Source organism: Holzapfeliella floricola DSM 23037 = JCM 16512 (genome assembly GCF_001436605.1).
Classification (GTDB): domain Bacteria; phylum Bacillota; class Bacilli; order Lactobacillales; family Lactobacillaceae; genus Holzapfeliella; species Holzapfeliella floricola.
This window is the reverse complement of record NZ_AYZL01000018.1, coordinates 1-41,240: the sequence shown is the minus strand read 5'-3', so window position 1 is coordinate 41,240 and position 41,240 is coordinate 1. Positions and strand designations below refer to the sequence as shown.

Here is a 41,240-nt window from a genome sequence, read left to right as displayed (position 1 = left end):
GTATTATCGGCATTGGCTTGACTTACCGCCGTATTTCCTTGATCTTCTGTACTTGACGCTTGGTTTGCAATTGCAGCTTGTGATGTTGCAGTTTGTTGATCAATTTGAGCGGCTTGGTTTGCTTTTGTAGCATCGCTTGCGGCTTGTGAAGCGACTGCTGCGGCACTTGCTGCTGTACTTGCTGCGGCACTGGCTGCTGCTGTTTGATCTGCTACACTTTGAGCAGCGCTTTTAGCCTCTTGCACATACTCTGTAGCTTGTGTTTCATTACCTGCCTTAGCTGCCGATACTGCATTTTCGTTTGCTGTACTTGCTAATGATGCTTCACTTGCGGCTTTACTTGCTGCTACACTCGCATCATTTGTTGCTGATGCTGCTGTTGAATTAGCGCTTGATGCTTTTTGTACATCTTGTGCGGCTGTACTTGAAGCTTGATTTGCATCTGCTGCTGCACTCGATGCGGCACTTGCGGCACTTGCGATTACTTGATCATTTGGATACTTAGTACTCAAGCTACTTGCTGTACTTTGCGCATTATTAGCGGTTGTTGCTGCTTGGCCTGCACTTGTTGCTGCATTTGTTGCTGTTTGATTGCTATCTTTTGCTTGGCTAGCACTATTTGTTGCATCTTTTGCATAACTTTGAGCTTTTGTATTATTATCATTAGCGTTTTCATAACCTGATGATCGTTCCTCAAAGTAAGCACTACCACCTATGTCAAATGCTTTTTTATAACTATCACTACCATAGCCATAAACTAAGGATTTCGTAGAGTCTCCTTTGCTATCATAACCATCTTTCGCGCCATCATATCCAGTTTTGTAATCACTATTAGGGGTGTTATACCTAGAATCAGTACTTGGATCATATGCTGGCTTATCATCTTTATGATTTAAAAAAGCAGCGACTCCATCATCATAAGAACTTGTAGCTCTTTTAGCAATTACGTCATTGATTTTATCCTGACTCAAATCAATCTGGTTTAAATGGTTACTTATAACATAGTGTCCCTGAACTTGATAATTATTAATTTGGGTAAGATCAAATTCTTTAGGTAAACTAATTTGATATTGAATAGTACCATCCGTTTGACTATTATTCTTAAGAGCTACTGTATATACATTTGGTTTATTGGCAGAATCGACATCCTTACTATCTTCAGTATTAGGATATGTATTGCCAGGTAATGGATTCCCATTTTTATCTAACATTCGAAGGTAAATAGAATTTTGAGAATTGTTAAAATTAGGTGATGAATTAATAGTCTGTAAGTTACCTGTTAGAACATAATTTCCATTACTATCCAATTTAACATCATTACTATTAGGTACAAAACCAAAATCTGGTATAGCTCTCAACTCTAAACGTTTAGTTTTAGAGTCGTCTGCAGCTAAGGAATAGTTAAATACGTTTGAATCGTATCCATTCATACCATTACCTGTGACAGTACCACCTCCCATAGGGATGTTTAAATCATAGTAAGGTAAATATTTATCACTATGGTTAACACTAACATTTTTAGCAATCATGGTACCAGATCCGAACAACGCACTACCCGATCCTGTATTTTGTCCTAAATCAAAATTAATACCTGAAGTACCAGGATTTGAAACATTAAATGCATTACCGTTAACCAAGTGCATATTACCGCTACCATCAGCAATAGAAATATTCATATTCCCATTTGTGATATTTACAGCAGAACCCGCATAAAGTAACAAATTACTGCTGTCTCCTAAGTTCTTACCCGTAATATCAAAGGTACCATTAACATTCACAGTACCACCATTAAGATAAACACCACCGGATGTCATATTAGTTGGCATTTTCCCATCGTAATCTACAGAGATTGTACCTCCTTGATCAATATTCAAAGTCCCACCAGTCATATAAATGGCATTGGCAGTCCTATCCGTATATCCATGTTGAGCCATATAATCGTTTTTTTGAAGTGTAATATTCACACTAGCGTTTTTTCTAACATAAACATTATTTGTACCATGTAAGTACATACCTTGAGCAACTCCGCCAGATGGAGCATTCCCAGCCCCATAAGATCCGTCACCCTTCGGCTTTAAATCAACTATAGCACCTTCATCAACGATAATATCCCCTGATCCAGAGGCTTCAATCACTGTACCATTGTAAGAGCTACCGGTATAATGACTTCCTTTAGTGAACAAAACTGAAGAAACTTCCATGTTTTGTTCTTCACTACCACCATTTATATCTCCACCTAATATAGGGCCACCTTCTGATGCGACAAAGTCCGGCACATATCTGGTAGCACCAGTTGTGGCTTCTGGGGGTAAATCAATCCCTATTTGGGTAGGATTATAATTCTGTCCACCATTTACCGTAACATTGTTTTTTATTGTAACATTGGCCCCTGTCGCATTCACTAACTGTGGACCAGTGTATGTAATATTATCGTAGGATATATTACCACCAGACTCTTTTTTCATAGGTCCATAATAATCTCCACCATACATCGTAATATTTTTAATGTTAATGTCACCTGGAATAGAACGATTAGAGAAAACGTAAGAAGCATAGTCTACTGTATGATCCAATCCATCATAAGTAACAGGTGTGTCTGTGGTATAGTAAACAATTCTTTCAGCTGCATTTGAATAAAGCTTGGACTGTGCATTAGTTGCGTTTCCATATACTGAAGTGGCAACACCATTACCATCATAACCTGTGGCTCCATTAACTCCTTGAGTATCCCACATACTAATATTGTTTAGTATTTTAACTCCTGTTAGTCCTGAATTATTATCAAGGTAACTTTGATATAGTTGAAAAGATGTTGATACTAGCTTTGTTTTGTTAGTGTCATAGTAAGATTTACCTTGACTATATGCATTACTATATAAAACATCTGTTAGCGTATTAGAATTAGGGTTTAAGCTATTCCAACCTTTTACATTTATGCTTGGATTAGGAGAAGTATAGTTGGTTCCATCACTATATCCTTGATAGGCTGACTTGTAACCAGCAATATAGTCAGCACTTTTACCTTGACTATTTTTTATCATCTGATTTTCTTTTAATGCTTGGATATCCGCAAGACCATCATTGTATCCCTTAACTCTTGGATTAGCTTGATAACCAACATCATATCCTTTTAGATAAGAGGAATCTGTACTATTTTTTGTGGTTGTAGTTGCAGTCATACCATCTTGATACCCATTAAACACTTGATTATAGCTATTAATATAATCTGCAGCATAGGTGCTATCAGGTTGTTGACTAGCTAGCTTACTTGTAGTTGCACCCAAATTAATATCTGATAAAGCATCCGCAGTCCCTTCATCAGATGTTTGTTTTTGAGAAGCATTGCTGTCATTAGTTTGCTCAACTGCACTTGCTTTATTAACGTTATCTCTTGAAGAGTCAACTTGGGGACTTGTCGTGTTAGTGTTTTGTGAAACTGGTTGTGTATTCGTGGTGCCAGTTCCCGACACTTTTGTCTGAGGCAAAGTGACTGCAGTACTGGTGTTTTGAGTATCTGCAAAAACAGTGTGCATCCCGACACCGCCTAAATTGGCTGAACCACCTAGCAACGCCAAAGTAGTTAAGGATACAACCACCCATTGTTTCTTGTGTTTTCTCATCACTTTCTTTTCGTTTGTCTTTTGATATTGTTTTTTGTTATACATGAAAACGTCTCCTTGTGATTTGTTACCTACTAAAAATATAATTATTGAGGCGATTATATTCCCGCTCATTTAATAAGTAAACTATTTACCCTTGAAATCACACACTACGCAATTTATCTTCAAAAATCACTTTTAACCTGTAAAAGGCAGATTTATGACTTCCTCTTTCTTTTAATTACCTGTAAAATAAATAGTGCTATTGACCTTTTACAAATTCAAAACAGGAAAGGAATTATTAATGAAGACGAATCATTTATCTTTGAAAAATACAATATATATTGGACTATTACTCTTTGGTGTTTTCTTTGGTGCGGGAAATGTTATTTTTCCTATCTCACTTGGTCAACAATCTGGGAATCTACTTCCCTTATCTACTGCTGGTTTTTTAGTTACTTCAGTTGGATTTTCTTTACTGGGTGTTTTAAGTGTTAATTTTATTAAGGAAAACAGTGTTTTTGAAATTGCAAATAAAGTTAGTAAACCTTATGCTTATGTTTTTACAATTCTTATTTTCTTGATTTTAGGCCCACTGTTTATTACGCCTAGACTAGCCACTACTTCATTTGATGTTGGGATTCAACCTTTAATTAGTGCTGGTTCCGAAAAATGGGTTTTGGCTATTTTTTCTATTCTATTTTTCACATTAACTTTTGTGTTAACTTTAAAACCTGCAAAATTAATGACTTATGTTGGTAAATACCTAACACCCTTGTTCTTAATTCTAATGGGAATTTTAATTTTATTTGCTTTTATGAATCCAATGGGAGACCTCAATCATACAGCACAGCCTGCTTATCAAAGCCATACTTTCTTCACTGGTTTCTTGCAAGGTTATAATACTATGGATGCTTTAGGTGCTCAGTTGATGGCTTTCATTGTGATCGATGCTATCAAAGAATTAGGTATAACTGATTCAAAACAAATCGCCAAAGAGCTGACGAAATCCAGTGTGATTTTTATTATTTTGATGAGTGTTATCTATATCCTGCTGGCTTTAATGGGCGGTTTAAGTTTGGGCCAACTAGCACCAGCTTCAAATGGTGGCATTGCCTTAGCACAAATTGCCACTCACTATTTCGGTAAGCTTGGGAATGTCTTACTAGCTGCTATTATTATCGTTGCTTGTTTAAAAACAGCGATTGGATTAATTACTGCTTTTGGAGAAACAATGAACAACTTATTTCCTAAAGTTTCTTATCGTACATTTGTCATCATCGCCTGCATTGCTCCAGCACTATTTGCAAATATTGGATTAACAAATATTATTTCTTATTCTGTTCCTGTTTTAATGTTTATGTTTCCATTGGCTCTCGTCTTAATCATTGTTGCTTTATTAACGCCGTTAGTTGGTGATCATAATATCTTATACCAAACAACAACTTTATTTGTTTTGATTCCCGCAATTATGGATGGACTCAACAACCTACCACAGTTTTTGGCAAATGAGACAATAACAAGAATCATTGAATCCTATCATGCACTCATTCCTTTTAGTTCAATTGGACTGGGGTGGGTAATACCTGCTGTTGTTGGTTACATTATTGGGATGATTTTACTTAAATTAAACCCAACAAAAAAAAGCAAAGCTTAATGCTTTGCTTTTTTATTTAGTATTTATCAAATATGATAAAATGAGTTAAACGATTATCAGAAATGAGGTCTGATTATGGATCAACTATTGAAAGAAATCGGTGACTTTTTTAACCAAAATCCAAAAGGCTTTTTTGCATTTGTGGTTTTTATCTTCGGTATTATTTTATTTGGATTTGGTAAAAAAGCGCCTATTTTACGCTTGTTGTTAGGCGATAAAAGTGTCTTCTTCCAACTTTTTTGGGGAGCTATCATATCCCTAATTGGAATTGCCCTAGTCTATTTATTTAGATAAGAAAAGAGGTTTAAACTTGTTTATTTTTTGCATATTTTTAATCGATTTAATCATTATGACATCATTTTTATACAGCTACAAACAAAATAAAAGTCGACTACGAAATGGTTTGCTACTTAACTTAGCTATTTTAACAACGGGAATACTATTTGGTTCCATTGTTTTAACAATCAACTATCAGCCTTTGACTATAACAAGCTTCATAATAGCTGGATTATTAATGGTTGTTGTTATTTTCTTTTCAATATTTTATGGTGTCTTCTTAATCTGGAACGGTATTATCGTTTGGCAAAAAGAATCTCATTCACTAGCTAACACATTGACACTTATTTTAGGAATAATGAGTATCCTTTATCCATTTGTTTTTGGATTGATACATTGGTTATTACCTGAAAAAATATTCATCTTTTTTGACAATATACTAAGTATTATTTTAGGTTACATTATCCTTTGTTTGTTTAGCTTTTTAAGCTCACTATTACTCTTCTACTTTTACAGGCCAAAAAAAGACAAAGACTTTATTATTGTTTTAGGTTCTGGCTTAATTAATGGCAATCAAGTTCCACCTTTACTCGCTTCAAGAATTAATCGTGGTATTTGGTTTTATCAAAAACAAATTAAAAAAGGAAAAACAGCACCCTATATTGTTTGTACAGGTGGACAAGGATCTGACGAAAGCATATCAGAAGGTGAAGCCATGCGTCACTATGCTATTACACACGGTGTTGATGCTAAACATGTTATTGCTGAAACTAAGGCCAAAAATACAATTGAAAACATGACCTTTTCAAAAAAAATCGTAGATCAATTAGGACTAGATGTTCACAATGGCATCTTTGTCACGAGCTATTATCATCTTTATCGTGGTGCACAATATGCACGAGATGCTGGAATGGCCATTAACGGTCTTGGTGCTAAAACCAAATTTTTCTTTGTTCCAAATGCGATTATCAGAGAGTACATTGCCGTCTTGCTCGCACACCGAAATTTTCATGCCATAATCGTAACAGGATTAGTATTATTTGCAATTATTAAGTCACTGTCTCAAATACTATAATAAAAAAAGCTCTGAGAAGAAATACTCAGAGCTTTTTTATTATTAATCTTTTTTACCGCGGAATTCATCCACTTTTTTGCCAGCTTCGTTTAAACCGTCGCTCACTTTCTTGTGAACATCATCAGTTGCTTTTTTAGCTTTATCAACAGCGTCACTGTTTTTTACTGAATCAATGCCCTTTGATACTTTGTCTTTCATTTCGTCAAAATTAAATGCCATAATGTATTCCTCCTCATTAATTTAATTCTATTATAGCGCTAGAATACAAATTTGTTAACTAATTTATACTAAAATTTCTAAAATAATTGACTGTTTATATTAAAATGATATGATAAAAATAATAAAAACATATTAAAAGGAGATCCGCTATGCCATCACTGATTAATCGCTTAAACAAAAATTTATCTGTTTTAAAACCCAATTCAATCCTGGAATTCAACGCCGAAATTTCACAAATTGACGATATTGTTCACCTTACAATTGGTGAGCCTGATTTCAATACACCCAATCACGTTAAACAAGCCGCTATCAGAAGTATTGAAAATAATGAAAGCCACTATACTAATCCTCGTGGTACGATTGAACTTCGAACAGCCGCAAGTCAATTTTTAAAAGCTAAGTATGGCTTAAACTACAATCCAGAAGATCAATTAATTATTACAGCCGGTGTAACTGAAGCCATTTATGCAACATTATCTACTATTTTGAATCCAGGTGATAAAATTATCTTACCCACACCTATCTTCCCTCTATACATCCCTATTATGGAATTTTTAGGTGCTTCACCAATCTATATTGATACTTCAAAAACAGATTTCAAATTATCAAAAGAAAAATTGAAAGAAGCACTTGATGAAAATGGCGAATCAGTTAAAGCAGTTGTCTTAAACTTTCCAAACAATCCAACTGGTGTGACTTATACTCAAACAGAACTAGAAGATTTAGCAACGGTTATTTCTAAAAATGATATTTTTTGCATTAGTGACGAGATTTATAGCGAACTCTCTTATCAACATGATCACGTTTCAATGGGGACTATTTTACCTGAACAAACACTTGTGTTTAATGGCGTATCAAAATCACATGCAATGACTGGATGGCGTATTGGTGTGATTGGCGGACCTGCAACTATTATTAATGAAGTTAATAAAGTCCATCAATTCTTAATCACATCGGCTACAACCAACGCTCAAGCAGCTGCAACTGAAGCATTCAAGAATGGGCTTGAAGATGGCCCTCAGATGCGAGAAGCGTATGCAAAACGTGTCGCTATTTTAGAAGAGGGACTTGGTCAACTAGGGTTTGATTATGTTAAACCAGACGGTGCTTTTTACTTATTTGCTAAAATTCCTGAACAATTTACGCAAGACAGTTTTGAATTTTGCCGTCAACTCGCTCATGGGGCAAAAGTTGCTGTCATTCCAGGTTCTTGTTTTGGTCCAGGTGGTGAAGGCTATGTTCGTATTAGCTTTGCTGCTAGTGAGGAAAATATCAAAACTGCATTAAACCGTATTAAATCATTTTTAAACTAGGTAAAATAAAAACGATGCCTTACCCAACTATTTCACCCCAGAAAAGGAGCTTTATTTTGAATAAAAACTGGCTTGAAACACTTAAAAAAATCACAATGGATACCTTAAATGGTGTCTCTATCGGTGTTATCGTTGCTTTGGTTCCAGGTGCTTTACTTAATAATATTATGAAAACTTTGTTACCTCATTTTGAATTTGCACAGACCCTCTTAAACTTTACTGCCATTTCAGCAGTACTGCTTCCCGTTGTTAGTGCACTTTGTGTAGGATTAATCGGGAAATTAGCACCCATTCAAAGTGCCTCAATGGTACTAGCAACAGCTATTAGTGCCGGAAATATTAAGATGACACCAAATGGTCTCATTATTGCAGGATCTGGTGACGTTATTAATGTCGGTCTTACTATTTTAATTAGCTATATCTTAATTTTGATTTTAGGTAATCATCTGAAATCATACACAATTCTACTTCTACCTTCTATTATATTACTTATTGGTGGTGGAATTGGTCAGCTTACACTAAAACCCGTTGGTCAAATAACTCGATTAATTGGTGATTTCATTACACAAGTAACGCATTTACAACCTCTATTAATGGGTGTATTACTTGGAATATCATTTGCTCTAATTATTATTTCGCCAGTATCTTCAGTTGGAATTGCCTCTGCTGTCGGTTTACAAGGTATTGCTTCAGGTTCGGCCAATCTTGGAATAGTTGCCGCATCCTATGCACTGGCGGTCTATGGCTTCAAAGTTAACTCCTTGGGTGCATCCCTCGCTCATATTATTGGCTCTCCTAAAATTCAAATGGCTAATATCTTGAAAAAACCAAAAGTTATGTTGCCAATCGCGATTAACTCTGGTGTTTTAGGTGGTTTAGGTGCTTTACTGAATATCAATGGCACTCCGATGAGTGCTGGATTTGGTCTTTCTGGATTAATTGGCCCAATTGCCGCACTTGAAAAAGGTTCACCTATTATAATATTAATTGTTATTTTTATCATCATACCATTCGTAATGGCCCTAATTAGTCATTATGTATTCATCTTAAAATGGCATTTTATGGATATTCAAGACTTTACTCTTAATTATGACTAAATAAAAAAGGAAACTCATGAATGAGTTTCCTTTTTTATTATTCACCAAATTCGCCATATTTCTGAACAATATTCAAGAATCTTTCGATTGTCTGTAATTCATCTTCTGTTAATGAACTAAAATCTTGCTTAGCTTCTTTATAAGCCGATTCATGAAACGCTACATTAGCTTTTGCTAGATGTTCACCTTTAGAAGTTAATTTAACATACACATTACGGTAATTTTCTAGCCCTCGAAATCTTTCAAGGTACCCCAATTCATTTAACTTCTTGATACGTCTAGAAACACCGCCTTGCGTGATTGACATCTGATTAACAACGTCTGAAATCATAACTTCTTTCCCCAATATCAAAGTTAAAATTTCTAAATCATGGTGTGTTAACTGTGCTCTAACTTCTTCAGCATAAAGCGAACCATAATTCTTTTCGAAAAAATCTAGTTTTTCAGATATTGAACTCTTTTGTAACTTTTCAATAACCTGAAAAGCAATATGATCACGACTAATTTGAACCAAACTAATGTCCCCCTTAATTACAACTTATACTAAAGTTATGATAATTATCAAGTATTAATTATATCACAATTTAATAAGTTTTTATTAAAATTAAAACCGACAAAAAAACACCATCTAAACCAAGACAGTGTTTTTAATGACTTACTTTTTTCGTGATGTAGTCTCCGATAAATTGAACGACAAAAACAAATAATAAAACCATCAAAGTTGCAACGATAGTCACATCATTTTGAAAACGTTTATATCCAATATCCAAAGCAAGACTTCCTAGTCCACCTGCGCCAACAGCTCCTGCCATTGCGGTTAAGTTGACTAGACTAATAATAGTAAGTGTACTTGCTCGAATCAAGTCAGGTAATCCTTCTTTTAAATATACGCTGCAAACAATCCCAAAGTTAGATTCCCCCATTGACTGAGCCGCTTCAATAACACCTTTATCAACCTGTACTAAAGCGTTTTGAACCTGTCTAGCATAAAAAGGAAACGTTCCAATTACAAGTGGAACAAGTGCTCCTTGTGGACCTATTGTAGTGCCGACTATTATTTTAGTCAAGGGACCAATTAACGCTAGCAAAATGATAAAAGGAATTGATCTTAACACATTAACAATCTTATCAGTGATATTATAAATTGTTTTATTTTCAGCAATTGCGCCATCTTCTGTGATAACTAAAATCAATCCTACAGCCAAGCCAATCACACCTGCTATGATTGCACTAATGATAGTCATGTAGAGTGTTTGAGAAATAGCACCTTCAAATCCATAGTCACCATGCCAGTTATCAAAAACATTAGGTATATATTGTTTTAGAAAATCCATTAGTTATCACCTCCAAAATCAGCTAAATTGAGTTTTTTAATACGAACACCTGATTGTGTTAAAAATTCAAGTGATTCAGACACCTTTATAGCATCCCCACTTAAAATCACAATTAAACTTCCTATTGGTGTCCCTTGTAAGATTTCAACATTACCATATAAGATATTGGCACTTACGCCAAATTTTTGATATAGACTAACAATAATTGGTTCGTCAGTTGTATCACCTGAATAAGAAAGTTGAACTAGTTGCTCACCTGGTTTGAGGTGTTTTAAATTATCTTGCTGAGCAAGCCCTTTTAACGTTGCATCTAGTCTGGTTGTGGTATCAATAAATGACTGGGTCAAGCTAGTTTTTGGGGTGGCAAAAATATCTAACACTGAACCACGTTCAATGACTTTTCCTTGTTCCATAACCGCCACTTTATTACTGATTTGTTTAACCGCTTCCATTTGATGAGTGATTAAAACGACAGTTAAGTTCAACTTTTTGTTTAATTCTTGTAATAAATTCAAAATTGATTCAGTTGTTTTAGGATCTAGTGCACTTGTCGCCTCATCAGAAATTAAGATATCTGGATCATTTGCCAGTGAACGAGCAATCGCTACACGCTGTTTTTGCCCTCCTGATAGTTGTCTAGGATAGGTATCTTTTTTGTCTGCTAATCCAACTAAATCAAGTAGTTCGTTAACTTTATCCTGTTTTTCTTGCTTAGAAAGCGGACTACCTTTTAATGCATAAGCTACATTTTGTGCAATTGTACGTGACATCATTAAGTTGAAGTGTTGAAAAATCATCCCGATTTTTTTACGTGTTTGACGTAATTTTGGTGCATCATATTGGCAAATATCTTCACCATTAATTAAAACTTCACCACCAGTTGGTCGTTGTAGCAAGTTGATTACTCGAACAAGTGTACTTTTACCTGCTCCAGAATACCCCACAATACCAAATATATCGCCACGTTGAATATCTAAGTTGACATTATCAACTGCTAAGACATCGCGTTCTTTATTTTTAAAATTAACACTAATATTCTTTAGCTGAATTAAGGGCTGTGCCATCCTTTACACCTCGTTTAATTTAAAATTTGTAATCCCATGCTGGAATTGTTGACCCTTGGTAGACTTCTTTAATCTTGTCTGCAACTTCTTGTGTTTGATAAGCTGCTACAATTTTTTTGTAAGTTTCGTTATCTTTGTTTTCTGGTTTAGTTGCAATAACATTAATCCAAGGTTTTGATTTTTCTGTAATTGGTTCTCTGAAAATTGCTGAATTTAAATCTAATTTTGCATCTAAAGCAACTGTATTGTTAACAACTGATGCACTCACTTCAGATAATGAACGTGCAGTTTGTGAAGCATCTAAAGGCATTAATTTGATATTTTTAGGATTATCTACAACATCATTAGGTGATGGTAATTTAACATCACTTTTTAATTTTAAAACACCTGCTGATTCTAATAATTGCAAGGCACGAGCTTGATTTGTGACATCATTTGGTAAGGCGATTGTGCCTCCATTTGGTAAATCATTTAAACTTTTGATTTTATCTGAGTAAACACTCAATGGGGCAATTACTGTATTTCCGATTGCTGTTAAGTTTGTCTTACGTGCGTTGTTCCAGTTTTCTAAAAAATAAACATGTTGATAAGCATTCAAGTCAATATCACCACCAGCAAGTGCTTGGTTTGGTTGATCATAATCATTAAATTGAACTAATTTAATATTAATACCTTCTTTTTGAAGGTTGGTTTTAATAACATCCCAAATACGGGTGTCTGAACCCATGATTCCCACTTTAACCTCGTTACCACCGCTACCTGATGAGCATGCTGTAGCTATCAATGCTACCACTACGGTAATTAAACCTAATAAAATTTTTTTAACTGACTTTTTCATAACTAATTCCTCCTAAAAATAAATTCATATAAATAAAAAAACTCGTCTCTAATATTAATTAGAAACGAGTTTATCGTGATTACCATTCTACTTTGAAATAAGCTTACACTTACTTCCTCAACAACGTACGACTAACTATTAAACAATAAGTAAGTGATACGCGTGCACGTTTAATGGGTGCCAATCCATCGTTACTTAAACCATTCAGTAACGCCAATCATGAGCCATTTTCACTTTGTGTGAACTACCTTACTCTCATCAAATGTAAGTTTTCTGTACAGTCTTTAACAAAGTTACTTTCTCAATCAACTTGTTTGATTTATTTTGTTGTTGGCTAAATAATAAGTTATTTTTTCAAAGTTGTCAACACCCTAAAATTAAATTTGATTTTCATATAGTTTTAATTTAACCTTTAAATCATAATACAGTAACTTAAGTAGTGAGGAATTAACATGAAAAAAGAAGAAAAAATCAAGGTGCTGAGCGATTTAATCGAAATCAATACGGTTGATCAAAACGAAAAAAAAATAGCAATGTATATTGCTAAGTTATTTAAGAAATATGGCATTAAATCTGTCATAAACGAACTTGCACCTAACCGTGCAACATTAGTAGCAGAGATTGGGATAAAAAAGTCGAAGAAAATTTTAGGAATTTCAGGACATGCCGATACCGTTGCGGTTGGGGATATTAATAATTGGACATATGATCCTTTTAAACCAACGATTATAGGCGATAAACTGTATGGGCGTGGTTCAAGTGACATGAAAAGTGGTTTAGCAGCTCAAGTTATCTGTTTTATAGAATTAGTCGAAGAAAATAAACTACCAACTGGCACTCTTAGATTTTTGATGACGAATAATGAAGAAAACGGGGCTGCAGGAGCACAAACTTTAACAGCTCATGGTTACAGTAAAGACCTAGACGCACTAGTTATCTCCGAACCTACTGGTGGAAATGTCGTCTACGCACATTGTGGATCGCTGAATTACCGTATCAAAAGTTATGGTAAAACCTGGCACAGCTCAGCACCACAAAATGGGATAAACGCTATTACCAACCTCATCGCGTTTGTCGAACGAGAATCACTAATGTTCAGTCAATTCAAATCAGACCCTATCCTAGGAGATTTAGCACACAGTATCACAAAGTTTGAAGGAGGACATCAAATCAACTCCATTCCAGAGTATGCTGAATTATCGGGTAATATTAGACCAACGAGTACGGCACCTAATCAAGCTATTATTGACATTTTGACTCATACAGTTAAAGAATTGAATCAACAAAATTCGGGTCACTTAGAGCTTGAAATTATCCACGATTTTTATCCGGTAGTCACTGACCCAAGTAATCAATTAATTACGCAACTTACTTCTCTTTCAACAGCAAATTTTAGCAAAAAAGCCGAACTTCAAGTTATTCATGGTGCCACAGATGCCAGTGATTTTGTGAAAGCTAACCCTAAATTACCTGTCGCTATATTTGGTCCTGATGCTTGGGAGAATGCCCACCAGGTTGATGAGTTCACAACAATATCTAGTTATTTAAATACAATTAAAGTTCTCAAACAACTCACTCATGAATTTTTTCAATGAATTTGAATAAAATAGTCACACTTTTTTCACAATTTAAAAGTATAGTGTACTCATAGCCAATAGGTTACCCCCCTTGAGGCTTGTTATAAACAAATATGACCCAACTTTTGTTTTCATTCATTCTTACTCCTCCAAGTAGATTGAACGTTGCGTCGACTTTTTAGTCGACCCAAAGAAAAGCCAGCCTCCCCGGGCTGGCTTTTTTAATATGGGCATTTTTAACTTGACAAAAGTATTAATAAGTTGCACTATTAAGATTAAAGATAAACTTTTATTACCTATCTGTTTGGATTACATAAGCACAATTTATCTCGTACATACAAGAACCAGATACCATTTGTTATGTTTTTTTTAAAATCAACTATAAGTATTGTATTTTATATTACATAATATTAATATTACTTTTAGTCCAAACGTGATGACATTAAAAGCTTATTTATATATTTATTGGAAATATTCGGAGGGAATATATTATGAAAAAATTAGTTGTACTAGGAAGCACATTGTTCGCTTCAGCATTGTTATTAACAGGTTGTTCAAATGGTAACAGCGCAAACAACTCATCATCAAGCGATGCACAAACTTCACAATCATCAAGCTCAGCTGCTGATTCATCACAATCATCATCAAGTGACCAATCAAGCTCACAATCATCAAGCTCAGCTGACTCACAATCATCAAGTTCAGACGTTGCTTCATCAGAATCATCATCTAACTAATTTGATTAAAAAAAGACATACGATTAAATCGTATGTCTTTTTTTATTTTGGTCAATGTTCGAATGTGATAAACTTGACTATATATCATTCAAAATTATATAGATAAAAGGATTATACTGATGCATCGATCTCGCAGACAAGTTAGACGACAACGTCAACAGAACAATCGAAATTTTAAAAAGTGGGGATTTATTTTTTTTAGTATTTTTATTGTCTTAGTTTTACTCGTTATTGCAGCAATAAAAATAGAGTCTTCTCCTTCTGAACCAAAAGCTGATCAATTAATTGAACAAACCTACCCTAACTTAAAAAAAACAATGACAAGTACAAGTGATGAACCTACAACCTACTTTTCCCCCGAAAATGAGGTTATTAAAAACGCCGTAGCAAAAATAATTAGTCAGCATCAAGAAGCTGATACCGTGTATTATCTCACATCAAAAGATAATCGGAATATTTCAGTGAATACGATTTACAGTGTTTCAAAAAATAGCCAGAACTTAACAACCGATTCAAAAATAGTCGCACAATTCAATTCCACAAAAGATAACACTAAAATTTTAAAACTATCAGATTTAATACAAGACGACGAAAAAAGTCAGGCAGCTTTTAGACTAGCCTTAACCAAACATATTTTTGAGTCAAACACCATTACTTCTGAACAGTTCATTAGTTTGAAAGATCAAATACAATCGCTCCCACTAAATATCTCTGACTTTTCTTTGAATCAAAGTCAACTAGAATTGAGACTTCCTAATAATATTGCCTCCATCACAACCATATCTATAGATATTGGAATGATCAATTACTTATTGAACCCTAATTATCAAATTCTTGTTAAACAACCTGTTCAAACTCAAAAAAAAGTTATTGCTTTAACTTTTGATGATGGCCCAAGAGCTGGTTCGACCGACAGTATTCTAAATACCCTAAATCAATTTGATGTTAAAGCAACCTTCTTTATGTTAGGACAAAATGCACAACACTATCCTAGTCTAGTTAACAAAGTGAAAGAAAACGGTCATGCTATTGGCAGTCATAGTTTTAATCATCCTATGTTAACCAAATTAACAACTGATGATCTCAACAAACAGGTTAGTCAGACTGACCAGGCAATTTATGAAGCTGCTCATATTTATCCAACTTTATTTAGGCCGCCTTATGGTGCCAGAAACCAAACTGTCGATCAAGCTATTTTCAAACCATTGATTGAATGGAATATTGATAGCGAAGATTGGAAAAAACCAAGTGTGTCAACACTGCTCAAAACCATTCAACAAAATGTACGCTCAGGTTCTATTCTTTTGATGCATGACATTCACCAAACAACAGCCGATGCATTGCCTACCATTATCAATTATCTTAAAAATGCAGGTTATGAATTCGTAACAATTGACCAGTTATATCAACACAAACTTTATCCAATGACTAACTATTATAGCCAACATGACACACGCTAAAGCATTCAATCTGAATGCTTTTTTTATTAGGCTTAATTAATTCACTTTTACTACTACTTGTGTTAAATTTTAGTTGAAGCTTATTATTATTTTAGCTTAACCTAAGGAGGTATAGTCTTGAAACATCAATGGAAACTAGGTGTCACACTTTTAGTCGGTGTGATTGCCTTAATTTTAGAATTTATTTTTCACTCACCGATTAGTGCTCGAGTTCTAATCACAATTGTCGGTGTTTTAATGGCCATTTCATTAGTTATTGAAATGGTTAAAACAATAAAATCAGGGAAATATGGTGTCGATATTTTAGCGATTATGGCAATTATCGCTACAATGATTGTTGGGGAATATTGGGCTAGTTTGATGATTTTAATTATGTTAACAGGTGGAGATTCACTTGAAGACTATGCAGCTTCACAAGCTGGTAAAGAACTAGAATCTTTACTCAAAAATGCACCACAGTCTGCTCATCTTTTAACTGCTGACTCAAAATTGAAAGAAGTTAGTGCAGATGATTTAAAAGTTGGCGATTTTGTTGTTGTTAAGCCCGGGGAACTAGTCCCTGTAGACGGTATTATTACACAAGGATCTTCAACTTTTGATGAATCTTCTTTAACAGGGGAATCTGCGCCGGTTTCAAAAACACACAATCAAAAATTAATGTCTGGATCAATCAACGGTGATTCTTCTGTGACAATGAAAGTTGAAAAAATCGCCTCAGAATCACAGTATCAAGCAATTGTGCACTTGGTTCAAAGCTCTGAAGCAAAACCCGCAAAATTCGTTAAAATGGCTGACCGTTATGCCGTCCCATTCACCATCATTGCACTAGTTATCGCTGGTGTCGCTTGGGCTGTCAGTAAAGACCCAGTGCGTTTTGCAGAAGTCCTCGTTGTCGCTTCACCTTGTCCCTTAATCCTTGCAGCGCCCGTTTCATTAGTTGCGGGTATGAGTCGTATGAGCCGTAATCATATCGTGGTTAAAAGCGGAACCGCTATTGAAAAGATTGCATTAACTAAAACCATTGCTTTTGATAAAACGGGAACGTTGACTAAAAATCAACTAAAGCTTAACGATGTACAGTTGTATGCAGATATTAGTAAAGAGGAGTTTTTAAAATTAGCTGCTAGTGTTGAGCAGAACTCATCTCATATTTTAGCGCGTTCTTTACTCAAAGAAGTCAGTCATGATACCCTTTATCCCGTTTCTGACCTCAAAGAAATTACAGGTAATGGTGTTGTTGCGACTGTTAATAACCAAGAAGTTAAGGTTGGGAAACTGGACTTTGTCTCACTCAATCATCCAAAATTATCGTTAACAGAAACTGCCATCCATGTTTCTATTAACGGAGAGTATGTAGGTTATCTCACATTTTCAGATCAAATCAGACCTGAAGCTAAGCAAACGATTGCTGATTTGAAAGAATTAGGTGTTGAAAATATCATGATGCTAACTGGTGATGATAGTTTAGTCGCCAATAAAGTAGCTAAAGAGTTAGGTATTGAACAAGTTAAAGCCGAATGTCTTCCGGTTGATAAAATCAATTATTTAAAGGCAGTTAAAGCAGATCATCGTCCTGTCATGATGGTCGGAGATGGTGTTAATGACGCCCCATCTCTTTCTGCTTCCGATATTGGCATAGCAATGGGAGCAACCGGTGCAACAGCAGCTAGTGAAAGTGCCGATGCAGTAATTTTAGTTGACGATTTAGCTCATGTTAGTCGTGCTGTCAAAATCGCTCGCCGGACAATGCATGTTGCTAAAACTGACGTTATCACAGGTATTGTCATTTTAATTATGCTCATGCTAGTCGCTTCATTTGGCCTAATTCCAGCACTGTTTGGTGCTATTTTACAAGAAGTCGTTGATACCATCACAATCGTCTTAGGCCTACTTGCAAAACTCCCTCCACGTGGCGAAAAATATTGAGAGTCTACTAAAAATTTAGTATAATAGAAATAAATAATCGTATTTTGGTTGGAGTGCAACGCACTTTCAAGACTTCCTCTCATTTGGGTAGATGAGAAGTTTTGAAAGTGCGTTTTTTATTTGGAAGGAATGATGATTATGCATCTTATTTTAAGTTTATTTTTAATTTTAATTGTATCTACATTACTAAAAGCAGGTTTTCAAAAAGTCAACTTGCCTCTTGTAATTGGCGAACTGCTTACTGGTATTTTGCTAGGGCCAGCCTTACTAGGATGGATTCATACGGATGAATCCATCAGTACTGTTTCTGAAGTTGGAGTGGTTCTGCTACTCTTTATTGCTGGTTCCCATAGTGATTTAAAGACACTTAAAAGCGTTTTTAAATCTAGTCTTACTGTCGCAGTATTAGGTGTTATTGCCCCCATCATTTTGATAGCTACTGCAAGTATTACGATATTCGCTGTTGGATTCAATGAAAATATCTTTTTAGGAATTGTACTGGCTGCAACGAGCATCTCAATTGCACTTGAAGTTCTAAAAGAATCAGGATTATTACAAAGCAAAATGGGAAATGTTCTAATCGGTGCCGCAATTGTTGATGATTTTTTGACACTATTTATTTTGAGCCTTTTCATTAACTTTAATAGTACAGGAAGTTTTGATCCTCTTGCTTTAGGCCAGACACTTATCCTGCAAGTTATTTTCTTTGGCTTTGTTTTTGTATTTAAAAAGTGCTTTCCCTTTTTCGACAAGTTTTTGCAAACAAAATCGATTAGCCTACCTTATTTCTATGAATTGTTTTCACTAGTTATGATTTTTGGCTTATCTATCCTCGCTGAAAAAGTGGGACTTAGTGGTATTATGGGAGCATTCTTTGCCGGTATTATTTTGAAGGATGCCACATTCTTCAATCAGGTATCAGAAAAAATATCTGCAACAGCTTACTTGATTTTTATCCCCTTATTTTTCGCTTCAATCGGACTCAACATGACTTTAGACGGTGCTTTAGATAACTTGCCATTAATTTTGATTTTCACCCTAATTGCTATTCTTTCAAAATTTTTACCTGGTAAATTAGTCAGCCAATATTTTGGACTACCCAAAAACCAGGCTAACATTGTTGGAAGTGGTATGATTGCTCGTGGTGAAGTTGCTTTGATCTTAGTACAAACGGGCCTAACCAAATCGATTATTTCACATGACTTATATGTACAACTTATTATTGTTGTCATTTTGACAACTGTTTTAACACCATTCATGTTAAATTACTATATAAAAAAAGCAGGATAATTTATCCTGCTTTTTTATTTTGCAAATAATATGCCAATAAATGATAATAAGTTGTTCAACATATGAACACCTGTTGAACAACGAAGGTCTTTCGTTTTGAGATAAATCGCCGCAAACATCATACCCATCACTGCATAAGTGACTAAGCTCAAGTTAAACTGAAAACTAGTATGAGCTAGACCAAAGAGTAATCCGTTTAAAATAATACCTAATGTATTCTTTAAATTAGAACTCTGTTTGAAAAACAAATCAAAGAATAACCCTCTGAAGATAATTTCTTCAAGAATAGGACCAATAACAACAACGAATAGTCCAAATAAAAAGTTATTCCCTTTCACAAATTCGATAATTTTAACTTGGTTAGCTGATTCTGGTTGGTTTTTTAATAACACCAAGTTGATAACAACTTGAACAATAATTAAAACAACAAATAATCCCAACACAAGCATTACTTTGTCAAAGCCAAACTTGGTTTGTTTGGTCATAAATTGTCTAGGATTATCTTTTTCAAGTAAGTAACGATAATAACGATAAATCCCATAAACGACAACTGCCGCAACAGCTAACCGAAGAACAATACCCAAAACATAACCCAAGCTCATAACTTCTTTTGGCATTTGCAAAAAAACTAACAAGAGTTGATCAACGAAAAAAACGACAACCGCCATAATTAAGCGAACAACATAGCTGACACTTTTCGACATTTTTTAACCCCTCACTATAAACTACTAATCACATTATTGATAATGTGGACAACAATTGACGACTTAATATCTTTGGTGAATAAATATACAGAAGCCAGTATCATTCCCATTACGGAATAAAGTACTAAGTATATTGACAATGACGTTTCATGCATTAACCCAAATAATACACCATTAACAAAAATACCCACGACGTTATTTAATCGTGTATCCTTCTTGAAAAATAAATTGAAAAATAATCCTCTAAAAATATATTCTTCAACAATTGGCCCAACAAACATCACGAATAGTGGAAATAAGAAATTCACTTTCGAAATAATTTCATTCAACCCTGCTTCGTTTGCTGAAGTTTGATTACCAGATAATACTAATGATACTAAAAATTGAAAGGCTAGCATAATAACAGCCCCAATAAAAATAATCATGACATTGCGCTTATTAAATCGCCAATTAAATTGAAATTTCCGCTGATTATCCGACTTTAATTCATGTCCATATTCAATCGTCATCACGTATATAATCGCTACTGCCACAATTATTCTGATGGCATTATTAATGATATATCCCATACTAATGGGTTCTGCCTTAACTGTTCCCATTAATCCAGTTAATAAGATATCAAAGAAAAAGAAGATAAAAATCATCAGAACTTTTTCGAATGTTCCGCGTTTTTTAAACATAAAAAACCTCCTAACAGATTCTAAATCTCATTATAGCATTTAGAAACGTTGGAGGTTTTGAAAAAATAACTCATCAAAATTAGTTCATTAATTTTGAAATGTGATCGACAACATCTGTCATCCAATCAATATAAGAGGTATCATTTGGTTTCGTTTCGGTCACTTCAAGAATTGGCAAGTTAGCTGCTTTGGCTTTATCAGCCATTTGATCAGCTAATGGGCTGTGACTTTGGGTATTGTAAACAAAAAATGAAACCGTTTTTGATTCGAAATCTTTTTGCATTTGCGCAATATCTTGAGCTGAAGGATCGGTTTCTTCTGCGATTGCTTGTTCAAAATGCTTGTTGTTGATTTCAAATCCAATTTGTTGAAGGAGATAGTCAGCAACTGGTTCTGAGACGTTAACTTTCTTGTTGGCATCAGATAAGTGACTTTTGACATCGTCAATTTTTGCGGTTAGCGTATCAAACTTCTTCAAGTAAGCTTGCGCATTTTTTTCGTAAGTTGCTTGGTTAGCTGAATCAATTTCGATTAGTTTTTGCGTAGTTGTTTCAACAAACTTTTTCATTAAGCTAACATCATACCAGATGTGTTCATTATCGCCATCTTTAAGTTGGCCAATGTCTGTTGCAATTGAGATTTTTTGGGCTTTAGTATCGGTTGATTTTACCAGTTTTTCAAACCAGCTATCGTAACCCAGACCATTTTCAACAATTAAATCTGCGTTAGTAATTTTTTTAGCATCATTAGCTGTTGGTTCAAAGTGGTGAGGATCTGCACTAGAACCTGAAATAATTGGGGTTACATTGGCAGAAGTTCCTTGTGTGATTTCTGATACAATATCACTATAAACATCCGTTGAAGTAATCACGTTGATTGCTTTTTCTGAATCTGAGCCGCTAGTAGTTGTTGATTGTTGAGATTGACTTTGACATCCGACAAAAACAACGGCTGCAAGAGCTAGTACGATTGTCGCAAATATTTTTTTCATAATTATAGTTACTTCTCCTTTAAATGATAATCATTACGATTTATAATTATATAGGATTATTGATCAAAAGAAAAGAGGAAATTAAATGAATCACTTAAAACAGCAAGTTTTAAACAAGATGAAACAAAACCAACTTAAAATAACCAAACAACGTGAAGTCCTAATCGATTTACTAATCAAACATCGTGATACGTATTTAGATATTACAAAAATTGATCAATTAATGCGCCAAACATTTCCTTCAATGAGTTACAATACTGTTTACCGCAATCTTAAACAACTTGAAGAAGCTGGATTGCTTGAGCAAAATAATCAAATGGGACATGCCATGGTCAAAGTCATTTGTGAATTTGACCACCATCATCATTTCATTTGCCAAAACTGTGGCATCGTTACCGAGTTAAAAGAATGTCCGATGTCAATTTATCAATCACAAATTCCAGGAGCTAAAATCCTATCTCATCAATTTGTTCTTGAAGGATTATGCAAAAACTGCTCAAACTGCAAATCTAAAGAAAACTAAAAAAGCAGACCTGAAAAGGTCTGTTTTTTTATTCTATTCTTCATCATCGTCTTTTCTTCGTTTAGCAATTAACCAGAAAATACCCCCTATAGCGACGATTAAAGCACCAATATAAGGAATAGCATCCCACCATTTATTAGATTGACCTGCGTCATTATCTTTATTTAGGTTTGCTACTTTGTTGACAGGACCATTGCTTCCACCATTAGCAACAGATGAACGGTTATTACCTTGGTTTGATCTTTGAATTAAACCGCCAGTATCTCTGTTACCATTGCTGTTTTGCGTTTGGCCTGAGTTAGCTGGTTGGACTTGTCCTTGAGAGCTACCTGTCTGAGCTGTTGTTGCTGGATAGTAACGGTAGCCATTGCCTGAATCAGTTCTAGTTGTGCCTGCATTTTGAGCAGTGCTACCATTTCCATTATTTGCAATAGTATTATTACCCGCATTTTGAGTATTAGCTGTTGTATTAGTGTTAGTTGGTTGATTATTAGGTGTTTTGTTATTTTGGCTTGTTGGTTGACTCTGAACAAAATCATTGAAACTCGTTAAAATGGCTTGCACATTTTGATTTAAATTAAGCATGTTGAATGTACTTGGATCAAATCCAGGCTGATTCAATTGACTATTTGAATCGGTTTGCAAGTTAGTTAAAGCATTTAAATAACTTTGTTTTTGTTGAGGAGTTAGCGTTGTATTTTGATTAATTGTCTCTTGTGCCTGTTTAACTGCTTGACCAACTTCTTGACTCACTTCACTTGCAGTTGGTTTTGGATTGGTTGGCTGTGACGAGTCATTGTTATCATCAGTTGGAACTGGTGTTGGTGTGGGAGTTGGTTGTTGATTGTCATTAGTCAATTTAGCGTCTTTAATGACATCTTGCGCCACTTTATTCATCGTATTTTCAATGTCATCCATATCTTTAAACGATGGAGCTTGTTGCAAATCATCATTGGCATTGAACAACGAGGTATACAATTGATTAATATACTGTTCTTGCTGTTCGGGTGTTAAGTTAGGTTGATTGATAATTTGATTTTGCAACTTATCAACTTGTTCAGCTAATTTTTCAAATCTATCAGTTCTTTCTGACTCCAAATTGGTTTGTTTGATATCTTCTGTTGCTTGATAATGATCTGACATATCTTTTTGTTTCTGGCTTAGAACTTGTGTGATTTCGGCTTGTGAATTTGCCGAGCCAAAGTCTGCTTCATTAGAAATAAGATTAATCAAATCCTTTACGTTATCTTTATCTGTTTGATTTACTGGTTGTAGATTATCTAATTGACCAGTCAATTTTTGAGCATAATCAACCAATTGTTGACGTGCATTTTCACGTTTTTGGTCTAAGTCAGCACGTCTTTTGACGTCGGCTACTTTGAGTTTAGCCTGTTCTAATTGGTAAGCGATATCACTTGGATTGTTGTTATTTTTTATTGAGTTTTCCATATTGGACTTAATTTGATTAATTTCATCTTGATAGCTTTGAGATAAGTCACTATTTGTCAATTGTGGAAGGGTATTATTTGTGATTTCTTTTTTTAATTCTGATTTAGCATTTGTTCGAACATCATTAATTTTATTCAGATTCTTTTGCTTAGCATCGTCCATAATTTTTTCGATAGCAGCATTATTATCAGCTACTAAGGATGTAATTTGTTCATTCGATTTAGTACCAGAAATTGCTCCTGAATTGTCGGCAACTAATGCATTAATTTGATTATTCAAATCATTCTTATCTGAATCACTTAAGCCTAACATTTGGTCGATAGCCCGTTTTTGATTATCTCGATGTTGGTTTGCTTTGGCAATAGCTGTGTTTTTATCAGATTGAAGTTGTGCTTGCTCTAAAATAGCTTGCATCCCTTGATTTGCTGAATCTTTGTATTGAGAAATAATTTGCTCATCTTCAGCATTGTCTATATATTGATTCATTTCATCAATAGATGGTAACTGGCTTGTGTAATTATCTGAGTTTAAGTCAAGCTTTTTGATTTGTGATTCTATATCTGTCCTATAACCTTTTAAATGAGATTTCGCATTTTCTTTATTGATATTTTTTTGACGTAGCTTAACAGCAGCATCATATTTTTTACCAATATCTGCTAAAGCACGATTGTATTTTTCTTGTACTTCTGATTCACTACTACTGCTACTGATTCCTGAATTAGTAATTATATTATTTATGTCGTTTTTGAGTTGGTCTTGTTGATCTGATGTTAGGTCATAACTTAGAGTATCTTCTAACTCTTTACCATTCAAACCTTGTTGCTTGAAATCCTTTAATTTTTCTATAGTTGAATTTGATGTTAAATCATCTAATTTTTGTTTTTTCAAGTTTGCTAATTTAGCTTGATTTGATAAATCAGTAAGTTTAGCTTTTGTAGCTTGTTCAAAATAACCGATAGCTTGTGTCGAACTTGATTGATCAATGCTTGCATGATCTTTTGCTGTTTCATCGAATGCATTATTAACTTGAGTCTTGTAACTTTGCTTGTCTTCTGCAGTTAGGGCATTAAAATCTGCATCATTATCAAGTTCACTTAGTAAATTATCACGTTGTGTTGTTAATCTTGATTTAGCATTTGACTTAGCATTTTCAAGATTAGCATTGCTCTTTTGATTATATTTATCATAAACTTGATTAATTTGGTTTTGTAGATTTAATTGTTTTTGTGCAATTGCATTATCACTATCTAGACCATCAAATGCTGTTGGTAGTTGGTCTTTAATCTTTTTTAATTCAACTTTTGCTGCTTGTTGTTCAACTGAACTTAATCCTGTCAAATTGTCAATTCGACCATTTTCACTATCAATATTTTCAGATAATGTTGCACTAGCTTTAGCCTTATCATCTGCTAATTTGAGTTGATTGTATTCATCTTCCATATTAGCGAGAGCAAGATTTTCAATCTGCTTCATTTGATCATAAGACTTAACTTGACCTATTTTGGTCTTGGCATCTTCTAAGATTGGGTTCAACTTATTCCTTAGTTGTTCTAAAAATGGGTTACCAATGTCTGTTGTAAGTGTAGACATTTTATCAGCTAGATTATTTTTAATTGTTTCTTTGCTTGAATCTGAGGTTCTTTTTTGAGTATTGAAAATATTCGTAAAATCGGACAGAATATTATCTTTATTAGTTACAAAGTCACCCTTTAATCCATCACTTAACTTATCATCAATTGATTTTTGAGCACTTTCGATTTGAGCTTTTGTTAGTCCTGGTAACTTATCAAGATTATTCTTCACTTCTTGTGCTTTGGTTTTCAAATCATGGGCTGCTTTTGCTTTATCGTTTGCTAATTTTGTATTTTTAGCAAAATCATCTAGTTTAACAATCTCACTTTTCTTAGTTTCTAAATCAGCAGTATTTTGAGCACCTAAAATTGATTGACGTAACTCACTTGTCTTTTCAGCTAAACCTTTGGTAAATTGACTTCTTTGGTCATTATCCAAGTTATAACTATTATCAATAACTTTTTGAGCATCAGCACTTTTTTGTTTAATTTGACTATCCAAAATTTGTTTTTGGTTAGCTAAATTAGCTGCTGATTTTATTTTTTCAAGGTCTTGATCAAAACTAGTTGATAAAGCATTAACATCAGCATTATCAGCTGTTAATTTAGTTTGATAGCTACTTACCAAATCACTAACTTGTTGGTTAAATCCTGTTTTTTTATCATCTGAAAGTGGTTGTAGACCTTGAATATAGTCTTGAGCAGATTGAGCTAATTGTTGATTGTTATTAGCCGTTTGTTGACCAGCTTTTGCTTGGTTTGCTTTTTGTTTAAGAGCTTCCAAATCTATTAAAGAACTGTCTTTAGTAAGAAACGCATCTGCTGATTTTGACGCACCATCTACATTATCTCTGCCTGCTTTTGATTTAGCATTTAACTCTGACTGAAACAGTGATTTTTGTGGGTCAGCTAATTGATTAATAATAGCTTCCATTTCACCAGCTTTTAGATTAATAGCACTCTTTGCGGCATTTTTTGCTTGGTCTAAGTTACCTTGATTCAAAAGACCCGCATCAGCTTGAATTTGATTAAAAGCAAGGCTAACTTTTTCTTTATAGGTTGCCAATTCTGAAAGTGTATTAGGAATATTATTAGCCAAATTGGTTGTAGCTCCTGTAATAGAACTTAAAATATTAGACTTATCAGGGTCAGGGATACTTCCCATTCCTTTAACAGCACCTGTAACATTTTTAGATTCAGTATTAATTGAATCTGTTATGTCATACTGTAACTTAGCAATATCTAAGTCATTGGCTAGTGTGTTAAATGTTTGTGTTAAATTAGTCTTTGCTTGAGCTAGTTTTGCTTCATCAGGAGCTTGAGTTAAACTATCTTGATTAGATTTAGAATAAAAGTCTGTTACTTGTCGATTTAAATCAGATTTTTTAGGACTACTATATGGTAAGCTGTTTAGTTTAGCCTGTAGTTGTTGATATTGGTTATCAAAGCCTAGTTTAGCTTGATCTCGACTAGTTGCTAAGCGATTATCTTGATTAGATTTTTGATCATTTTTAGCTTTTGTTAAAACTTTTTCTAAATTGCTAATAGCTGTTGATTTTTTACTATTAGCATCGTCTACAGAAGAGGCCCCTTCAATCGCTGTTTTTCCAGAATTAAAAGCATTATCTAATTCTGTTTGCAAACTATTTTTATCTGTTAAGTCAGACATCATATTCAGTTGATTATTTAAATCATCATATTTCATTTGTAATTCTTTTTTAGCTTGATTTTGTGCTGATTTTTTAAGTGCATCTGCATTAGATGTATCTGTTGAATTTTTTGCTTGATTAAACTGTGTAATTGCAGCATTAACGATTTGATCAACATTTGTCATCGAATCGGCGTTATTAATATCCGTTTGAGCTTGGCTCAAAGCCGTTTTGGCTTGATTAATAAGCGCATTTTGTCGTGCTAATTCTTTTGGATTAAGTAAAGTGAGTGGGTTTTTCCTAAACCAAGACATAATCCAATCAATAACGTCTCCACTCTTTTGCTTTAATTCTGACTGTTTTTGCTTTTTATATTGAGCTAAAGTAGCTAAATCATTAGCTGCTTTAGCTCGCTTTACAATACTTTCGATGCCACCTGTGGTTTGACCATTTTCAATTTGAGTTTTATAGTCTTCGGATTGCTGGGCAGTTAGGCTGACTAACCCATCGACTGCATCTTTACCTTGTTTTTTAGCATTCATTAATTCCGATGAGTCAATGGCCTTACTATAAGGGATTCTAATACCATTATCTCCATCAAATTTTAATTCAAATGTCATAGAGTTACCAACATTTTTAGAGTCATTAATAAAATTCAAATTATCCGAATTAGTAAATGTAACATCGAAATGTTGTTTATCTGGTGATACTCTGATTGAAGAAGGTCCCCAGGAAAGCCATCCTCCAGTTTTAGGCGATTTTACACCTATACTCTTAATGGAGTGGTTTTGCGCACCAGGTACGTAGAAGCTAATATTTTTTGTATTTGTAACTAACCCATCCAAACGTGCAACCTGTAAATCAGTCGCTGCTTGAACGATTGGATTAACCCCTTTAAGATGTTGCCCAAAATCAGATGATGATACTGTTGCAAATGCTGTGGCTGCAAGTAATGCAGAACTAGCATAAACTACTTTTTTAGATACTTTTGATTCAAAATTCTTTTGTTTATTTTTCATAAAAAATACCCCCTAGATTTTATATCTAGAGGGTACTCTTCTCAACAAAAAAAGTCACTTTTAAAAAAACATAACCAATCATGTTTGATATCTATTTGCATTGATTATCTTTTTAACTTAAGTAATTATCACAGCTTAATATAGAATCAAATCACTGTAGTGACAGCATTTTGACTATTTACAACTGGCGCCATCATTTTAAATTGTAGCTTATAATTTGTTTTCATATTATTGGAATATGATTTGTATTTAGTTTCTATTCGCAATATTATTTGCCATTTCTCTTCAATATTTCAACTGCTTGACTTAAGTGTTGATCTAGTTTAGCTAAGTCAGCTTTAGAAACACTAGCCATTTCTTTTTCGAAATTTTCACGCCATTCTTCTGATTGCTTTTGCACATAATCATATCCATATTGAGTCATTTCAACTTCAACTACTCGCCGATTATCAGGGTTAGTTTTGCGTGCAACGATATTTTGTTCTTCAAGTGACTTAACTAAATGACTTACTTGTACCCGTGAAATACCAATCAAATCAGCTAATCTTGACATCTTAACTTTTTTTTCGTCAATAACTACAAAACAAGTTAGTAATTGCATTCTGGAGAGCGATCCATCTAGCCTCATATTATGAAACAAAACACGCATCAAGATACTAACAACCTCAAGTGAAGAGTTTGTTAGTTTATTTTCTTTATTTTCCATTAAATTTTCACGTCCTTTTCTAAAAAATAATATAGTGTGTTGACAATTTTGTCAAACAGTTTACAATTGTTAATAATTAATACATGTGAACTATATGAGTAGAAAGGGATTTCAAATGTTAGAACTAAGACATCTTAAAAAGTATTTCCATGTCGGAAATACGACAACTAAAGCATTGGATGATGTTTCGCTTTCTTTTCGAGATAAAGAATTCGTTTCAATTTTAGGACCTAGTGGTTCTGGTAAGACAACCATGCTAAATATTATTGGCGGACTAGATAAATATGATTCTGGTGATTTATTAATCAAAAACAAATCAACTAAGAATTTCAAAGACACTGATTGGGACGCTTATCGTAATAATTCCGTCGGTTTCATCTTTCAAAGTTATAACTTAATTGGTCATTTATCTATTTTAGATAACGTAGAATTAGGTATGACACTAAGCGGCGTATCCTCTGAAGAAAGAACACAAAAGGCAAAAGATGCATTAACTAGAGTTGGGCTAGGCGAACATATTGGGAAAAAAATTGCTCAACTTTCTGGTGGTCAAATGCAGCGTGTTGCAATTGCCCGTGCGATTGCCAACGACCCTGAAATTCTATTAGCTGATGAGCCAACAGGTGCTTTAGATAGTCAGACAAGTGTTCAAATCATGAACTTGATTAAAGAAATTTCTAAAGATCGGCTAGTGATTATGGTTACCCATGATGAAGAACTAGCTAAAGATTATTCAGATCGTATTGTGCGTTTTGCTGATGGTAAGATTCAAGATGATACTAATCCATATGATGATAGTAATCGTAACCAACAATTCAACTTAAAACGTACTAAAATGAGTTGGTGGACAGCTCTTAAACTATCCTTTACAAACCTTAAAACTAAAAAAGGACGTACGTTGCTAACTGCTTTTGCTTCAAGTATCGGAATTATTAGTATTGCCATTGTTCTGGGATTATCCAATGGGTTTCGCATTCAAATTGGGCAAACTCAAGGTGAAACGCTATCTAAGTTCCCAATTACTATTTCACAAGTAGCCACTCAAACTTCTGTAGGTTCTTCCATCACAAAAGACAAATCAGATACTTCTAAATCTGAAAACATTAATTATGTGATTGCCCAACAAGATCAAAGTGAAGCAGCAACACATGCTAACAAAATTGATTCTAACTATCTTGACTACTTAACTAAAATCAATCCTAACGATAGCAATAATATCAGTTATAATCGAGCAACAGGTATGAATTTACTCCGCGAAGTAAATGGAAAAATTCAAAGTGTTAAATTCTCAACTCAATCAGACAATGGGAGTAACATGTCTCAGCAAATGTCTGCTATGACCGGGATGGGTGTATCTGTTTTTCCTGAACAACTTGATCAAAGTAAAGGAAACTTCTTGAAAGATAATTATCAACTTGTTAATGGTGAGTACCCTTCAAACCCAACTGATGTTGTCTTAATCGTTGATAAAGATAACAAAACTAATATTAACGCTCTTAAGAATTTAGGCTTTGATGTCTCAAATGATCAAAAACTAGACTACAACCAAATAATTGGAACAAATATTAAATTAGTTAATAATAACAACTACTATCAACAATTACCTACAGGTAACTTCATGCCTACTCAAGATTTAACAACCGCTTATAATAACTCACAAAATCGAGAAGTTAAAGTCGTTGGGATTTTGAAATCAAATGAAAATTCAAGAACCACAGCACTAGCACCAGGAATCGCTTACTCTGACAAACTTGCGCAAGAAATCATTCAAGATAACGCAAATTCTGAAATCGTTAAAGCTCAAAAAGAAAGTGATAACAATGTGCTAACTGGTCAGCCTATTACAAGCGATATGGCTAAAACTCAAACACTTGCTTTCCTTGGTGGTAATGATATTCCAACAAGTATCTTAATTTACACCGACAACTTTAAAAATAAAGAAAATGTGTTAACCTACCTTAATCGATACAATGAAGGTAAATCAGATGAAGATAAAATTATCTACACTGATATGGCAGGAACTGTTTCAAGCTTAACAGGTGGATTAATGGACGGTATCACCTACGTTCTTGTTGCTTTTGCAGGTATTTCATTGGTAACAAGTATGATTATGATTGGTATTTTAACTTATACTTCTGTTATTGAACGCACAAAAGAAATCGGTGTTCTAAAAGCACTAGGCGCTAGAAAATCAGATATCACACACGTCTTTGATGCTGAAACCTTTATTTTAGGACTCGGTTCAGGGGTATTAGGTGTTGGAATTGGTTATCTTGCATTATTCCCAATTAATGCGTTACTTTATCAAATAACAAATATGGAAAATGTTGCAAATCTTAACCCCGTCCATGCTATTATTCTAATTATTATTAGTACAGCATTAACGATGTTAGGTGGTCACATTCCATCAAAAATGGCTTCTAAAAAAGATGCTTCAACTGCTTTACGTAGCGAATAAAATAAAAAGACCTCCAGAGGTCTTTTTATTTTGTTCAAATATTAATAATCTACAAAAATTATGGTGAAATGGTTGAATTATTAAAGAAAAATAAGCATAGTAGTATAGGAAGGGTTTTAGACCACTGTCGTTTCTAAATATATAAGTATTGGGGTTGTGTCAATGAAGAGTCAAGCAACAACAGAACTCATTCAAAATGGGTTGAGTTCACAAATAGTCAATCAAAAAAAATCAGAAGGTAAAGTTAACTTGCCTGTACAATCACTAACTCGAAGTGTTAAGCAGATTATTTCTGAAAATACATTAACCTTATTTAATGCGATTAATCTGTTCTTTGCAATTTTAGTTGCGATTACTGGTAAATATGCCAACCTCTGGTTTTTAGGCCCTGTTTTATTTAATACTGTCATTGGCATTTTCCAAGAACTCCGAGCAAAGCGTCAAGTTGATGCTATGAGTTTAATCACAATGCAACAAATCACAGTTAAACGTGATAGTAAGTCAATTCAATTATCACAAGATGAGCTTGTTGAAGGTGATATTGTAACCTTAAAACGTGGAAATGAAATTCCTGCAGACGGTATTGTACTGCAAACTAACGGACTTGAAGTCGATGAATCGCCTTTAACTGGTGAATCACGTAACATTATCAAAAAAGATCAAGATGAAGTGTTATCTGGCTCTTTTATTAATAGTGGTCAAGCCATTGTACAATTGACAAAAGTTGGACATGACAGTTTTATTTCAAAATTATCACTTGAAGCTAAAACTGAGAAAAAGCCTTCAAGTCAATTACTTAATATGATTAACAAAATCATCAGAATATTAACCTATATCATTATTCCGTTGGGAATTATTTTGGCCATCTCAAGTTACTTAAAAGGTGGCGGTTATATTCAAATCATCTTGGGAACAGCAACTGCTGTCATCGGCATGATTCCCGAAGGACTTGTTCTATTAACTTCTGTTGCGTTAGCCGTCGGTTCGTTGAACCTCAGCCGTAAAAAAGTCTTAACGCGTTCAATTAATGCGATTGAATCACTAGCACGTATTGATACACTTTGTTTGGATAAGACTGGAACTATTACAACCGGTAATCTGCATATTCATGAAATTGAACCGGTTTCTGATTTAACTAAAGAAGAATTAATCGACCAAACACAAGCTATTGTCACTGCCAATCAAGATGACAATGCGACTGCACGTGTGATTTTGGGTTACACTAAGACACCTACTACAAAAGAAGCTTCTGCAGCACTCCCATTTTCTTCAGATCGAAAAATGAGTGGCGCTAGTTTCACTGATAACCCGCATGAGTTTTGGTTAATGGGAGCCCCTGAATTCATTTTTAAAAACCAAAGTCTTCCGATTGACATGGCTGAAAAAATTGCACAAGCCACAGCCGATGGTTTTCGAATTATTTTGATTGCTAAAGGAACTGGTGACTTAAAGAAACTGGATGATGCATCCCTCAAACCAATGGGTTGGCTCAAAATCGCTGATGAAGTTCGTCCCTCAGCTAAACAGACTTTCAATTACTTAGCTGAACAAGGCATCGACTTAAAAGTAATTTCTGGTGATAATCCCGTAACTGTTAGCAATGTTGCCCAACGTGCTGGGATTAAAGGCGCTAAAGACTATGTCGATATGAGCCAACAAACCGATAACGTCGATTTCACTTACCTTGTACAAAATTACAATATCTTTGGTCGTGTTTCCCCTACGCAAAAACGTAATTTGATTAAGTCTTACCAAAAACTTGGTAAAACTGTTGGAATGACAGGTGATGGTGTTAATGATGTATTAGCACTCAAGCAATCTGACTGTGCCATTGCCGTAGCAGGTGGAAATGATGCCAGTCAATCAGTTGCCGACTTTGTGCTATTAGACGCTAACTTTGATAATATGATTAACATCTTAAATGAAGGACGCCGAGTAATTAATAATATTGAGCGTGTCGCTTCAATGTACTTGAATAAAACCATTTATTCGATTATTTTGGCTGTTATTTTCATTTTTGTTAATCTACAATATCCATTCCACCTTAGCCAATTAACACCTGCTACAATGTTAACAGTTGGTATTCCTTCATTTTTCTTAGCCTTGGAACCTGATTTTAGTCGACCAACCGGGCGATTTATGGATAATGTACTGTCGATTGCAGCACCTGCTGCTTTATCAATTGTAACTTATGTCATTATTTTTTCATTTTTACAAAGTTATGCACAAGTGCCATTTGCGGATAGTTCAACCATGGTTTCACTTATGATTACGGTAGTCGGATTCATCACTTTACTTTATCTAAGCAAACCGCTAACACCCATCAAGTATGGACTCTTGTCCCTTGTGGTTATTGGGATTATCGTTTCATATGGGTTCTTAGGCAAACTATTTGAACTTACTTCAATTTTTAGTTTTAATTTAGCTATTTGGTATGTTCCTTTAATCCTAACTGCATGGCCATTGTTCGTTTTATACAGAATTATATTCAAAAAATTAAACAACTATTATATTTCAAAACTAGAAGCTTAACAGCTTCTTTTTTTTGTGGTAAACTAAAAAAACGTGATTTTTCATGAGTGATTATATTTATTATATTTGGAGGTTAATTTTGAAAAATAAGCTATTTAATATTATCAATATCCTTATAATTACTGTGATGGCGTTAGGATACGTCGTCCCACTAATGCAAGTTAATGTTAGTGCAGAAAACGCAGGAAAAGCAAATGTTACAATAAAACCTAAAGAAAACGATTCTTACCAAATCTCAAGAAATAATCAAAACGTAGATGTATCTGACATTCGAATCAATGATAACATCAAATTTAACTATGTTTGGAAAATAGATAGTGGGCAAGAACCAAAAGAAGGTGACACTTTCCAATATAAGTTGCCCGAAAATATAACCTATGTACAACAAGAAAGACGATTTGTATCTGCGGGTTCAGAAATTGGTACACTTAAAGTAACCTCAGATGGTAATGTAACCTTTACATTTAAAAAAATTGATAGAACTAGTGAAGATGGTATAAATGGCTCTTTGAATGTAGAAGGTCAAATATCTTCCAATGTTAAAAACGGTGATTCTATTGATTTTTCCGGTTTCCCTCTAAATAGTAACTCCTCTACGAGGTATAAAATCAAGAGTGGTTCGAAATCAGACTTTGTCCTTAACGGATTAAATGGTGTTCCTAATAATTCAAAAAATATTATTAATAGTAAAGCACTAATGAGTGAAGCTACTATTAATCAAAACGGAAGCGAGTTTAACAAAAATAGTAAAATTTTAACAACATTCGATTCCACAATGGATTTAGATAAAGTTGAGGTAACATCGGGCACGTTAGATAGTTTAAATGGGCAATTTTATCCAAAAGTACAGCTCTCAGAATCAGACTATGATTTAAATAAAGAAGACGGTTCAATCGAACTGCACCAAAATACTTTTGACACCCTGAAAGTAAAATATTACTTCAATATTAATACTAATAAGTTAATTTACAATCAAATTAACGGCCAGGAATTTCGTCAAAGTATTTACTTATCAGATGATATTTCTAAGAAATCCGACAGTAGAGTAACTATACCTTATGACAGCTTTGTAACAGCGAAACGTAATGGATCTTATTACAATAGTAATAATATTTTTTTCCTTTGGGGCAGTGAATATAACTATAACCATAAAAGTTTACCTCAAAACAATACTTTAAAAATTAACATCTCAAAAAATGATGACTCACATTTTTTAGATGGAAACTCTATTAACTTATATAAAGTATCAACAGATGACAATGGCGTTTACCGTTTCAACACACAGGACAGCGATTCTTCTAAAAGAAAATATAATCCTTCTGCGTCTGATAAGGTAAATGAAAACGATTATTCCATTGATATTGAAAATAATACTATAAACATTACTTTCAAGAATCCAACGCAAGATGCTTATCTAGTTACCTATAGCACATACACCAGCCAGGCAAACTCAGTTAGTTCCACTTCATCCGTTAAATCCCCTGAGGGACAAAGTTATTCTGATACAACTAGTTATGTGATTTCTAAATCCTTCGTTGATAGTCTAGCTTTTACACTACAACAGGACGATAAAAAAATCGATTACCACAATTCAAATGCTAGCTGGTATTATGACATTCACAGATTATCTGGTTTACCAAAACAAGATATATTAATTGAAAATGCTATGTCCTCGGGCCTCAAATTATCTAACAACCCAAATTTCTTTATACGACAAGATAATAAACAAATCAAAATAAATCCTGATTTGACTGCTAAAGACGGAGACACTGAATTTAAGTTTACTATCCTAGATAATGGCAAAAATTTCAAACTTGAAGCTACTAATGTTTCAAAAAGATATACAATAGGATTTGATACAGCTTTTGATACCAGCAAAAATCAAAACACTAATAAATACATTTTTGAAGTAGCCGGAAATGCCAAAGTCAAAAGTTTAGATAATGACAAAGAAACTAGACTAACAAGCAAAGATAACCTGGAACTAAATGCTAACAACATGGATGGTTTTATCTATTCAACAGTTGACACACCTACAAAACAGATTATATTTGATAGTGTCATTAATCCTAGTAAACGACCAATTAATAACAGTCCCATCACAAATGAAATAACAAATGGTAAAATTATCGGGTATGAAGTGTATAAAATTCAGTTATCAAGTGATGGAAAAATTAATCCTAGTTCTCTTTCTAGTGACAATCTTGTTAAAAGCGAAAACTTTGATATTAGTCAAAATAAACAAAGTGTTGAATTTCAACCTGAAAACAATTCCAATGAAATTTACTTACTAAGAAGCATCGTATCCTGGGATAACATGATTCTCGATTCCAAATCAAGCATAACTAGTGCAACATCAAAACAGGATATGAAATTTAGTTCAACAGTTCAAATACCAAACAGTGGGAAATTTTTAGAAAAAACCGGACAATTTGATAATAATATAAAAAATCAAATTAACTGGAAAGTAACCTTAAATAAATCTCAATCAAAGCTAGATAATATTAAATTTTTTGATGACCCTGTTGATAACCAAATTGTTGATATGCAATCTATCAAAATTAAACAAGTTAGTATTGGTAATGATAGCAATATAGCTAACGGTGGCAATACTTTGGTACAAGATACAGACTACGTTATTACATCTAGCGGAAATAACCAATTTACGGTAGAGTTTAAAGATTCTATATCTAAACCCTATATAATTGAATACTCCACTACTGTTCAAAAAATTGATCCTGAAAGTAATTATGTCAACTCTGGTCAATTGTTTATGAAAAGTGATATTTTGTCCTCGGTTTCTGCTACTGCTCCTAATCCAGTGCGTGGAGATTCCGAAGTTTCTTTTAATAGTGCACCTTATTCACTGACTATAAATTTAAAAGATAAAGGAAATCCTGACAATGTAATTAACGGTACTTTTATTCTTGAATCTTCTGATAATATTATATATAAAGGCGTAACACATAATGGTAGTTTCACATTTGCAGGACTAAGTAAAAATAACTATAAATTAATCCAAACAGCTGCCTATGAAGGCTACCAAATTGCAGAAGAAAAACAAATTGATGTAGGAATTAAATCCCCTAATTTATATGAATTAACTGAAACAATACTTAATGGATATCAAACAGAATCCAACCATGATTCTGATAATCAAACACCTTCTTCTAATGAAGATGAAGGTAAAGATAAGAATAGTGCGGGACCGACCGAAAATAAAGAATCTTCTCAGTCAGATTCATCAAGTACCGATGAACCATCACAATCAAGTGACTCTGATCCTTCTATCCCTCAAGATAAAGAATCTTCTCAGTCATCTGACAGTAGTCAATCCGACTCAAGTGCATCAAATAGCACAACTCAATCAACAGCTACACAATCAAGCACTAATAAACCAACATCAAACTTACCTCAAACAGGTCAAAAACATGACTTAACACTTAAATATGTTGGGATTATTATTGTTTTACTCAGCGGATTTATTTTATATCCCGCACTAAAAAAACGTCGCTAATAAATTAGCGGCGTTTTTATTTTGTCTTTTTTAGATAACTTTCAATATCATTTTGCGATCTGGAGCTGGATAGTCTTGATCCAAAACAGCTAATTCATCTGGTGACAACACAATATCACTAGCCGCAATATTTTCTTGCATATGGCCAACTTTGGCGGCTTTAGGAATAGTAATCAGATTATGATCACGAATAACCCATGCCAGTAAAATTTGGTGTGGCGTAGCTTGATGAGTTTCGGCAATCTCTTTTAAATTATTCGTGATTGCAATTGAATCGCCAAAGCCTGACCCAAATGGTGAATAGCCAACTAAAGCGATGTCTTTTTCTTTTTGAAATGGCATTAAATCATACTCAATACCTCTTGATTCAATATTATATAAGACTTCATTTGCGGCAACTTTATCGCCACCTTCAACGGCCAGTAACTCTTTCATGTCATCAACATCAAAGTTTGACACTCCCCAGTGACGAATAAGCCCTTCTTGTTGTAGTTCATTTAATCCTGCAACAGTTTCTTCTAGTGGTTCATCACTTCGCCAATGTAGCATATATGTATCTAAGTAATCAGTTTGCAATCGTTTCAAACTAGCCTCTAAACTTTGTCTCATATCACCTTTTGACGCATTATGTGGGTAAAATTTAGACGTCAACAATATATCTTCCCGTTTATAATCTTTAATCACTTTTCCAACGAGTTCTTCAGCTAGTCCATTACCATACATCTCAGCTGTATCAATCATATTAATACCACGATCTAAGGCATACTTCATCGCTGTTATTTCTTCAGCAGTTTTAATTTCTGAACCTTCGCCCAAGTACCAAGTTCCGATACCGAGCTCACTTATTTTTTCGCCTTGATAGTCTAAAATTCTCATGATATCACTCCTTATTCCTATTATACCAAATCCAATTCCTTCACGATAATAAGAGGGTATTTCCTTACTAAAATTTATGAAAATTGGGCTGATTTTCACCACATTTTGCGGTAAGATTAGTAATGTTTTCTCTAATTAATATCAACCAGAATAGAAGGAATGTGATGACCGTTTTAGTACTTAGTGGTGCCATTGGCGCCGGAAAATCAACCCTTACCCAAATCATTGCCGATGAATTAGGTACAACGCCTTTTTTTGAAGAAGTTCAAGATAATCCAATTTTACCTTTATTTTATGATAATCCTGAAAAATATGCTTTTTTATTGCAAATCTTTTTCTTAAATAAACGTTTTGCTTCCATTAAAAAAGCGCTAACACATCGTCACAATGTTTTAGACCGCTCAATCTATGAAGACGCTTTGTTCTTCCAAATGAACGCTGATATGGGCCGTGCGACTGATGTCGAAGTCGATTTATACAACGAATTGCTTGATAATATGATGGAAGAACTTGATGGCATGCCTAAAAAACATCCTGATTTGTTAATTCATATCAATGTTTCTTACGAAACTATGATTAAACGAATCAAAAAACGTGGCCGTTCATATGAACAGATCGACCAAAATCCAGATCTCGAAGATTATTATAAGCGTTTACTAGACTACTACAAGCCTTGGTATAACAACTATAATTACTCTAAGAAAATGATTATTGATGGCGATAAATACGATTTTATTGCAAATGAAGATGACCGCCAAACTGTTATCAAGCTAATTAAGGATAAATTAGCAGAATTAGATGAAGACTAATCTTAAGATTAGTCTTTTTTCGTACGCTTTTTTATTTTTTGATGGTAATGTTTGGTTTTCAAACGTTTAAGAAAGTGTTAAGATATTAGTATATGATTTTAAAAATAAAAACGCGAACATTATATTTCGCAATCGGAGGAAAATATGGATAAAGTTAAATCTTATTTCATGTTTGATAAATTCAATACAAGCTGGCAAACAGAGATTATTGCCGGTTTAACGACTTTTATTAGCATGTCTTACATTCTATTTTTAAACCCTAACGTTTTAGGAGACGCTGGGATGGATAAAGGAGCTGTCTTTACAGCCACAGCTCTTGCCAGTGCTTTAGGTTGTATCTTGATGGGAGCACTTGCTCGATACCCATTCGCCTCAGCACCAGCACTGGGAGTTAATGCTTTCTTTGCTTACACAGTTGTTATCGGTATGAAAATTCCTTGGGAAACTGCTCTTGCAGGTGTTTTCATCGCTTCAATCTTATTTATCCTAATTACAGTCTTTAAATTACGTGAAAAAATTATTGATGCAATTCCCGTTAATATCAAACAAGCTATTTCAGCTGGTATTGGAATGTTTATCGCCTTCATCGGACTTAAAAATGGTGGCTTAATTCAAAAAAGTGACTCAACATTAGTTGCTTTAGGATCATTAAACGTACCAGCGACTTGGATTACAATCTTCGGATTACTAGTGACGGTAATTTTAATGGTTAGAAATGTTAAAGGTGCCGTTTTTATTGGAATGGTACTAAGTGCTATTTTAGGAATGGCAACAGGATTAATTGCACTTCCTAGTTCAATCGTCGCAACACCACCAAGCCTGGCTCCTACATTTGGTGTTGCCTTGGCTCATGTTGGTAACATCAACACACTACAACTTGCTATTGTTGTTTTAACTTTCTTGCTAGTTACTTTCTTTGATACAGCAGGTACTTTAGTTGGTCTTGCTGAACAAGCTGGTTTTATGAAGAATAACAAAATGCCTCGTGTTGGTAGTGCACTAATGTCTGACTCAGTAGCTATGTTAGTTGGTTCACTACTAGGAACTTCACCAGTTGGTGCCTACGTTGAATCTTCAGCTGGTATCGCTGCTAAAGGCCGTACAGGTGTTGTGGCTATCGTAGCTGGTTTCATGTTTATCTTGAGTTTATTCTTTTCACCATTATTGGCAGTTATCATCAACCAAGTAACCGCCCCAGCACTTATTATTGTGGGTACTTTAATGGCTAGCTCACTTGCAAAAATCGAATGGGATAAATTAGAAATTGCAGTTCCTGCATTCTTAATTGTTATCGGTATGCCACTAACATACTCCATTTCAGACGGTTTAGCATTAGGTATGGTTGTTTACCCAGTTACAATGGTTGCTGCTAAACGTGGCAAAGAAGTTTCACCAATCATGTATGGACTAGCTGTTGTCTTTATGATTTTCTTATGGATGTTAAATATCAAATAATAGTTTATAAAAAGAGGATTACCAGATAACTGGTAGTCCTCTTTTTTATGTCTATTTTTAAATATAAAGCGGTTGTAGAAGCTGCTTTTAAGTTGCATTCAGCGTTCACAAATCCTCAAAGGGCTTTGAATTACTTCTTTAGTTGATTGTTTTTTCCACTACCGGCGTATCCTCCCACAAATTCAATTGGAGACTTGACATCAAAATTTAATTTGATTCATTTGTTATTGCAACAATGAATCCATTTTCATGGCATCAACTAATGCAGGTTTTGTTTGATAGTGTATTGTCATAACTTCGGCTTTCATAATATAAAAAATGATTGCATAGCGGCATTATCTAAGCACTTGCCTTTGCGCAAATACTTTGACTAATTGCATTATCTTTTAACGTTTTCAGCAGAAGTTTGATTGTTTCATGGTGGTACTTAATAAAGTAATGCAGATTTTTTATGACTTCATTGAACTTTAAGTGTTCTAATCAGATGTTGGTTTCGAGCCTGATTCACCATATAACTCCCATCTAGCAGTCGGAATATTAAAAAGCTGTTTAAAGTCTAATGCCTGCAGTTTGAATTCAAAAGAATGGGGAGTCGGCTTTAAAAGGTTAACCCAGCCCTATATATAAAGTTGCTTATAAGATATGTTGTCATTTTATAATTCAGTACCTAACTAAATACCTAATAACGGTTTATTAAAAGGTGATAATATTTGAAAAGTATTTATATATCAAAAAAGCCGTAAACATAATCACTAATATGTTTACGGCTTTTACTTGTTAACTTTAGCTCCGGTTGTCAGACTCGAACTGACGACAGCTTGATTAACAGTCAAGTGCTC

General features: G+C 34.2%; 27 protein-coding genes and 1 pseudogene. 16 read left to right on the top strand and 12 right to left on the bottom strand.

The window, feature by feature from the left end:
- Positions 1-3,665, bottom strand: a pseudogene (locus FC86_RS03640) (KxYKxGKxW signal peptide domain-containing protein); the annotation flags it as partial.
- 238 nt (positions 3,666-3,903) lie between these two features.
- On the opposite strand from FC86_RS03640, the gene brnQ reads away from it, so the two are divergent.
- From brnQ to FC86_RS03625, 3 genes are all read left to right on the top strand, one after another.
- Entirely contained in the window at positions 3,904-5,256 is a 1,353-nt protein-coding gene (brnQ, locus tag FC86_RS03635) for a branched-chain amino acid transport system II carrier protein (protein ID WP_056974717.1), read from the top strand.
- 75 nt (positions 5,257-5,331) lie between these two features.
- The gene (locus FC86_RS03630; RefSeq protein WP_056974716.1) at positions 5,332-5,550 is read left to right on the top strand and encodes a hypothetical protein; all 219 of its coding nucleotides are present in this window, start codon (positions 5,332-5,334) and stop codon (positions 5,548-5,550) included.
- Between the two features lie 55 nt (positions 5,551-5,605).
- Entirely contained in the window at positions 5,606-6,607 is a 1,002-nt protein-coding gene (locus FC86_RS03625) for a YdcF family protein (RefSeq protein ID WP_156403338.1), read from the top strand.
- Positions 6,608-6,649: 42 nt separating this feature from the next.
- Here the strand turns inward: FC86_RS03625 and FC86_RS06545 are convergent, their stop codons facing one another.
- A complete protein-coding gene (locus FC86_RS06545; protein ID WP_156403337.1) occupies positions 6,650-6,826 on the bottom strand; it encodes a hypothetical protein in 177 nt (58 codons plus the stop codon).
- Between the two features lie 149 nt (positions 6,827-6,975).
- Here FC86_RS06545 and FC86_RS03620 point away from each other — a divergent pair, with 149 nt between their 5' ends.
- Positions 6,976-8,139 (top strand): aminotransferase class I/II-fold pyridoxal phosphate-dependent enzyme, encoded by a 1,164-nt coding sequence (locus FC86_RS03620; protein ID WP_056974714.1) that lies wholly within the window; start codon positions 6,976-6,978, stop codon positions 8,137-8,139.
- A gap of 95 nt (positions 8,140-8,234) precedes the next feature.
- The gene (locus FC86_RS03615) at positions 8,235-9,236 is read left to right on the top strand and encodes a PTS sugar transporter subunit IIC (protein ID WP_056974718.1); all 1,002 of its coding nucleotides are present in this window, start codon (positions 8,235-8,237) and stop codon (positions 9,234-9,236) included.
- A 37-nt stretch (positions 9,237-9,273) separates the two neighbouring features.
- Here FC86_RS03615 and FC86_RS03610 read toward each other — a convergent pair whose 3' ends face one another.
- From FC86_RS03610 to FC86_RS03595, 4 genes are all read right to left on the bottom strand, one after another.
- Positions 9,274-9,750, bottom strand: coding sequence for a MarR family winged helix-turn-helix transcriptional regulator (locus FC86_RS03610; RefSeq protein WP_056974713.1), 477 nt, complete (start codon positions 9,748-9,750; stop codon positions 9,274-9,276).
- Between the two features lie 133 nt (positions 9,751-9,883).
- Complete coding sequence (locus FC86_RS03605) at positions 9,884-10,570, bottom strand: methionine ABC transporter permease (RefSeq protein WP_056974712.1); 687 nt, start codon at positions 10,568-10,570, stop codon at positions 9,884-9,886.
- Positions 10,570-11,634, bottom strand: coding sequence for a methionine ABC transporter ATP-binding protein (locus FC86_RS03600; RefSeq protein ID WP_056974711.1), 1,065 nt, complete (start codon positions 11,632-11,634; stop codon positions 10,570-10,572). Before FC86_RS03600 ends, FC86_RS03605 begins: the two co-directional genes overlap by 1 nt.
- A gap of 19 nt (positions 11,635-11,653) precedes the next feature.
- Positions 11,654-12,472 (bottom strand): MetQ/NlpA family ABC transporter substrate-binding protein, encoded by an 819-nt coding sequence (locus tag FC86_RS03595; RefSeq protein ID WP_056974710.1) that lies wholly within the window; start codon positions 12,470-12,472, stop codon positions 11,654-11,656.
- A gap of 452 nt (positions 12,473-12,924) precedes the next feature.
- Between FC86_RS03595 and FC86_RS03590 the strand changes: the two genes are divergently transcribed.
- The 5 genes from FC86_RS03590 to FC86_RS03570 all read left to right on the top strand — a co-directional run bounded on the left by FC86_RS03590 (position 12,925) and on the right by FC86_RS03570 (position 19,462).
- Positions 12,925-14,067, top strand: coding sequence for an ArgE/DapE family deacylase (locus FC86_RS03590; RefSeq protein WP_056974709.1), 1,143 nt, complete (start codon positions 12,925-12,927; stop codon positions 14,065-14,067).
- A 473-nt stretch (positions 14,068-14,540) separates the two neighbouring features.
- Complete coding sequence (locus FC86_RS03585; RefSeq protein WP_056974708.1) at positions 14,541-14,786, top strand: hypothetical protein; 246 nt, start codon at positions 14,541-14,543, stop codon at positions 14,784-14,786.
- 119 nt (positions 14,787-14,905) lie between these two features.
- Positions 14,906-16,246 carry a polysaccharide deacetylase family protein gene (locus FC86_RS03580; protein ID WP_056974707.1) on the top strand — a complete coding sequence of 447 codons (1,341 nt, stop codon included), beginning with the start codon at positions 14,906-14,908 and terminating at the stop codon, positions 16,244-16,246.
- 117 nt (positions 16,247-16,363) lie between these two features.
- Positions 16,364-18,172: a heavy metal translocating P-type ATPase gene (locus FC86_RS03575; RefSeq protein ID WP_056974706.1), complete on the top strand. Its 1,809-nt coding sequence runs from the start codon at positions 16,364-16,366 to the stop codon at positions 18,170-18,172.
- A gap of 129 nt (positions 18,173-18,301) precedes the next feature.
- Complete coding sequence (locus FC86_RS03570) at positions 18,302-19,462, top strand: cation:proton antiporter (protein WP_082618844.1); 1,161 nt, start codon at positions 18,302-18,304, stop codon at positions 19,460-19,462.
- Between the two features lie 14 nt (positions 19,463-19,476).
- Here the strand turns inward: FC86_RS03570 and FC86_RS03565 are convergent, their stop codons facing one another.
- The 3 genes from FC86_RS03565 to FC86_RS03555 form a co-directional block, all read right to left on the bottom strand.
- Positions 19,477-20,166: a CPBP family intramembrane glutamic endopeptidase gene (locus FC86_RS03565; RefSeq protein ID WP_056974704.1), complete on the bottom strand. Its 690-nt coding sequence runs from the start codon at positions 20,164-20,166 to the stop codon at positions 19,477-19,479.
- A 14-nt stretch (positions 20,167-20,180) separates the two neighbouring features.
- Positions 20,181-20,846: a CPBP family intramembrane glutamic endopeptidase gene (locus FC86_RS03560; RefSeq protein WP_056974703.1), complete on the bottom strand. Its 666-nt coding sequence runs from the start codon at positions 20,844-20,846 to the stop codon at positions 20,181-20,183.
- 79 nt (positions 20,847-20,925) lie between these two features.
- Positions 20,926-21,837, bottom strand: a complete 912-nt coding sequence (locus FC86_RS03555) for a metal ABC transporter solute-binding protein, Zn/Mn family (RefSeq protein WP_056974702.1) — start codon at positions 21,835-21,837, stop codon at positions 20,926-20,928.
- 85 nt (positions 21,838-21,922) lie between these two features.
- On the opposite strand from FC86_RS03555, the gene FC86_RS03550 reads away from it, so the two are divergent.
- The gene (locus FC86_RS03550; RefSeq protein WP_056974701.1) at positions 21,923-22,360 is read left to right on the top strand and encodes a Fur family transcriptional regulator; all 438 of its coding nucleotides are present in this window, start codon (positions 21,923-21,925) and stop codon (positions 22,358-22,360) included.
- A gap of 33 nt (positions 22,361-22,393) precedes the next feature.
- Here FC86_RS03550 and FC86_RS03545 read toward each other — a convergent pair whose 3' ends face one another.
- Together FC86_RS03545 and FC86_RS03540 are read right to left on the bottom strand one after the other, a co-directional pair.
- Positions 22,394-28,048, bottom strand: coding sequence for a coiled-coil domain-containing protein (locus FC86_RS03545; protein ID WP_056974700.1), 5,655 nt, complete (start codon positions 28,046-28,048; stop codon positions 22,394-22,396).
- Between the two features lie 268 nt (positions 28,049-28,316).
- Positions 28,317-28,754, bottom strand: a complete 438-nt coding sequence (locus tag FC86_RS03540; protein ID WP_056974699.1) for a MarR family winged helix-turn-helix transcriptional regulator — start codon at positions 28,752-28,754, stop codon at positions 28,317-28,319.
- A 115-nt stretch (positions 28,755-28,869) separates the two neighbouring features.
- On the opposite strand from FC86_RS03540, the gene FC86_RS03535 reads away from it, so the two are divergent.
- The 3 genes from FC86_RS03535 (at position 28,870) to FC86_RS03525 (ending at position 37,261) form a co-directional block, all read left to right on the top strand.
- Complete coding sequence (locus FC86_RS03535; RefSeq protein ID WP_056974698.1) at positions 28,870-31,212, top strand: ABC transporter ATP-binding protein/permease; 2,343 nt, start codon at positions 28,870-28,872, stop codon at positions 31,210-31,212.
- A 162-nt stretch (positions 31,213-31,374) separates the two neighbouring features.
- Entirely contained in the window at positions 31,375-33,744 is a 2,370-nt protein-coding gene (locus FC86_RS03530) for an HAD-IC family P-type ATPase (protein ID WP_056974697.1), read from the top strand.
- A gap of 79 nt (positions 33,745-33,823) precedes the next feature.
- Positions 33,824-37,261, top strand: a complete 3,438-nt coding sequence (locus FC86_RS03525; protein WP_056974696.1) for a collagen binding domain-containing protein — start codon at positions 33,824-33,826, stop codon at positions 37,259-37,261.
- A gap of 30 nt (positions 37,262-37,291) precedes the next feature.
- On the opposite strand, the gene FC86_RS03520 is transcribed toward FC86_RS03525, so the two are convergent.
- Entirely contained in the window at positions 37,292-38,137 is an 846-nt protein-coding gene (locus tag FC86_RS03520) for an aldo/keto reductase (protein WP_056974695.1), read from the bottom strand.
- Between the two features lie 164 nt (positions 38,138-38,301).
- On the opposite strand from FC86_RS03520, the gene FC86_RS03515 reads away from it, so the two are divergent.
- Positions 38,302-38,946, top strand: a complete 645-nt coding sequence (locus tag FC86_RS03515; protein WP_056974694.1) for a deoxynucleoside kinase — start codon at positions 38,302-38,304, stop codon at positions 38,944-38,946.
- Between the two features lie 144 nt (positions 38,947-39,090).
- Positions 39,091-40,401 (top strand): NCS2 family permease, encoded by a 1,311-nt coding sequence (locus FC86_RS03510; RefSeq protein ID WP_056974693.1) that lies wholly within the window; start codon positions 39,091-39,093, stop codon positions 40,399-40,401.
- Positions 40,402-41,240 lie beyond the last annotated feature (839 nt).

Coding starts and splice junctions, on each gene's coding strand:
- brnQ (WP_056974717.1), top strand. CDS start 3,904: ATGAAGACGAATCATTTATCTTTGAAAAATACAATATATATTGGACTA.
- FC86_RS03630 (WP_056974716.1), top strand. CDS start 5,332: ATGGATCAACTATTGAAAGAAATCGGTGACTTTTTTAACCAAAATCCA.
- FC86_RS03625 (WP_156403338.1), top strand. CDS start 5,606: ATGACATCATTTTTATACAGCTACAAACAAAATAAAAGTCGACTACGA.
- FC86_RS06545 (WP_156403337.1), bottom strand. CDS start 6,826: ATGGCATTTAATTTTGACGAAATGAAAGACAAAGTATCAAAGGGCATT.
- FC86_RS03620 (WP_056974714.1), top strand. CDS start 6,976: ATGCCATCACTGATTAATCGCTTAAACAAAAATTTATCTGTTTTAAAA.
- FC86_RS03615 (WP_056974718.1), top strand. CDS start 8,235: ATGGATACCTTAAATGGTGTCTCTATCGGTGTTATCGTTGCTTTGGTT.
- FC86_RS03605 (WP_056974712.1), bottom strand. CDS start 10,570: ATGGATTTTCTAAAACAATATATACCTAATGTTTTTGATAACTGGCAT.
- FC86_RS03600 (WP_056974711.1), bottom strand. CDS start 11,634: ATGGCACAGCCCTTAATTCAGCTAAAGAATATTAGTGTTAATTTTAAA.
- FC86_RS03595 (WP_056974710.1), bottom strand. CDS start 12,472: ATGAAAAAGTCAGTTAAAAAAATTTTATTAGGTTTAATTACCGTAGTG.
- FC86_RS03590 (WP_056974709.1), top strand. CDS start 12,925: ATGAAAAAAGAAGAAAAAATCAAGGTGCTGAGCGATTTAATCGAAATC.
- FC86_RS03585 (WP_056974708.1), top strand. CDS start 14,541: ATGAAAAAATTAGTTGTACTAGGAAGCACATTGTTCGCTTCAGCATTG.
- FC86_RS03580 (WP_056974707.1), top strand. CDS start 14,906: ATGCATCGATCTCGCAGACAAGTTAGACGACAACGTCAACAGAACAAT.
- FC86_RS03570 (WP_082618844.1), top strand. CDS start 18,302: ATGATGATTATGCATCTTATTTTAAGTTTATTTTTAATTTTAATTGTA.
- FC86_RS03565 (WP_056974704.1), bottom strand. CDS start 20,166: ATGTCGAAAAGTGTCAGCTATGTTGTTCGCTTAATTATGGCGGTTGTC.
- FC86_RS03560 (WP_056974703.1), bottom strand. CDS start 20,846: ATGTTTAAAAAACGCGGAACATTCGAAAAAGTTCTGATGATTTTTATC.
- FC86_RS03555 (WP_056974702.1), bottom strand. CDS start 21,837: ATGAAAAAAATATTTGCGACAATCGTACTAGCTCTTGCAGCCGTTGTT.
- FC86_RS03550 (WP_056974701.1), top strand. CDS start 21,923: ATGAATCACTTAAAACAGCAAGTTTTAAACAAGATGAAACAAAACCAA.
- FC86_RS03545 (WP_056974700.1), bottom strand. CDS start 28,048: ATGAAAAATAAACAAAAGAATTTTGAATCAAAAGTATCTAAAAAAGTA.
- FC86_RS03540 (WP_056974699.1), bottom strand. CDS start 28,754: ATGGAAAATAAAGAAAATAAACTAACAAACTCTTCACTTGAGGTTGTT.
- FC86_RS03535 (WP_056974698.1), top strand. CDS start 28,870: ATGTTAGAACTAAGACATCTTAAAAAGTATTTCCATGTCGGAAATACG.
- FC86_RS03530 (WP_056974697.1), top strand. CDS start 31,375: ATGAAGAGTCAAGCAACAACAGAACTCATTCAAAATGGGTTGAGTTCA.
- FC86_RS03520 (WP_056974695.1), bottom strand. CDS start 38,137: ATGAGAATTTTAGACTATCAAGGCGAAAAAATAAGTGAGCTCGGTATC.
- FC86_RS03515 (WP_056974694.1), top strand. CDS start 38,302: ATGACCGTTTTAGTACTTAGTGGTGCCATTGGCGCCGGAAAATCAACC.
- FC86_RS03510 (WP_056974693.1), top strand. CDS start 39,091: ATGGATAAAGTTAAATCTTATTTCATGTTTGATAAATTCAATACAAGC.